We start from the raw sequence: 55,644 nt of genomic DNA, 5'->3' as shown, positions 1-55,644 counted from the left end.
AATGCCGTGCCATACGCCGTTTTGCTGGATGCACTGGAGAGGAGCACTGCTTCGCTGCCGAAGAAGCTGTTGTCTGCCAGAAAGTCATCAATCAACCAGCTGGTGATGAAGAGCGGGCGCAGCAAGCACTGCACGGCTTCGCTGCCATGTGCGTGAAAAGGATCACTGCTGCAGTTCGTATAGCTGTTGTAGACAGCAGCCAATTGCCCGCGCGGCCCATCGCTGACAGAAAAGCCTGCGGGCGAGATGCGTGAAGGCGTGAGCACCACTTCAGCGGCTGGCGGGTAGTAGCCATAGAAGCGCTGTCCCGGAGCGATGCTGTCGTGCAGCGATTCCACTACTTCAGCAAAACCCCAAACGGGAATCACGCCCCATTCATCCTCGCGAGGATAAAAATCCCAATACTTCATCGCATCGCCAAAGCTGGCGTAGGTGATGTTGTTGGCCGTGAAGGAAAACAGATCAATGCGCAGCCGCACTTGCCCTGCTTGAAGCGCAAGAGATTCGCTGGAGGCGAGCTGCGATTGCGAGATATCGGATTTTTTGACGAGGAAGATAGGAGTGCTCATTCAAACATTCTAGGCTGATGGCGGCTCAAGTCGTGTCACCTAGATTTATGATGCGAAACAGATGCCTCCCAGCCATGACACTTCTCCTGCCCGCCTGATTGCTCTGGCTTTGGCTATCTCGCTGGGAGCAGCGCTGTCGCTGGGGCTTGCACGCTTTGCTTACGGTTTGTTGCTGCCTGCCATGCGAGAGGATTTGCAATGGACTTATGCGCTTTCAGGCGCGCTCAATACCAGCAATGCCATTGGCTATCTCGTGGGCGCGCTGTCTGCGCCTTGGCTTTTGCGGCGGATGGAGGCGACGCGGCTTTTCATCCTCGGCGCGGTTTTTTCTTGCCTCTGGATGGGGCTTTCAGGATTTTTCCGCGATACCAGTGTTTGGATGCTGCTACGCGCATTAGCAGGGGTGAGCAGCGCATGGGTGTTTATGACGGGTGGGATGTTGGCAGCGCAAATTGGTGCGCGAGCACCTGAGCGCAGCGGCCTGCTGATCGGGATTTATTACGCCGGCGCGGGCTTGGGCATCACGGTGTCAGCACTGAGCGTGCCATCGGTGATGACTTGGGCGCAGCAGACGACTGGGGCAACAATGCCAGGCGCGCAATTTGCATCTTGGGCTTGGGGCTGGTGGGCGCTCACAGTGGCTTGCTTGGTTGCAACTGCGGTGATGCTCTGGCCTGCGCAGGTGATGCGGCCATGGCTGAGTGCATTGCGTCAAAGTGCCACGCAAACGGCTTCGCTCAATGTGCAGTCAAATCACCACTGGCGGCATCTGCTCCCCGCCTTAGCTGCCTACAGTTGCTTTGGTATGGGCTACATTGGTTACATGACCTTTGTGATCGCGCTGTTGCGGCAGCAGGGCAGCTCCAATGGGCAGATCACGCTGTTTTATGCTTTGCTCGGCTCGGCTTGCATGCTCTCTGCCCCGCTTTGGGCGAGGCTGTTGAAGCGAAAAGATGGCTGGCCGCTCGCTGTGCTCAATGGCTTGGTGGGCATGGCGACGATGCTGGCCGCTGTTGTTGATGCTTATGGCTGGATGCTGATGTCAGGGTTGTTGTTTGGCGCTTGTTTTTTACAAGTGGTGGCCTCGACCACCGCATTGGTGCGTCATCAGTGGCCAGCAGCTCAGTGGGCTCAGGGGATTGCGCTGTTCACGATCATCTTCGCCGCAGGGCAAATCATTGGCCCCACCCTGGTGGGCTGGATCGCTGATGGTGCGGGTGGCTTGCAGCGAGGTTTGATGGCCTCTGCTTTGATTCTGTGGGCAGGCGCAGTGATGGCGGTTTTCCAAAAGCCGCCCATGAAATAAGGTATCGCCGTAGCGCTTGAAGGGCGTATGCTCAACGCATGCCTTCAACACCATACTCAGCTCATAGCGAACTCAACACCCTGCGCGGTACCAGTGCATTAGCGATTCAAGCCGTGCAAGGCATCACAGATGTGGTGGAGGAGATGCATGGCGCGATTTCTGGTTTGGCGCTGCCGATCAAAAGCAAAGATGCCAAGCCGAAGAAGACGCGCGGCATCACTGGCATGGTGTATCGCAGTGTGCGCGGCATCACAGGCGTGGTGGGCTGGGGTGTGAATCGCGCTTTGGATGCGGCCGAGCTGCCGCTGGTGTCTCAAGCGCTCGCTCCCGCAGCCAAACAACTGGCCTCTAAGCTCAAATTGAAATCCGCTGAGCCCTACCGTGAAACAGTACGCTCGGCTGTGAATGGCGTGCTGGGCGATAGCTTGGCAGCCACGACAAATCCTTTGGCCATCCAGATGCAATTTCGCCAGCAGGGCAGGGCATTGGAATCCGCTTCAAAAACAAACGGCAAGTTGCTCATCCTCGTGCATGGCCTGTGCATGAACGATCTGCAATGGCATCGCGATGGACACGATCATGGCGCAATGCTGGCTGGCGAATTAGGCTACGAGCCGATTTACTTGCACTACAACACAGGTCGCATGATTCATGAGAACGGTGCAGATTTTGCAGAGCTTCTAGAAAACACGTTGAACAACTGGCCTGTGGCCATCACCGAGCTGGTCATCATCGGCCACAGCATGGGCGGCTTGGTCATACGCAGCGCTTGCCATCACGCGCTCAAAGCAGATCACGCTTGGGTGAAAAAATTAAGCAAACTGATCACCCTCGGCTCGCCTCACGCGGGCGCGCCGCTAGAGCGCGCAGGCCGTGGCGTGGATGAAGTGCTTGGTGTGAGCCCATATACCGCGCCTTTCGCCAAACTTGGCCTCGTACGCAGCGCAGGCATCATGAACTTGCGCGATGGTGCTGTTACGCCCGCCGGCGAATTACCTGCATGGCCTAAGCATGTGAGGCTGTATGCACTGGCTTGCACAAAACAAAAAGCGCCAGCACCTGAGAAAAAAACAGATTTGGCAGCCCCTTTGAAGCGTTTGCTCGGTGATGGTCTGGTTCCTGTGAAAAGCGCCTTAGCGCAGGAAGACAAACCCAAGCTGGGCTTGCCACTGAAGCTGCCCGCATCTCGGCAAGCTGTGGTGTATGAGATGGATCATTTTCAAATGCTAGGTAGCAAAGCGGTCGCGAAGCATTTGCTGCGCTGGTTGAAAAAATAAATCACGGATGTTCCGCTTCCACGAAGCGCAGCAGATCACTCAAAGTTTTCCCAGCATCGTCCGAAAAGTGCGCAAGCTCCACTTGAAGCGATTCAATCCGGTCCACTCGAAAATTGCGGAAAGCGTGGCGTGATTCACACCAAGCGCCGAGCGTCCACACCTTACCCCAATAAAACACACCGAGCGGGCGCACACGGCGCTGGCTGCGAAGCTCAGCCGCATCTCGGTAGCTGATCTCACAAAATTGTTTAGCTTGCGCAGCCTCGCGCAATTGTTGCAGCACATTTTGCACACCTGGCTCCAAGCCCACTGGCGGCACCATCACCACCAAGCTCTCTGCCGACGCACGCGCTGCCGCGGGCAATACACTCAACACGCGAGACAGCGCATCTTGGCTGCTGACTGCCAGCTTCGGATCCAGCCAAGTTTGCGCAATCCGCACGGCAGCTACCAACGCTTGAGCTTCATCGTTTGAAAACATCAACGGCGGCAAATCAAAACCTTTGCCCAGCCGATAGCCTACACCTGCTTCCCCTTCAATCGGTACGCCCTGCCGCTGCAAATCCGCCACATCGCGATACACCGTTCGCTCAGAAATTTCCAAGCGCTGCGCCAGCCAAGCCGCCGTCGTTAAACGGCGGCCCCGGATGAGCTGGACGATTTGAAAGAGGCGGTCTGCGCGGCGCATCAAACCTCAAGCCAGCGCATGCAAGCCCACGCGATTGCCTTCGCTGTCCAAGATGTGTGCAAAAAATCCCATGCCGGGTGGCAGAGCTGTTTTCGGCGTGATGATTTGCGCGCCTGCTTTTTGCGCACGATCAATCCATGTATCAATGCTCGGCTCGGCGTTGAGATAGACAGTTGTGCCAGCTTGCGCGGGCTTGGCATCGGGGCTGGAAAGCAAGCAGCCGCTGATGCCGGTCTCTTCTGAATCCACCACGAAAATTCCCATCTCCTCGCCGGGTGCACCAAAGGCTTCGCGGCGCAGCTTCGCCCCGGTCATCGCCTCGTAAAACTTGATCGCACGGCTCAAATCAGCCACGGGAATCTCAAACCAATTGACAGCATGTTGCATAACTCTACTCCTGTTGAATCACTCCAATTGAGTGCCATCGTAGTCTGCTGCCAGGCTCCTGACAACGTGGTGTCAGCAGCTTGAGCTTGGATTGTGTAAGGAGCGATCTCTCATGCTCGGGTTAACTCTTAAGTGAAAACCACATTAAATAAAAACGAACGATCGTTCGATAATTCGGCGCGCCTCGTCAAATTCCAATATCGCTGAACTCAATTTCGGCACAAAACTCTAGGAGACAAATCTTGAAACGCTTTCTCGTTGCATGCGCCACTTCGCTCGCCTTGCTGTCCAGCCCCACCGCGCTGACTGCTGCTGACACTTACACCCAAACCAAATACCCCATCGTGCTGGTGCATGGCCTGTTGGGCTTTGATGCGGTTGGCCCTGTGCAGTATTTCTATGGTGTGCCCGCAGAGCTGCGCCGCAGTGGCGCAATCGTTTACACAGCGAGCGTGTCGCAATCAAACAGTACCGAGGTGCGTGGCGAGCAATTACTCAAAGAGCTGCAAACACTCAAGGCCAAATATGGTCACACGAAATTCAACCTGGTTGGCCACAGCCATGGCGGCAGCACGAGCCGCTATGTGGCCGCAGTGTCTCCTGGCCTGGTGGCCAGCGTGACCAGCATGGGCACGCCGCATCAGGGCAGCAAAGTGGCTGATGGTTTGCAAGGCATCACGAATTGGACGGGCACGACGGGCCTCGTTGCCGGCGTTGTGAATGGCTTGAGCAGCTTGGTGGCTTTTCTGTCTGGCAGCGGATCTAATCCACAAAACGCATTGGCCTCGTTGCAATCGCTCTCCACCGCAGGCGCGCAAGATTTCAACCGCCGCTTCCCCGCTGGCGCACCCACCACAAGCTGTGGCCAAGGCCCAGAATTAGCCAGCAACGGCGTGCGCTATTACTCCATGGGTGGCACATCCGTGCTCACCAATGTGCTCGATGTGTCCGATGGCTTGATGGGCGCAGGCGCTTTGTTCTTCGGCTTTGAGCAAAACGATGGTTTGGTGGGGCGCTGCTCCAACCATTGGGGCAAGGTCTTGCGTGATGACTACAACTGGAATCACATTGATGAGATCAACCACGCATTTGGTCTGCGCAGTATTTTCAGCTCTGATCCAGTATCGGTGTATCGCGCGCAAGCCAATCGCTTGAAAAACCTTGGGCTATAAATTTATTGCTAAAAGTGCCCAAAGGTGCGTGTGGCCGGCATCAAATCTGCGCGAAATGCTACTGTTTTAATAGTATGCATTGCCGCTGCTTGTCTTATCTGGGTCTCTTGGCCAAGCACTGATGCGCCTGCGCAGCCTTCTGCGCCCAGTGCATCAGGCTGGCAGCAGTCAGGCGTGGCCAATCCTTTTGCGCTAGGCGCTGCGAGCCCTGAGAAGGCTGCTCAGGTAGCAAGCGCAGTGGCTGGCAGATGGCCTGCTCCCGATTTGCTCAATACCTCGCTCGCAGGCACGCAAGCCGATGGCGATTGGGGCGTGAATGCGCAGGGGCGGTTTTTAGCCAGTCGAGCGCTGCGTCAACGCTTTGATTACTATTTGAGCCTGTTCGGCGAAATGCCGCTGGCCAGCATTGAAGCTGCGCTGCGCGCGGCTGCAGAGAAAGATGTGAAAGAGCCGGCTCTGGGTCAAGTGCTGGCGCTTTTTCAGCGCTATGTGCAGCTGCAGCAACACAGTTGGAAGCATGCTGTGAACCTGAAAGAACCTACGACTTGGAGCGCTGCGCTCAGCGAGCGGCAAATCATGCGCCGCCAGTTGCTGGGTGCTGATGTGGCCTATGCTTTTTACGCGGAAGAAGAGGCGCAATTGCAGCAGATGCTCGCGCAAGTGCAAAGCGGCCAAGCGACGCAGAGCAGCCAAGCCACAGAAGTCAACACGCCAGCACCTCACCCGCAGGCGCTGGAGCGCGAAGCCGCTGTGCAAGCTGAATGGCAGCAATGGGAGCAGCGTTTGAGTGCAGCGCGCAAGCAAATCAAGGCCTACGCCCAAGCCCCCGAGCTGTCTGCACCGCAGCGCCAACAAGCGATTGAGCAGTATCTCAGCAGCCAATTTCAAGGCACAGAGCTCATCCGAGCCCGCTCGTTGCTGGGCGTTTGATCGCACAAGCTAGCGAGCGATTCAGCATGGGCGCGCAAGAAGCTGCACAATGCTTCTATGGGCTTAGAACGCATCTCCTTTCATACGACACAAGCGCTTCACAGCATCGCCGCCACGCGCGAGATTGAGCAAGCTGCCGCTTCCCATTTGCCTGCGCACACGCTCATGCAGCGTGCGGGGCTCTCGGCAGCGCGCCTGGTGTGCGCGATTGCGCCGCATGCGCGGGTGATTTGGATCGCTTGCGGGGCGGGCAACAATGGCGGCGATGGCTTGGAAGCAGCCATGCATTTGCGCATGTGGGGGCGCGATGCGGTGGTCACTTGGGCGGGCGATGATGCCAATTGCCCTCCCGATGCCTTGGCTTCGCTGCATCGCGCAAGGGATGCGGGCGTGCTGTTTGCAGATGCGCCGCCTGTGCATTGGGATGCGGCGATCGATGCGCTGCTGGGCATTGGCGCAAGCCGTGCGCCAGAAGGCGAGATGGTCGAATGGCTTGCCCTGATTCACGAGAGCGGCAAGCCGGTGCTGCAGGTGGATGTGCCCAGCGGCTTTTGCGCGGATACTGGGCAGTGGTTACCTGATGCTATTCATTCAATAGCAGCTCGCGCAGATTCTATGCCGGCAAATGGCCAATTTGATTCAAAAAAATACACCCTGAGCCTGCTCACACTCAAGCCCGGTTTGTTCACTGCGCATGGGCGCGATGCTTGCGGTGAGATATGGTTTGACGATCTGGGAATCAGCCATGCCGTCAATGACCCCCAAGCTTGGCTGCTGGGTGAGCGTGAGATGCTGGCATCGCCTCGCATGCATGCGAGCCACAAAGGCAGCTATGGCGATGTGGCGGTGATCGGTGGTGCAAGCGGGATGCAGGGCGCTGCCTTGCTGGCGGCTCGGGCGGCTTTGCATGCGGGGGCGGGCCGGGTGTTTGTGGGGCTGTTGGGTGGCGGGATGGTGGTTGATCCGATGCAGCCTGAGCTGATGTTTCGCGATGTCGCATCGCTTGATTTGGCGGGTAAAACTGTGGTTTGCGGTTGTGGGGGTGGCGAAGAGGTGCGGCGCGTGTTGCCTCGTGTTCTTTCATCGAGTGAGCGTTTGGTACTCGATGCAGATGCCTTGAACGCAATCGCCACGGATGAATCGCTGCAAACCTTGCTCAAAGCTCGCGCTGCGAAAAATCTGCTCACGATCCTCACGCCGCATCCGCTTGAAGCTGCCCGTCTGCTCGGCTCTAGCACTGCTGAGGTGCAAGCTCATCGTTTGTTTGCCGCTCAAACGCTGGCAGACCGCTTTGCCTGCACCGTGATTTTGAAAGGCAGCGGCAGCATCATCGCCAGCTCGGGTGTTGCGCCTAGCATTAACCCCACAGGCGATGCAAGATTGGCCACAGCGGGCACGGGCGATGTGCTGGCTGGCATCTGTGGCGCTTTTCTAGCGCAATCTGGTGCTGATGCTTTGCTGGCTGCTCAACGCGCCACTTGGGTGCATGGCGCATTGGTGGGCGAGGCAACAACTTCGCAAGTTGTACCTGCGTCAGAGCTGATAAAGCGCATTAGCCAGCGATAATTCGCCGGTGTCAAATTCGCTTGCCTTAAAAATCACGTTTCCCGAAGAGCTTCCCGTCTCCGCTAGACGGGAGGAGATTGCAAAAGCCATTTCCGAGCATCAGGTCGTCATCGTCTGCGGCGAAACCGGCTCTGGCAAAACTACTCAGCTTCCTAAAATTTGCTTAGAACTGGGCCGCGGTCTACCTAAAGCCACCGGGCAACGCCAACAGATCATTGGCCACACCCAGCCCCGCCGTATTGCCGCGAGCACCGTGGCTAAGCGCATCGCGCAAGAGCTGAACACGCCGCTGGGCGAGGTGGTGGGCTACAAGGTGCGCTTTGCCGACAAGCTCTCCAAAGGCGCGAGCGTCAAGCTCATGACGGATGGCATTTTGCTCGCCGAAACGCAGACCGACCCGCTGCTCAATGCCTACGACACGTTGATCATTGACGAAGCGCACGAGCGCAGCCTGAACATCGACTTTCTGCTCGGCTACCTGCGCCAGCTCCTGCCGCGCCGCCCCGATCTCAAAATCATCATCACCTCCGCCACGATTGATGCGGATCGCTTTGCCGAGCATTTCGCCAGTAGCAAAGGCAAAGCTCCCGTCATCATGGTCAGCGGCAGAACCTATGCCGTCGAGCAACGCTACCGCCCGTTTGAAGAGTCACGAGATTTCGATGCGAACGATGCAATGGCTGATGCTGTGGACGAGCTCTGGTCGGGTTCGCCGCGCGGCGATATTTTGATTTTCCTCCCCGGAGAGCGCGAAATCCGCGAAGCCGCAGATCACTTGCGCAAACACTGCGCGAAGAAACCCGGCAGGCAAAACGTCGATGTGCTGCCGCTCTTCGCCCGCCTCTCCCAAGCCGAACAAGAAAAAATCTTCGAACCCGATGGCCGCCCGCGCATCGTCTTGGCAACAAACGTCGCCGAAACCTCGCTCACCGTGCCCGGCATTCGGTATGTGATCGATGCCGGCACGGCGCGCGTCAAGCGCTACAGCTTTCGCAACAAGGTTGAGCAGCTCCTCATCGAACCCGTTTCCCAAGCTGCCGCCAACCAGCGCGCGGGCCGCTGCGGCCGCGTGGCCGAGGGCATTTGCATTCGCCTGTATGACGAAAAAGATTACACAGGCCGCCCAAGGTTTACCGACCCTGAAATCCTCAGAAGCTCGCTGGCCGCCGTCATCTTGCGCATGAAATCGCTGCACTTGGGCGCGGTGGAAGATTTTCCCTTCATTGATGCGCCAAGCAAGCGCGCCATTGCCGATGGCTACCAGCTCCTGCAAGAGCTGGGCGCTGTCGATGAGCTCAACGAGCTCACCAGATTAGGCGCAGAGCTGGCCAAGCTCCCGCTTGATCCCCGCGTGGGCCGCATGATCTTGGAAGCCAAATCTCGCGGCGCCTTGAGCGAAGTGCTCATCATCGCCAGCGCCTTAAGCCTGCAAGACGTGCGCGACCGGCCACTCGACATGCAGCAAAAGGCCGATGAAGCGCATAAGAAGTTTGACGATGAGCGCAGTGAATTCGTGGGCTATCTCAAGCTCTGGAAATGGCTCGATGACGTTAGAGGCAGCGGAGAAAACAAGAGCAGCAACCGCCAATGGGAGCAGCAGCTTCGCGCCAGCTTCGTCAATATAAGAAGAGTGCGCGAATGGCGCGATATTTATTCCCAGCTCGCCTCCACCGTGCAAGAGCTCGGCTTCAAGCCCAATGCCCATCCTGCCAGCTTTGAGCAGCTGCATATGAGCCTGCTCTCTGGCCTGCTGGGCAATATTGGCTACAAGCAGGAAGACCCTTCGACAGGCTCAGGGCAGGCGGAGTATTTGGGCGCTCGCGGCATCAAATGGCTGCCGCATCCGGGCGCGAACCTGTCTAAAAAGCCGGGCAAATGGATTGTGTGCGCCGAGCTGGTGGAAACGGCGCGGCTCTATGGCCGAGGCGTGGCCGGCATTGACCCCAAATGGGTGGAGCAGGTGGCCGAGCATTTGCTGCAAAAGCAGCTCCTTGAGCCGCACTTTGACAAGCGCGGCGGCGATGTGCTCGCCTATGAGCGCGCTTCGCTCTATGGCCTGCTCATCTACAGTGGCCGCCGAGTGAATTTCAGCCGGGTGGACCCGCACGCAGCGCGAGAGATCTTCATCCGCGAAGCGCTGGTGGCTGGCTGCACGGGAGAGCCTAAAGAAGCTTGGGATTGCAAGCTGCCCTTTTATGCCCACAACCAGCGCATGGTGCGCCAGGTCGAAGAGCTCGAGCACAAAAGCCGCCGGCAAGATGTGTTGGTTGATGAAGAGTTGATCTTCGCGTTTTACGACCAGCAATTGCCTGCCGATTTGTGCAGCGCCAGAGAGCTGGAGGCTTGGTACAAAGCGCATCACGGCGCCAACCCCAAGCTGCTTTACATCAGCAAAGACGAGCTGATGCGCCACGAAGCCTCGGGCATCACCAGCCAAGCCTTCCCCAAGCTTATACGCCTAGGCGGCGTGGATTGCAAAGCCAGCTATCTGCATGACCCCGGCGACGCAAGAGACGGCCTCACCGTGGAGCTGCCGCTCTTTGCGCTGAATCAAGTGAATGAAGAGCGCTGCGAATGGCTGGTGCATGGCATGCTGCAGCAAAAGGTGCAAGCCTTGCTCAAAAGCCTGCCCCAGCGCCCGCGCTCGCGCCTGGTGCCCCTGCCTGAGAGCGCGGCCAGGTTGACGGAAATTCTCAATGTGCCCGAAGCCTTTGGCAAAGGCTCTTTGGTGGATGCGCTGCTGAAATTGTGCAAAGAAGCCACCAGCGTGGAGATCAAGCGCACCGATTTCAAGCTCGATATGCTGCAGCCCCATCTGTTCATGAATTTCCGCGTGGTCGATGAGCATGGCAGGCAGCTTGCGCAAGGGCGCAACTTGGCCGCTATCAAGGCCGAGCTGGGCAGCCAAGCGCGGGGGGCCTTTGCGGCTCTGGCGCAAATTTCACAGTCCTCGGCGCTGGCGCAGCTATCGTCCGCAGCCCCTCAAGCCGAGAATTTAGAGCAAAAACGGCCACCAGCCGGCATAGAATCTGCGCAGAGTGCTACAAAATCAGTAGCAAAACAGGAGCCAGTATCCAACGCCCCCGCCTTCGACGCAGATGCCCGCTACACCGATTGGAGCTTCGGCGAGCTGCCCGAGCTGCTAGAAATCCGCCGCAAGCTCGGCAAAGATGTTCAAACGCTCATCGGCTTCCCCGCCTTGATCGACCAAACGGATTCAGTCAGCATCGAAGTGTTTGACGAGCCCGGCGTCGCCGCGCAAAAGCATCAAGCCGGCCTGCGCCGCCTCGTCGCCCTGCAAATCAAAGATGCGCTCAAGTATTTAGAGAAAAACATCCCCGATCTGCAGAAAATGGGCATCGCCTATTTGCCGCTGGGCACCAGCGAAGAGCTCAAAACCCAAATCCTCGATCTGGCCATCGACAAAGCGTTCCTCACCGAGCCCCTGCCCACCACCGCGCCAGAATTCAAAGCCCGCGTTTTAGAGGGAAGAGGGCGGCTCACCCTCATTTGCAACGAAGTGGCGAGGCTGGCAGGCAGCATCCTCACCGAATACCAAACCGCCCTGCGAAAAATCAAAGATAGCAAAAACGCCCCGGATGCAACTGCAGACTGCACCGCGCAGCTCCAGCGCCTCATGCCCAAGAAATTCCTCAGCACCACGCCCTATGCGCGCCTGCAGCACTTCGCCCGCTATCTCAAAGCCATCACCCTGCGCCTAGACAAATACCGCGCCGACCCCGCCCGCGACGCGCTGCGCATGAAGGAGCTGCGCCCCGAAGAGCAGCGCTTCCTGCGCTTGGCTGGGGAGCGCAAAGGCGTATTAGACGAGCGCCTAGAAGACCTCCGCTGGCTCTTCGAAGAACTCCGCGTGAGCTTCTTCGCCCAAGAGCTCCGCACCCCGCAGCCCGTGAGCATCAAGCGAATTCAGAAGAGTTTTGAGCAGTTGGCGCTTTGAGTTCGCAAATCGCTCTCCTGTAGAGAGCGATGATTTTCTTAAACATTGGCTTTAGCGCTGTTAACAGCATACGACTTTTTTGCAAATAGCTGCTCAACTTTCTTTTCGAAAGTCCACGTTGCCAGTTCTTTCTGATCCTCCTCCAGCTTAACTAAATGAAGCCAGAAGTCCCTGTGGTGAGCCTTGTTAGGTGACTCAACAATATCCTCTAGGATAATTGCCAATTGATCGAGCGCGCATTTCCTTCGGTACAGTTCGACGACTGTATGTTCTCCGATCTCCTTCGTAATATCGGAATTGACTGCCGTGTTATCACGATTGAGAGCAACAGACCATTGTCCGTGGGCAAGCTTATTTCGTACCAAGCTAGGGTCGAAGATAAACTGTTCGATCAAGCGAGAAAGCTTCTGGAACACATTGGGGCCGTGACTGCTTCGCACACCAGCAACACGTTGCAGGGCTAGCTCGCTGCACTTTAGCCAACCAAACTTGACTCCTTGAGTGCTTGCAACGTGTTTAACTTGAATGATCTCGTGAATAGAGAGCCCATTGGGTGTGTGGATCAGTTTTGAGAATTTCGATTCTGCGAGTGCGCAGTAAATCACTGCAAGGAGTTTTGTCGTAACTTCAACAGATTTGTTGTTCTTCTGCAGAATAAGCGCATTGATCTGCCTATTGAGATGCGCCCATGCCGTTTCGAGCCCGCGAACATTTTGGGTTTGAGCGTGAAACACATCTTCTCTTTGTTGCTCATTCATTGCAAACTCTCAAGGTTGGTAAAGAGCACTCAAAAAAAGTACTCTTTACCAACCCGGAATCGAACCGGGATCGCCTCCTTCGAGGCTGCCTTACCAAATTAGACGATTGATCAACCCAAATTAGACCACGATTCGCAATTCTTTAAACCTACAAGACCTGCGCTGGCTCTTCGAAGAGCTGCGCGTCAGCTTCTTCGCCCAAGAGCTGCGCACCCCGCAGCCCGTGAGCATCAAGCGGATACAGAAGAGTTTTGAGCAGTTGGCGCTTTAAGGTCGCAAACTGCGACCTTAAAATTGATAGCACTCTGCGCAGATTCCATACCGGGGAAGTGCTGATTTCTCTTGTATTTTTGATACTTGGGCGTTGTGTTTTGAACGAGCCACTCGCTGCCCGAAATGCCCAAATAAGAAATCAATCTAATTTCTCAACGGTCAGTGCAAGCTTCTTTCGCCGCTCTGATAGCGATGAGATTTCAGTAGTTATCTTGTTCTTTAGCTTAATTGCATCAATCTTTTTTAATTCATCTACTTGCGAGTTGAAAAAGGTTACATCCTCCTCCACGGCTTTCTTATACCCGGATGATAGAGATGCGCCAGCAGCAAGACTTTCGTGGCGATCAATAAGACTATTAGCACTGCGGACACGTCTGTAGTACTCATTGATCTCGCTCAAAAGCTCAAAAGGAATGTCTCCTGCCTCTGGATACGAGGTTTTCCACGAGTCTGCAACCAATGGAACTCGCGGAAATCGGAAAGTGACTACGCGTACTGATTCTTGATCAAACTGACGCAACATTTCCTTGAGCATCGCTTGCTCTTCAGCAGTAGGTTGTTTCTTGCTGCCAGTCTTTCCGGACATTCCTTTCATCATCGCAGATAAGTTCATTGGCTCAGAAAACGTAGCTTGCGCCGTATGGTCTTTACCAAGCAGGGCCTGCGTGTTCGCGTCAATTTCAGAACGGACACGGGTTAGAAATTCAATATCTTGGCGCAAGCTTTTCAACTGCTCTTTGTTTTGAGTGAACTCGAAGCCTTTTGTCAAGCTATACAGTCCAACAGCCAACGAAAACACTCCCGCCAAACTAGCGCCAACGATCGCAGCCACAAGTTCACGCCGATGTTCCGTAAATGAGATTGACATATGAATTTCCCAAGTGGGGTAAAAGCGAAATACTAATCAGTCTAGCCGAATCGCCCGATACTAAACCGCAAAACTCCTATCTTGTACTTTGCAGTCGTAGCTGAATGACGCGCCTGAGAGCCAAAAACACGTACTACACACTGTAGGCGAACGGGTAGTACCAAACAAGCTCGGAGATTACCTATAGCTCCTTCGAATACACAATAAATCCCGCATGCTTGGCGAGTTTGTCGTAGAGGGCGCGGCCGCTGGTGTTGGTGGTTTGGGTGGTCCAATAAACGCGGGAGCAGCCTTGCTGAGCTGCGGCGGCATAGACGGCTTGGATGAGCTGCGCGCCGATGCGCTGGCCGCGATGGGCGGGGGCGGTGTAGAGGTCTTGCAGGTAGCACACGTCATGGAGCCGCGTGGTGCTGCGGTGAAAAATGTAGTGCACCAGGCCGACGACTTGCTCGCCTTCTGGGGTTTGCAGGGTGGCAAGCAGGGCGTGAACCGGCTCGCTGCTGCTTAAAAAGCGTTGCCAAGTGTTTTGCGTGATCTCATCGGGCAGGGCAGTCGCGCCTTCGCGGCCATAGAAGGCGTTGTAGCCGTCCCAAAGCGGCTTCCAAGCGGCAAAGTCGGTGGGCTGGATGGGGCGAATGCTGATGTGTGGCGGCATGGGGTGGGGGCGGGTGGATTCAGGGAAGATTGGCGTTCACTATGTTTTCAATAGCACCTTTCTCAGATTACATGGAGGGTATTGGCTGATCTCTGCCTAGTCCTGGTTTTTGCTCGAAGCCAGATGCCAAGAGGCCGGCCGCTAAAGCTCGCTAGATGAAAAGTCTTACGCCCCACTAGGAATAGAGGGCATGGCTCGGAATTTGAACTCGCAAGCTGAACCCCGGGAAGCGTTATGGACGTGGCCTCACGCGCACGCAGCCGGAGCAAGATCGCATACAAATTTACGGTTACGCTGGCTTAACAGTGACGAATGCATCTGTGCCGACGCAATGCAGACTTCCGCACTACTGGATTCGTCGGCTTTAAGCCCGCTGATCACACCGATCAGCTGTGTGCTGGACTGCGTGCCATCGATCCTGCCAAGGAAAAGCCCGCCGCCGGAGTCCCCACCGCAGATGCCTGCTGCCGCGTCACCAGGTTTGCCGAATTGCAGCAAGTTGCTGCCCCTGTCAGCCCCTGACGGCAACTCCCCGCGAAAACCGGCCAGAAGCGTCAGTCCGGTCGAATTCCGGATGTCGGTGATACCGTAGCCAACTACAGTAGTCTCCGATTCAGGTGGAGTGCCCATATACAGCCGCACGTCGCCCAGGAGATTCGGTAACGCATCCATCTGCTGCTGGTTCAGCCGCAGCATGGCTAAATCCCTTCCGTGCTTGATCACGTCACCAAAGCCATCTTTGCTAACCGGAAAGGAGATACTGTTGTCACCATCTCCCATCCAGACGGCGGCTTCCACACTTATTCGCTTCATGGCTCTGTTGTCGCCATTGAACCCGCGCACGGTTTCCTGCCCGCCTTGCAGCGGCATAAACACTGCAAGTTGCGCAGCGGGGTATCGGCCTGAGTTGACCTCGTTGAACAGGCAATGGGCGGCGGTAATGAGCCAATACTTCGCAACAACTGTGCCGGAACACACCATCTCGTAGCTGCCGTCACGAGTAGCTGCCAGCAATCCTGCATACCGAAGGCCTTGACGGTAAACCGGTTTGCCCTCGCCAGAGCCGATAACTGGTTTGCCAGTAAACGGCATGCCAGCAAATACGCCGTCGGGCGCAACCACGCCCGGGTTAGTCACGAGCACTGACGGCTTAATGAACACTGCGCGGCCCTCGCGGTTAAAGGAAATTGTTGGCCGCAACGCCTTGACATCGACCTGTGGGTTCACTGATGTCCGCGCAGTTTCAAGCAGCTTGTCACCGCTATAACCCGCACTACGCAGGGTTTTCTGCAGGTCCACATCACGCGTTCGTGACAATGCCACTAGCCTAGCACGGGCAATGGCGTCGTCGTCGAGTTTAGATTTCGGCACAGTGCTACGCGCTGCTAGCACCGACTTGATTACTTGCTCATCGTCAGTTTCCAATAGCTTATGAAGCGCCGTTCTGGATAGCGGCAAATCCCGTGCAAATTCCTTTGACTTCTGCAGACGCAGTTCCTGAAGTTTTTGCAAACCATCAGGACTAAGTTGCAACCGCTCAGGTTGGGAGAGCGCCGTGCAGCTTGCAACGGCCAACAGAGCTACTATGAGGTGCCTCATGAATTATTCCGCCTTTTTCTTGAGTGCATCTAGCTGCTGGCGTAGCGTCTCCACATCGATAAGTTTCTTGAGTTGGTCTTTTTCCTTGTCGAGCGGATCGGGCGGTGTGCGAGCTGCCTCTACATCCTTGCGCTTGTTAATAAGGGCAATTTGCTGATCCAACGCGTCGAGCTGAGCCTGCTGCGCTTTCTTTTGTTCATCGTCAACCGCCTGCTCCTTAGCCTTGATTGCATCCGAGCGCAGTTTTAGAAGATCAACGAGCGATTTGGAAAGGTCCTGTACAGCAGCGGCGCCACGCTCGGCGCGCGCTTCCGCTTGGAACGTTAGCTGGCTCATGGAACCGTCTTCGTTAAATGAGACAACGATTGAGTTCTTGTCGAAAGTCCTGTTTTCTAGCCAAACCAAGGCCTTTGCACCGAGTTGTGGCAAGCTAACAGCACTGGGCGAGGTGAACCGCGTGCCGCCTGGGCGCCTGTCGGTAACGCTTACCGTGCCTGACACAGGTTGGCGGTACACCACGCCGGTAAAGATGGTCGACGAGCTCCCCGGAGCTGCGGGTGTGGTGCCAGTGGCCACCGGCTTCACTGGGTGGCCGGCCGCCTCGATACAGGCATGTGCGACGAATTCTTCGTCCACCGACGTGTCCGGTATCGTCGCATTGCTGGCGCGTGCCAGTCGGGCTAGAAAATCCACATGGGGCGCGGACACCGCAACACAACGCGTTGCGGCATCATTCCTCGGCTGCCAGTTGGTCTTTCTTACCGGGTACGTAAGCGCTTCAGTCAGGGTTACCAGTGTCGCCTGCAGCTCAGCCGTTGCCGGCTCCCGGTCTTTAAGTGTTGCGCTCGCTACGGTGCGCGAAGCTTCGAGCCCGTCAATCTTGTCTTGCGAAGCCTTCGCTGCTGCGCTATCACCCTTTTTTTTGGCCAGCGCAAGTGCGATCTTTTCTTGCTCGATCTGCGCGTCTAGCTCCATCACGGGCGATCTGTCTTTGAGTTTCGCGGCAGCTACGCTGGCCTGCGCCTGCGCCTTTGCAAGCTCAGTCTTAAGCGCAGCGGTCGCCGCCGCGTCCGTGCCCTTTAAGCTTTCTGCCAGCTTGGCCTTGAGCTGCTCAACCAATACCCGGATCTCGTCCGATGCTTTCTTGTCCGCTGCCAGCGCTTTGTCGGCAAGGCGTGCTGCAGGTAGTTCGATATCGAGGATCGATTTGCGCTGTTTGAGCCTTTTGTCGATGAAGTCAGCGCAAGGCATGCCGGTTCTCGTCGCACTCGTGCCGGTGAAGCGCAGTACGCTCGTTTTGAACAGGTTGATTGCCGTGCCAGCCACAGAGGCGAGTACCTGGGACGTGCGGTCCTCAGCTGCAGCGTTGATGGACTTGATCATCCCGTTGGGATGCATCGACAAAGTCATACTCGTGAGCTTGAGCGGTGAATTGAGTGTGTTGTATGGTATGCGGTAGGTCTCTGCTGGGTCGGGGGCTAGGCTGTGTACGGCTGCACCTTCCGCCAGCTCCCAAGTCAACTCGTGCGTGCCGCCTTTGACCCTGCAATCCGTGACGAGAAATTTCACGTCGACGTCAAATACAGCCATCGGTAGGTTGTAGAGTACACCGGGCTCGACTTCGCTGTCTGCATACATGCGATTGCTCTGAAGGTTGGTGCTGCAGCCCGTGACGGTCAAAATCGCCAAAGCAGCCAAAAGGTGGTAACGCATTGCAGTTCTCCGTTTGTTGGTCCCGTTTGCAATATCGAGTAGATGAGGATTTCCCATCACGCGCGCTTGAAACTTTCAAACATGAGTCTAGGGCAGTTGATTGTCAAGAATCTAATATCTGAATCACTGATCTACTCACTTCTGCGGAGAATTCGTCGCGACTCTTACGATTTTTGTCTTGCCTGCCAAGAACGTCTGTGCAGTTAAAAGTGTCCAAAAGACAGGCGACGAAGTACTGGTGCGTCTACCTCCATAAGACCGGGAATCGAGATCCATTCATCACTTTGAAATTGGCATGCGTGCTGGCGCAGGTAAGAGTTCTTCAATTTGGACGGCTTAACCGCAAGCAATCGATACGTCTAGCGCGCGCTCAAAGCTCACGTGAATACACAATAAACCCCGCATGCTTGGCCAGTTTGTCATAGAGCGCGCGGCCGCTGGTGTTGGTGGTTTGGGTGGTCCAGTAAACGCGGGAACTGTTGGCCAGCTTCGCGGCGGCATACACGGCTTCAATGAGCTGCGCGCCGATGCGCTGGCCGCGATGCGCGGGGGCGGTGAAGAGGTCTTGCAGGTAGCACACATCATGCAGCCGCGTGGTGCTGCGGTGAAACAGATAGTGCACCAGGCCGACGAGTTGCTCGCCTTGCGGCGTTTGCGCAGCGGCCACGATGGCATGCACGGGCTCGCTGGGGTTGAAAAAGCGCAGCCAGGTGCTTTGCGTGATGTCATCGGGCAGGGCGGTTGCGCCCTCGCGGCCATAGAAAGCGTTGTAGCCATCCCAGAGCGGCTTCCAAGCGGCAAAGTCGGTGGGTTGAATGGGGCGAATGCTTATGAGGGGCGGCATGGGGTGACTGGCTTTAGGCGGTATTTACTATGAATTGAATAGCACTCTGCGCAGATTCTATGCCGGGGAATGGCTGATTTAGCTTAAATTTTCAATGCTTATAGGGTGTGGGAATTTGAGCGAAATTGGCATCTTGTCGGCATAAATACTGCGCAGAGTGCTATTACATTAATAGCGGAGCAATGCGCTACGCGCTGCGCGAATGCTGCGCCACATACTCGCGCAGCGCGCCGTCCATGCGCGATTGCCAGCCCTCGCCGGTGGATTTGAAAAAAGCCAGCACCTCGGGGCTGTAGCGCACGGAGACCAGTTGTTTGGCGTTGTCTAGTTTCGGTCGCCCGCGCAGCGCGCGCATGGGCACCATGGCTGCGAGCTGATTGGGCGTGAGCGGCTGGGCATCGGGGTCGCTTTTGGCGGCGGCAGTGATGGCTTTGTCCTCTTGCGCTGTTGGCATGAGGATGGGTGGGCGCTTAAGTTGTTTGGACATAGTGTTTCACCTCTCGACGATTGGCGCGGCGCAGGCTGATCACTCTGCGCATCTCGCCACGATCTACAAATGCCACGTAGTACAGGATGCCAGTTTGCGGCGCGAGCGCGATCATGCGCGCCTCGCCATACTCAAACCGCTCATCAACCCACACCAACGCAGCTTCCCAATCCAGTTCATCCGCTAGCGAGAGTGACACACCGTGCTTGGCTTGATTTGCCAAGTCTTTCGCTGAATCGAACTGGATTTGCATTGATTTATTGTAGCTACATTAAATCGAGGGGTCAAGTGGCGCGAACCTCAGCACCGTTTGGGGCTTCCAGGTGTTAATTCCAAGCCGTAAAGACACGGGCTGGATGGCGAGTAGTGCGTTGTACGGAGCATCGGATTACTATGCTTTTAATAGCACTTTGTGCAGATTCTACGCCGGGGAATGGCTGATTTGGCTTGAAATTTGCGATGACGGAGCAAGCTGAGCCGGGCGAGTCATGTCTGATGCATTCGACGTGAACTTTGGGTACTAGTCAACCCGCAGCACCTCAAACTGCTGCCCGCTTGGAGCGCCCTGTATCGATACCTGATCACCCTCACATTTACCCAGCATGGCTCTGCCCAAAGGGGCTTCGCTGCTGATGACCTGAACGAACTCTGAGCCGCTCGCTAACTTCATGCTGCCACCCTTGGGGCCGAGAAAGAGCTGTTGCTGTTTGTCGTCGGCATCGACCAGGCAGACCAGCGCGCCGAGCTGTATGCCTTTGCTGGCGTCGTAGGGGCGCGGGCGGAATTGGCGCCAATGGGCCATCGCCTCTCGGATGGCTTCGGCGCGACGCGCTTGGCCGGTGGACAGGTACGCGGCTTCCAGGCCTAAGGTGTCGTATTTGTTTTCGGCGATGTTTTCTTCGTGAGTCGCCGTTTCATGGGCCACCTGCATGGCGCGCTCGGCTTGCAGCAGGTCTTCGGCTAGCCGCGCTAGCACCTGTTGCTGCAGCAAGAATTTATCCATGGTGAAATGTCTGCGTGGGGTGGTTGGTGTTTACTATTCTTCTGATAGCACTCTGCGCAGATTCTACGCCGGGGAATGGCTGATTTGGCTTAAATTTTGCGTATTCCTGCCTGATTCGAGCGAGCGTGATGGCGGGCGGTCCAGCCGATGCGTGATTGGGCAAGCCTGTCAGTAAATCTTGAGCGCGTGTTGACCCAAGTTGACAAGATCTGCCAAGCCCTGCACGATGGAGAGTATGGATCGACGCAACTTTATTGAATCATGTTCTACAGCGGCTACAGCAGCTTGCTTGTCTGGCGCAGCGAGTTTGCCCGCTTTGGCCGCAGATGCTCGCCCGAAGGCTTATCAGCGCGTTTTGCTGACCAATGAGCGGGGCGATCCGTTCAAGGCTTCTTCTCTTACGGTGCAGACGAATTACGTGTTTCATTACCCGTTTGAGGCCACACCAGTATTCTTGCTCGATCTGGGCAAGGCTGTACCGCCATCCAATCCTGCTGCGCTCAAAACCAAAGGTGGCGAGAGCTACGCTTGGCCGGGCGGCGTGGGCATGAAGAAAAGCATCGTGGCCTTTAGTGCGATCTGTGCGCATCAGCTGGTTTATCCAACGCAGCAATTGAGTTTTATCTCCTTTCGCAAAGGCACGCCAGTGAATGCCAAAACGCCAAATCACGGCGCTGACCTGATTCACTGCTGCGCCGATCACAGCCAATACGATCCAGCGCAGGGTGCGAAAGTGTTGGGCGGGCCGGCGAGCCAGCCACTGTGCGCCATTCTTTTAGAGCACAACGCGAAAGACGATACGCTCACGGCTTACGCTACGCTAGGCGGCGAATTGTTCGATGAGTTCTTCAAAAAATACGAGGCCAAGCTCAGCATTGAAGTGGGCAGCAAAGCGAAGAACGCCGTGACTCAGCGCACGCCTGTGCGCGAGTTGGATAAGTTTTGCCGCAATCCTGTGAAGTGCTGAGCTTACTTTCTTCGATGAGACCATGCCGTTCGGGCTGAGCTTGTCGAAGCCTAGTAAGAGCCCTTCGACAAGCTCAGGGTGAACGGGTTTGAAAGAGTACTACTGAGTGTTGAGCTGCTTCACTTCGCTGGCTCGGTGATAAAGCCAATCTTTTTCACGCCCGCTTGCTGCGCTGCTGCCATGGCTTGCGCGACGCGCTCATAGCGCACAGCTTTATCGCCACGGATGTGTAGCTCGGGCTGAGGATTAAGAGCTGCTGCGGCTTTGAGTTGGGATTGCACGGCTTCGTCGGAGGCGGGGGTTTCGTTCCAATAGTATTGGCCTTTGTCATCCACGCTGAGGCGAATGGTTTGGGGCTTGGCATCCTGTGGTTGATTGGTCGCGCGAGGCAGATCAATGTTGACGGTGTGCTTCATCACGGGGACGGTGATGATGAAGATGATGAGGAGCACGAGCATGACATCGACCAGCGGTGTCATGTTGATTTCGTTCATCACCTCATCTGTGTCGTCTTGGGTTCCGAATGCCATGATTTTTTATGCTTTCTTCAACGGGGTGACGTTCGCCGCAGCGTTCGTGCCTACACGCGCGCCTGTGACGTAATACGCATGCAGATCATGCGCGAAGCGGTTGAGCTTTTGCGTGACGCCTTTGTTGGCGCGCACGAGAGCGTTGTAGCCGAGCACAGCGGGGATGGCGACTGCGAGGCCGAGCGCCGTCATGATCAGAGCTTCACCTATCGGGCCGGCCACTTTGTCGATACTGGCTTGGCCGGCCATGCCGATGGCGAGCAGGGCGTGATAGATGCCCCAGACGGTGCCGAAGAGGCCGACGAAGGGGGAGGTGGAGCCAACGGAGGCGAGGACCGCTAGGCCGGATTGCAGCTTGGCAGTGGATTCGTCAATGCTGTTGCGCAGGCAGCGGGTGATCCAATCAGAAATATCCATCGTGTCGTGAAGTTGCGGCTTGGCAGCTCTGTGGTGCGCGGCGGCTTCGCGGCCTTCGATGGCGAGCTGGCGAAAGGGGTTGTCTGCCTCGGCCCCGAGTTTGCTGAGGCCATCGGCTAAATCTGAGCCATGCCAAAACGATTCGACGGCTTTGGCTTGCGCACTCGCGCGGCGAACGGCCAGCGCTTTGGTGATGATGACCATCCAGCTGGCAAGCGACATAACGAGCAAGAGCAGAGCGACGAAGCGGGTGACCCAATCGCCTTGCGACCAGAGTTGGGAGAGACCAAAAGCTTGATTCATAAAAAGTCCAAATAAAAAAATCAGTTGTTTGCAAAAAAATCTAAGGGCACGAGGAATGGCATCGTCTCAGGCACACCACCGCGCGTGCCAGGCTTGAAGCGCCAACGAGAGACAGCGGCAACTGCTGCGGCATCCAAACGATCAAAACCGCTGCTGGTGTGCAGCTCGACTTTCTGCGCCGAACCATCTGCACCCACCACGACGCGCAGCATCACGCGCCCTTGTTCGCCCAAGCGCTTGCTCACAGGCGGGTAGGGCGGGCGAGGGTTGTTGAGGTAATCGGCATCGCTGCGCGGCAGCTCTACCTTTGCAACGGGTGCGGGTGCGGTTGGAGCTGCAGGAGGCGAGGGCGCTGCGGGTGGCGCAGGCGTTGGTGTGGCGGCCACGGCTGCAGTGATGGGCGGCAAGGGTGCAGGTGGGGCAGGAGGTGCAGGCGTTGCCACAGGTGCGTTGGGAGCGGGTGTGGGGTCTGCAACGGCTAAGGGCTGTGGCGCGGGAGGCGGCGCAACTGCCTTGTTGAGCTTGGCAGGCTCCGGCGGCGTGGGCGCGGGGGGCGCTGGCGGGGCAGGAGGCGGCAAGATCGGCTGAGGTGGCTCAATGATCTGGCTGATCATCTCTACCGGCACGATCACCTCATAAGCGCGCACCAGCAAGCCACTTTGCAGCGCAGCCAAGCCGCCAACATGCAGCAGCGCGACTGCGCTGGCGATGACCACGGGGCGTTTGTGTAAGGGAATGGAATCACTCATGGAAGACTAAGGCTGCGCCCACATGCGCAAGAGATTGTGATACGTGCCGGTCAGGCGGACAGATTCGGCAGATTCTTTGCCACCACGTTGCAGCTCACGCGTGCGCTGCGCCATGATGGTCATATCCAGCTCATAAAGCAGCTCGCGTTGCTCTTGTGACCGCACCATGCTCTCAATCCAGAAAAAGCAAGCGATGCGCTCACCGCTTGTGACGGGGTTGACGCGATGCACGGTGTTGGCAGGGTAGAGCAAGAGGCTGCCAGCGGGCAGCTTGTAAGCCTGCTCGCCGCCAGCTGCTTGAATCACAAGCTCACCGCCCGCGTAGCTGTCTGGCTCACTCAAAAACAAAGTGCACGATAAATCCGTGCGCAAAAAGCCAGGTGCGCCGGGTAAGGTGCGCAGGGCATTGTCAATGTGTGCGCCGAAAGTGTTGGCTGAGCCTGTGTAGCGGTTGAAATTGGGTGGGTACAAACGGCGTGGCAAGGCGGCTGTCATGAAGCTCGGATGGCGGCTGATAGCGCCCACCACGAGCTCACGCGCTTGTTGAGTCACTTTTCCATGCTCTGGCATTTGCTGGTTGTTTTTCACTTGCGCGCTTTGCTTGCCTGATGTGGCCACACCATCGAGCCAGCCTTCGCCCGCGGGTGCGTTGCGCAGCAAGGTGAGTAGCTTGGCCACATCAGCAGCAGATAAAACAGAGGATATAACGAGTTGCATGGCGTTGGCTTTGCTGGAGGCGATTCAGAAACGAGCCGTCATGTTAACTTGAAGCACTCTGCCTTGGCCGGGCACATAGTGACCGCGATACAAAGTGTCGGCATAGTATTTGTTGGCCACATTGTTGAGATTGGCCTTCACGGTGTAGGTGTCACTCACGCGGTATTCTGCGAGCAGATCCACCGTGCCAAAGCCGGGTGCTTGAATATCGGATTGCACAGGCTTTTGCTTGCTGCGGAAATTCAGGCCTGCGCCGATGCGCCATTTTGGTGTGAGCTGATAGGTGTTCCAAATCGTTCCGCTGAATTTTGGGATCAAGCCAGGGCGCTCGCCCACTTTTTCACCAGGCTGGCTTTGCAGGCAGGCGGCTGGCGCGGGCGGGCAGCCAGCGGCTTGCGTGACTTTGGCTTTGGGGATCCACATGGTGGAGCCATAGATTTCCCATTGCGGCGTGATGCGGCCTGTGATGTCAAATTCCAAGCCGGCGCTGTAGCGCTTGCCGCTCACGAGCAGGCTGGTAGCAGCGGTGTCTGGGTCGGTGTTGCGCTCATTGAATTTTTCGGCGTAGAAGAAGGCGTACCGGGTGGAAAAGCGTTTGTTTTCGCTATCAATCTTTGCGCCTAATTCGATGTTGCGGCTTTGCTCGGGAGGCGTGTTGGCACTGCTGCTGTTGTAGGAGTACGTGTCGCCGGATGTGTTGAAAGATGTGCCGTAGGAGAAGTGATAGGAATGCAAAGCATCAGGCTGGAAGAGCACACCGATACGCTTGGAGAGCTCGTTGATGTTTTGCTGATAGGCCACGGTGGTGACTGGGCCTGCTGCGTTCGTGGGAATGTTGAACTGCTGGTACCTGCCCTTCATGCTGTCGTAGCGCAGGCCGCCTACCAGTTTCCATTGGGGATCAAGGTGCAGCATGTCTTGCACGTAAAGGCTGGAGCCCTTGGCGCGGAAGTTGTTGGCATCGCGCAGCACGCGTGAATCTTCGTTCACAAAGTTATTGCCACCCGTGACGATACCGCCCAGCGTGATCGTCGGTTTGGTGATGTTGATGCCGCCTTGCGTGCCCGAGCGCACGGCTTGCACAGCCTTGTCTTCGACTGTGAAATCGATGCCTGCGAGCAGATCATGCTTGTAGCCTGCGGCATCAAATTGCGTGGAGAAATCCGATTGCAGCTGCGTCACATCCATCTGCTGGATCTTGGGATTGAAATTGCGATTGAACAATGTAGCGGGGCCGATATTGGCGGCGCTGGTGGTGGCCGCATTGGTGAAACGGATGGCACTGGCGCGCTGATCTCGGGTGTAGAGGCCTCGGCGGATTTGGGTTTTGAGCTCGGTCTTGGGAGACAAGCGCAGCAAATGACCAGCGGTGAAGATGGTGGCTGTGCCAGCGTTGTAATCGCTGTCCATCCCCAAATAGGCGCTGGGGTCAACGCCGGGAATCAAACCACGGGGCGTTGCGGCTGTGGCAGGCGCAGTGGCGGGTAGAAAGGGCAGGCCGTAGTTCATGCGCGGGTTGCGGTTGTCAAGATAAGACAGGCTTGCATTGAACTCATGCCGCTCGCCAATACCAGTGCGCAATGCGACAGCCAAGCCGCTTTTATCGAGGCCATTGCCTCGGCCATCGTTGTCTGCCTTGGTATGCATGGCATTGATGCGCAGCGCAGTCGATTCAGCAAGACGGAAATTGAAATCACCTGTGACGCGGCGGTATTGGTGGTTGCCCAGCGTGATGCCTGCTTCGTTGTCGCCATACAGCGATGGTTGCTTGGTGATTTGATTGGCCGCACCGCCTGTGGAGCCACGCCCAAACAGCATCGAAGCTGAGCCGCGCAGCAAATCCACACGATCTAGGTTAAACGTGTCGCGCTCATAAAAAGCCGGATCGCGCATGCCGTCGAGAAAAATATCTCCCGTGCTCGCGAGTGAGAAGCCGCGCAGACGAATGTCTTCCTCGCCGCCTTCTGCAGCCTGGAAGGTCACCCCGGCGGTGTTGTGCAAGACCTCTTTGAGTGTGTCGAGGTTGCGGTCATCGATCAGCTTTTCTGTGACCACGGTGATCGATTGCGGGATATCGCGCAACTCTTGATTGCCTTTGGCTGTAGAGGAGCGGTTGACTTTGATTTGGTCTTTGCCGGCTTCAGCTTCAGCGCGAATGATCACAGGTTTGAGTGTGCCCTCGGGGGGTTGTGTTGTGTTTTGCGCCCAAGAGTTAGGCATACCGAGTGAGCCAGCCAGTAGCATGGCGCCAATCGGCACAATGGGCGATGCCACTGGTTTTTTATTTACTATAGATTTAGTAGCACTTCGCGCAGATTCTATGCCGGCGAATGGCCTATTTTGTGTTGAAAAAGAGCGAGAAAGACGACGCGAAGCCATGTTGCAGCCTAAGGGGAAAATACCTGCTTGCAGGTGGTCAAGGTGTTGGCTGGCCTGCGCGCTGGTTGTGAGCGCACGGCTTGGCTGCGAAAAAAATATGAGGAAAGTGCCGTGATCAGTGCACGGCGCTGGGTGCGTTGTGCCAAAGAAGGGTGTTATCTTGCGATGCCCCGGCGGCTGCATGCGTGAGCAGGCTGTGCTGCCGCCAAGATTCACATACCTTTGCGAGCACGCGGCGAAACTCTGGGCTTAAGCCGTTTTGGCATTGCAAGCAGGTGAGATTCGAGACAATTTTCAGATTGATCAGCCCTTGATTCTCGGCGTTGTCACAGTTGCAATGCGAATACGCGCTCATGAGGCAAAGCGTGCCGGCAAGCATGGCTTCTAGGCCACTGATATCGAATTCAGTCACGGGTTGAGCTTGAGTGGGGGTGTTCATAAACGATGGCTTGGAAAGCGGTTATTTGGTCAAGATCAGTTTGCCCAGCTTGGTGGCTTGGAGCTTGTAGCGGCTACCGTTGTGCAAGATATCTACGTTCTTTTTGCCGCGCAGCAAGGTCTCGCTGCGCAGGGCGGAATCAGCTTGGCTGGTTTGTGTCGTGCTTTCTGGCTGGGCGGCATGCTTTGACGCCTTTGCGAACCAGGATGTATCTGAAGACGAGGAGATCATGACTCAAATGATAATCATTCTCATTTAAGAAGTCAAGCCGTGGATCAAAAAAATTTGAAAATCAAGCGACTTTTCGGAAAACCCGGCGTATTGAGTTCGAAAGAACGAGAACGCCTAGTTGCGTAATTCTCGAATGAAAGACACCGCCTTGGTGGTGATCATGTCTACTGCCGGGCCGTTTGCGCCGTGGGGCAGGATCACATGGGCGTTGCGTTTGGTGGGCTCGATGAATTGCTTGTGCATGGGGCGCACGGTTTGCAGATACTGCTCGATCACGCTTTCTGCACTGCGCCCGCGCTCGGCCATATCACGCTGCAAGCGGCGGATAAAGCGAACATCGGCCGCGGTATCGACAAACACTTTGAGCGACATCATCTTGCGCAGCTCGGGATCGAAGAGCGCAAACAAACCTTCGATCACGATGATGGGCGCGGGTTTGACGACAACGGTTTTATTGGAGCGATTGTGAATGGTGAAGTCATAGACCGGCATATCAATGGCCTGGCCAGCTCTTAGTTGCGCAACATGCTGCATAAGCAATGGCCAGTCAAAGGCATCGGGATGGTCGTAGTTCACCTTGCAGCGCACTTCATAGGATGGCTCGGATTGATGCAGGTAATAGTCATCCTGCATCAGCACGGCTACGCGATCTGCACCGACAGCCGCCAATACCTCGCGTGTGACGGTAGATTTGCCGCTGCCACTGCCGCCCGAGACGCCGATAACAAATGTGGGGTAGGTGGGGGTGGTCATAGCGCAGCAGTTTTTTAGTTTGTGAAGGCTTGATGTTACCTAATCATAGATTCGCTTATCCTTGCACGCATGCGCCTGTCTCAATCACCCACCGATGCTGCTTTTGTGCAGAATCCATATGCTTTCTATGAAGCAGCGCGCGCTCACGGGCCGTTTTTTCGTTGGGAAGAATACGGCATGCTGGCCACGGGCGATTGGGCGGCGGTGAATGCGATTTTGCGTAACCGCAAGTTTGGGCGGGAGGCTTTGCCAGAGAAAGCGCCTGTGATTCCAGCGCATTTGAAGCCGTTTTATGCAGTGGAGGCGCATTCCATGCTGGAGTTAGAGCCGCCACGCCACACCCGGCTGCGCAATCTCGTTCTGCGCGCTTTCACCTCTCGCCGAATTGCAGCTTTGCAGCCTGAGATTGATAGCTTGGCACATCAGTTGATTGATGCGTTTCCTTCTGGCGAGTTTGATTTGCTCGCTCACTTTGGCCAGAAGCTGCCTGTGATCATCATCGCGCGTTTGCTTGGCGTGCCGGAGACGATGAGCGACGACCTGCTCAAATGGTCTCGCGCGATGGTGGGCATGTACATGGCTGGGCGCACGCGCGAAACAGAAGATCGCGCTGTGGCAGCAACGGAGGCTTTTGTGTATTTTCTGCGCAGCTACATCGAAGCACGCCGCCAAGAGCCGCGCGACGACTTGATCACTGAACTAATCGCCGCTGAAGAAGAGAGCGAGAAGCTATCCACCGATGAGCTCATCAGCACATGCATCTTGCTCCTCAATGCGGGGCATGAAGCCACGGTTCATACGATTGGCAATGGCGTAAAGACGCTGCTGCAAACCGGCACGCGCATCACGCGAGAGAACGCGTCTGCATGTGTGGAGGAAATCCTGCGCTTTGATCCTGCGCTGCACATGTTCACCCGTTGGGCATACGAAGATGTAGAAATTCTCGGGCAGCGATTTCAAAGGGGCGATCAGGTGGCTTTGCTGCTGGCAGCTGCTAATCGTGATCCTGCAGTGTGGTCGAATCCACAAGTGTTTGATGTTCAGAGAGAAGTCAAGCCAGTTGCCAGCTTCGGCGCTGGTCTGCATTTCTGCGTGGGTGCACCGCTTGCGCGCCTAGAGTTGTGCACCGCGTTGCCGATTTTGTTTGAGCGATTGCCTCAGTTGCGTTTGACCGAAGCACCGCAATACAGCAATGTGTACCACTTTCACGGTCTGAGCCGATTGTCAGTGTGCAGAGACTGAGCCCTGCCGCACCACACGCCAATCTTGCGCGTGTTCGCTCGCATATGCGCGAGGCGGCTCAGTCTCTCCTAGTTGATGCGGGTGGAAATCACGTTTGAAATAGGCCAGCAGTGGTCGCGTGGTCATCCAGATCCAGCCATTGCCTTTGCTGGGGCGGCCAAAGTAGAAGGTCAACGCGCCCCAGAGCGTTGAAGGTTTCCAGAGCGCGCCATCGCGCCGTAGATTATTGGTGGTTTGCAGGAATGCATCTATCTGCATGAATACCATGGCCAAGAGATAAGCCACAATGCGGCCGCGCTCATGGCCGCCGAGGCGCTTGTAGAGGTCAAAAGCGACGGCTTTGTGCTCGGTTTCTTCCAGTGCATGCCAGAGCCAGAGGCGGCGCATCATGGGCGTCATGGATTCGCTCGCTGCTGGGTTTTTGAGCATCACGTCGCTCAAGATCGCGGTGTAATGCTCATAGGCACAGGTGGCGGCCAGCAGGTTCATGGGGTGCTCGGTTTTGTAGCGCTCTAGGCGCTTTTCTATGCGCTTTTCCACTGCATTTTCAAAGCCTTGTTTTGCCAGCACCGCGTTGTATTGCGCGTGAATGTGGCGATGCGTGGCTTCTTGGGCGCTGAAATCGGTGAGCTGTGCGCGTAATTGAGCACGTTCGGCCTCGCTCTCGATGCGCTCATCAATGAAGCGATCTACGCCTTTGACTGAATCGATGAAGCTTTGTTCGCCCAGCGGAAAGGTCATTGACATGGCATTGAAATAGGCTGAGCGGAAAGCATCGCCGCCAAACCAGCGGCGATCAAAACCTTGCGAAAAATCGATCTGCAAGGCGCGAATCGTCATGCTCGCTGAGCTTGGTTGAGACGCATGTATTGAGTAATTGATGGTTTCCATGACAGATAATATACTGAGCTTTCCTCAGATTTCAAACTCGCTTGTCGCTCAGCTTGTGCTCAGGTTTTGAATATGGCCACCTCCAAACCCTCTATCGCTCGAAAAGCCGCGTCTTTCCTGCGCCGAGAGCCTTCTCAGGCTCGCGCGCAAGCCACGATGGAGACGCTTTATGAAGCCACTGCTCAGATTGTGGAGCAGGAAGGATTGGAGGCATTGAGCACCAACAAAATAGCAGCCAAGGCGGGTTTTTCAATCGGCACGCTCTATCAATATTTCCCTACCAAAGAGGCTATTCTTGCGGCCATTATTGATCGCGAGCGCAGCCGGGTGAGGCAGGGCTTGCATGATTTGCTGACCGATGCGCAAGCGCGCGAGCAGCCGCCACAGGAGGTTTTGCGGGCTTACATTCGGCAATTGATTGAAGGCTTCGGCTCAGGGCGTGGCAGCTCGCTTTATCGCAAGGCCGCTCGCGCGATGATTCGTGTGGCTTGGCAGATGGATTACCAAGAGCACATCTTGGCTCAAGTGAGAGAGACCTCAGACCGTATTGCCGTGTATTTGGCGCATGCTGATCAACATGGGGCTCAGCGCCTGCACGTTTCCCCGGTGACACTTTTTGTGGTCACGAGAGCAGTCGTGGGCGTGGTTCGTTGCGCTTCTCTGGAGCGCTCGCCACTGCTGGGCTTGCCAGAGTTTGAGGATGAGCTGGTGCGGTTGGCTTGGCGTATGTTGGCCAAGGAGTGATTGGCCTAGGATTGGCTCGCCTGCCCAGTAAAATGGAGGGCTATGTCAAATTCCACCACTTTGAACCCCCATTTGAAACCCTTCGTGCCCGCTAAAAAATTCAGCGTGGCCGAGATTCGTCAGTCTTTCATCGAGTTTTTTGAGCAACAAGCGCATACCGCCGTGGCGAGCAGCCCGCTCGTGCCTGGCAATGATCCGACGCTGATGTTCACCAACAGCGGCATGGTGCAGTTCAAAGATGTGTTTTTGGGTGAAGACAAGCGGCCTTATGTGCGCGCGGCATCGGTGCAAGCCTGCTTGCGCGCGGGTGGCAAACACAACGATTTGGAAAACGTCGGCTACACCGCTCGCCACCACACCTTCTTTGAGATGCTGGGCAACTGGAGCTTTGGCGACTATTTCAAGCGCGAATCGCTGAAATGGGGCTGGGATTTGCTGACCAAGGTGTATGGTTTGCCCGCCGAGCGCTTGCTCGCCACGGTGTATATCGACGATGACGAAGCGTACGACATTTGGACGAAAGAAATCGGCCTGCCACCCGAGCGCGTGGTGCGCATTGGCGATAACAAAGGCGGCAAATACAAATCCGACAATTTCTGGATGATGGCCGACACCGGCCCTTGCGGCCCCTGCAGCGAAATCTTCTTTGACCATGGCCCCCACATCCCCGGCGGCCCACCAGGCAGCCCCGATGAAGATGGAGACCGCTTCATCGAGATTTGGAACCACGTGTTCATGCAGTTCAACATGGCCGAAGACGGCAGCATCACTAAACTGCCTGCGCCTTGCGTGGACACAGGCATGGGCTTGGAGCGCTTGGCAGCCATCTTGCAAGGCGTGCATTCCAATTACGAGATTGATCTCTTCCAAAAGCTGATCGCTGCCGCTTCACGCGAAGTGTTTGGCAAAGATGTGGCCGTGGACTTGAACAACCCCAGCCTGCGCGTGATTGCCGATCACATCCGCGCGACCAGCTTCTTGGTGGCTGATGGCGTGATTCCATCGAATGAAGGCCGTGGCTATGTGCAGCGCCGCATTGTGCGCCGCGCAATTCGCCATGGTTACAAACTCGGTCGCAAATCGCCTTTCTTCCACAAAATCGTTCCTGATCTCGTCGCGCTCATGGGCGAGGCGTATCCCAATCTCAAAGCGAATGCGCAGCGCGTGATGGATGTGCTGAAAGTGGAAGAAGAGCGCTTTTACGAGACGCTGGCTACCGGAATGGAGATTCTGGATTCGGCCTTGGCTGGCGGCGTGAAAGTGTTGCCGGGCGATGTGGCTTTCAAGCTGCATGACACCTATGGCTTCCCGCTGGATCTGTCTGCCGACGTGTGCCGCGAGCGTAGTTTGACGGTTGACGAGGCTGGTTTTAACAAAGCCATGGAACAGCAGAAGAACCAAGCTCGCGCCGCAGGCAAATTCAAGATGGATAAAGCGCTGGAATACAGCGGCGCTCTGAACACCTTTGTAGGCTACGAGAAGCTTGAATCTACTGCAAAAGTGATAGCACTCTACGCAGAAGGTACGCCGGCGAATGAGCTAAAAGCAGGTCAAAACGGCATTGTGGTGCTGGACACCACGCCTTTCTACGCTGAGAGCGGCGGCCAGGCGGGTGACGAAGGTTTGCTGCATGGTCCGAACGGTGCAATCTTCGCTACTTTAGACACGCAAAAAATCAAAGCTGATGTGTTTGGCCATCATGGCAATGTGCATTCCGGCTCGATCAAAGTGGGCGACACGGTGACTGCAAAAGTCAATGCCGAAGCCCGCGCCCGCACCGTGCGCAATCACAGCGCCACACATTTGATGCATGAAGCATTGCGCGCCGTGCTCGGCACGCATGTGCAGCAAAAAGGCAGTGAAGTCACCGCTGATCGCACACGCTTTGACTTCACGCACAATGCACCTGTGACCGATGCGCAGATCATCGAAATCGAGCGCTTGGTCAACGCGCAAATTCTGGGTAACCAAGCCACAGCCGCTCGCGTGATGCCAATTGAAGATGCCAAAGCCACAGGCGCGATGATGCTCTTCGGTGAGAAATACGGCGAGCAAGTACGCGTGCTCACTATTGGCAATTCCACCGAGCTTTGCGGCGGCACACACGTGCACGCCACTGGCGATATCGGCCTCTTCAAAATCGTAGCTGAAGGCGGCGTGGCCGCTGGCGTGCGCCGCGTGGAAGCCGTGACGGGGCAGGGTGCTTTGGAGTTCGTGCAACACCTCGAAGCCACAGTGAGTAAGGCTGCTGCGGCGCTTAAATCCTCGCCTGATGAGTTAGCTAACCGCATCGCCGCGATGCAAGCTCAGATCAAAGAGCTGGAGAAAGATCTAGCGCAAGCCAAGGGCAAGCTCGCCTCCAATCAAGGCGATGAGCTGGTGAACTCTGCCGTCGATATCAAAGGCATCAAAGTGCTGGCTGCAAAGCTCGAAGGCGCAGATGCGAAAGCCTTGCGCGAGACGATGGACAAGCTCAAAGACAAGCTCAAAACCGCCATCATCGTATTGGCAGCCGTCGAGGGCGACAAAGTGCAAGTCGCGGCCGGAGTGACCGCTGATGCCATCTCCAAAGTCAAAGCTGGCGATCTGGTGAACTTCGTCGCTGGCCAAGTGGGCGGCAAAGGCGGCGGCAAGCCTGATATGGCCATGGCTGGCGGCACCGATGCTTCCAAGCTAGGTGAAGCTCTCGCAAGCGTGCAAGGCTGGGTGAGCGCCAAGCTCTGAGCTTGAATCGCCCAATGCTCCTGAAAAGCCGGTTTTAGACCGGCTTTTCTATTTTTTGGATTGGAAATCGGAAAGATTGGATGTATGATTCGTCCAAGAGATTAAACCAATGAGCAAAAAGACTGCCCCTACTCAAGATGTCACGCTAGAAGATGTGCTGGCAACCTTCCGTGCCAGCGCACCGATTTTCAATGCGCTGGGGGATAAATTTCGCCAAGATATCGTGATGCTGCTCGCACAACAAGAGCGTTTGAATGTGGGGCAGATTGCTGAGCAGATGCCGCTTTCTCGTCCTGCGATTTCGCATCATTTGAAGGTGCTGCTGCAAGCTGGCCTAGTGCAGATGGAGCGCGTTTCGCGTGAGAATTTTTACAGCTTGAGCGTGGATGAGGCACTTGCCACATTGCGACTCTTTGTCGAACAAGCGGAGGTGTCTTGCACTTGAAGCCCTCAGTCTTTCAACTAAATCACGGCTCTTAGAGCCATTTTTTAATACCGATTCGTCAACCAGATTAAACCAATTGACCGAATAACTTTCATCTTTTTCACTTCTCAACACAAGGAAACATCATGAACACCACAACCCGTCAAACAGCCCTGATCACTGGCGCATCTTCTGGCATCGGTAAAGCGCTCGCTTCAGAATTCGCTCGCGATGGCTACAACGTCATCCTCGCCGCGCGCAGCGTGAGCAAGATGCAAACGCTGGCCGACAGTCTGCAAAAGCAATACGGCATCACAGCCACCGTGATCGCTGCTGATCTGCAAACCGATGCAGGCGCAGCGCAATTGCATTCAGATGTGAAAGCTCATGGCATCACGATTAGCGCTTTAGCCAACAACGCCGGATATGGCCTCTTCGGAGAGTTCCACAAGAGCGATTTGCAGCCCGAGCTGGCCATGATGCAACTCAATATAAATACCGTCGTCGTGCTCTCCAAGCTCTTCATGCCTGATTTGCTCGCCACCAAAGGCAAGATTCTCAACACGGCATCGACTGCGGCCTTCCAACCCGGCCCCTACATGGCCGTGTATTACGCGACCAAAGCTTTCGTGCTCAGCTTCTCAGAAGCGATCGCTGCTGAGCTCGCAGGCACGGGCGTGACAGTCACAGCCTTATGCCCCGGCCCCACAGCTTCTGGCTTCCAAGACAAAGCCGATATGCACGACAGCGCCTTGGTTAAAGGCAAAAAATTGCCTACTTCAGAAGAAGTCGCCAAGGCTGGCTACAAAGCCATGCAGCGCGGCCAGCGTGTCTACATTCCCGGCACCATGAATTGGCTGATGGCGCAAAGCCCACGCTTCACGCCGCGCAATATGGTGACTGGCATCGTGAAATTCATGAGCAAGCCTGTTTGAAATGAACCCTTGATTTAGGAGAACACACCATGAAAATCATATCCCGCATCTTCCTTGGCCTCGTAGCATTATTGGCTCTCGGTTTGATCTTCCTTAAACTGCAATACGGTGGCGGCAAACTCTACCCCGATGTCAGCACAGCCCCAACAGTACCTGCCGATCAAGTAGCAACATTGGTGAGCTTGGAATACCCGCCGGGCAACGTATCTGTAGCCGCAGACGGGCGCATTTTCTTTGCTTATCACCCGTTTGCACAGGTCAAGCGATTCAATACACCTTCCGTGTATGAGCTCGTTGCAGGTGTGCCCAAGCCGTATCCGAGTGCTGAGTTTCAGAGCAAATACCAAGGCGTGTTCGGCATGACGGTGGATAGCCAAAACCGTCTCTGGGCGATTGAACCCAGCGGGCTCGATCATGAGAAATCTCGCCTGATCGCTTTCGATTTGAAAACGAATACCCAAGTCTTCGAATACTGGTTCCCCGCCAAAGAAGCCCAGTTTGCGCAAGACCTTCGCGTGACTTCAGACGGTAAAACCGTGATCTTGGCAGACACCGGCCTCTTCAAATTCACGCCGCCCGCAATCATCGTGTTTGATGTGGAAAAGAAGAGCTTTCGCAAAGTGCTCAGCAGCGATCCAAGCATGAAGCCACAAGATTGGATGATTCGTACAGCAGCAGGTACTCACAAGCTTGGCTTCGGTTTGGTGACCTTCAGCGTAGGCGTCGATGGCATCGAAATCAGCAAAGATGGCCAATGGCTTTACTACGCCACCATGAGCCACGACATCATGTACAAATTGCCGATGAAAGCCTTGCTGGATTCGCAATTGAGTGAAGCCGATCTCGCCAAGCAAATCCAAACCATAGGCAAAAAGCCTTTGAGTGACGGCATCGCGGTTGATGCACAAGACAACATCTTGATCACCGATGTAGAAAACGGCGGCATTGCCCGCATGAACGCCAAAGGCGAACTCACGACGCTCACCAAGGCCCGCCAAGTGATCTGGGCTGACGGTATCGTGATGACACCGGACGGCAGAGCACTCTTCACCGACAGCGCGATTCCTTCCTACATCGATCAGCTTGCTCGCCCACCCACAGTGGAGAAACTCAAAGCGGGCGCACCTTATAAAATCTACGTGTTTAAACCTTGAGCGATGATTTAATCACTACTAATTCGATAGCACTCTGCGCAGCTTCTATGCTGGCGAGGTGCTGTTTTTTTATATAAAACTCTGCATATGGTAGGAAAGCGAGCGTTACGCAGTGAGCAGCCTCTAGGCCATGATGTGTTGCCGCTTGGCAATTGCCCGTTGTGCGGCAGGTCATTGATCGCAGGTAAGAGTATTGATGAACATCATCTTTTGCCCAAGAGCCAAGGTGGCCGCGAGACACACACGATGCATCGCATTTGCCATAGAAAAATCCACGCCACGTTCACAGAAAAAGAACTCGCTCGCAACTATAGCTCTTGGCAAGCGCTGAAAGCGCATGAAGACATCGCAGCCTTCATTGCTTGGGTGCAGAAAAAACCAGCCGAATACTACGATAACAGCGTGAAGGCTGCGAGACGTCGTTAAAGCTTGGCCCCTAACATTCGAATCGCGCCCTGAAACAAGCCGTTATTTGATCAATAAGACTGGGATATTGCTCTCAGCCACCACGTTTTGTGCGACCGATCCCATGAGCACCCTGCCCAAGGCGCCCCGACCATGCGTACCCATCACGATCATATGCGATTTACGGCGTTTGGCAGCGGCCACAATTTCTTCAGCAGGGTGACCTGCACACCATTCGCTTGTGTACGGAATGCCATGTGAATCCAAGAACTTACAAACTGGTTTGAGTACTTTGCTCGATTCTTCGTCATGGTACTTTTTGACAATTTCCGAGCCTACTGTGTATCGTGCGCGGGGTGGAATCGGGATTTGGACATTGATGACATGCAATGCAGCATGGTCTGCACGCTCTGAGCCAAGCAAGCGATCTCGATTGGCTAATAAGAAAGCCAGAGCTTTCTTCGAGTATTTGCTTCCATCGACAGCGAGTAAGAGTTTCATAGAGTTCTCCTTGGGTAAATGAATGGCTTCAGCGCAAAACCAGTACGGGAATATGACTGTGCGTCAGTACATTCAAGGTTTCGCTGCCTAACAAAAGACGCTTGAGTGCTTTGTGGCCGTGCGAGGCCATCACAATCAAATCGCAACGACTCTTTTTAGCCGTTGCGATGAGGCTTTCTGCGACGAAATCTGATTTGTAAAGAACTGAGCTGACCTTGAGTGCATGGCTTGCAGCCCGCTCGCATGCGCGTGCAAGAGATTTTTCGGCTTCGTCATGCCATTGCGATTCAATGCGGGCAATGTCTTGGGGTTGTAAGACGACTGCACCTTCGAAGTAGGCCGTTGGATAGCGCGGCACGACACGCGTGATGACTACCCTTGCATTCAAGCTGGAGGCGAGTTGGATACCTGTATCGACAGCTTTGTCGCCAAGCTCAGAGCCGTCTGTGGCAATCATGATCTTCTTGTACATAGCGTTCTCCTGGATGAGTGGGGGATGACCAGAGATTAGTCTCAGGCGTCTGCGCTTGATTTGATCCAGATCAAGACTCTTGCAGATGCTAGTGATTACGCTTGGGCACCATGCAAGCCAGCTCAACCATTTCATATCCATCGAATAAGTCAGGTCAAGACTCAAAGGGTTGGAGTGACAGCGATACCCCCGAAGCTTGGCAAAGCTACAGCAAACGCGTCAGCAGCGGGGCAGGGCAAATTCAAAACGAGAAGTGGGAGTCGCGCCTGATGGTGCAGGGCATGCATTGCAGCGCTTGTGCGGGAATGGTGGAGAGCGCCTTATTGGCTGTGCCAGGGGTTGTGGCCGCTCAGGTCAATGCGATGTCGTCGCGCGCTTTAGTCACTTGGGATGCGCGATTGACGCAACCCTCGCGCTGGATGTCCGCATTAAGTCAAGCCGGCTATTCCATGCTGCCGATTCAAGGTGTGGATGCATTCGAGCAAAGCCGGAAAGAGAGCCGCAGCATGTTGTGGCGCTGGTTGGTGGCAGGCTTTTGCATGATGCAAGTGATGATGTATGCATGGCCGAACTACAGCGCCTTGCCGGGAGAAATGGATGCCTTGAGCGACAGCATTCTGCGCTGGGCGAGCTGGCTGCTGACTCTGCCCGTGTTGCTATTTTCAAGCCAGCCATTCTTTGCTGCAGCTTGGCGTGCATTGGCGCAGAAGCGGATCAGTATGGATGTGCCTGTGGCATTGGGTATTGCACTCACTTTCGCCATCAGCTCCGTGGCAGTTTGGCAGCCGCTGGGGCCTTGGGGTAGCGAGCTTTACTTAGATTCGTTGACGATGCTCGTGTTTTTCCTCCTCACAGGGCGCTGGATAGAAGCGCGCTTGAAGCAGCAAGTGACAGGAGATCTGGAGGCTGCGACAGCTCAGTTGCCCTTGGTTGTGCAGCGATTGGATGCGCAAGATCAGCCCCATGCCGCCCCTCTGCACAGCATCCGCCCCGGTGATATGCTCTTGGTGCGCTTGGGCGAGAGCTTCGCTGTAGATGGTCAACTGGTACAAGGCAGTACGGCTGCAGATGAATCCTTGCTCACGGGTGAATCTCAGCCTGTGAACAAGAGCGTGGGCGACAGTGTGGTTGCGGGTAGTGTGAATTTGCTGGCAACAGTTCGCATGCGTGCTACTCGCGTGGGCGAAGACACACGCTTTGCGCAAATCGCCCAGTTGATGTCGCGCAGTGAGAATGACAAGCCTGTTGTGGTGCAACTGGCGGATCGTATGGCGGGCCCATTTCTATGGTGTGTGCTCGCCTTGGCAATGGGCGCGTTGCTGTATTGGTGGCCGCTTGATCCGCATCGTGCAGTGCTCAGTGCGATTACGGTGTTGATCGTTACTTGCCCATGCGCATTGGCGTTGGCTGCACCTGCCGCTTTCTTGAGCAGTGCCTCAGCCTTGGCACGAGCCGGTTTGCTGACACGCAAGCTCTCAGCCATTGAGCGGATGGCGCAGGTGACGAGTATGGTGTTTGACAAGACCGGCACATTGACTTTAGGGCGCTTGCAAGTCAGCGATGCGCACTTTTCGCCGCGTTCCAATGAATCACAGGTGTGGAGTTTGGTGGCTCAGATGACGGCAGACAGCCTGCATCCTGTCTCACAGAGCTTGCATGCTCATGCGTTACAAAAATGCACCTCAGAGAAGCGGCAGATGGCCATCAAGGTACAAGAAGTCGTTGGCGCTGGTCTGGTTGCGCAGGGTGATCAAGGGCAAGTTTGGCGTTTAGGGCATGCAGAATTCTGCGGATTGCAGCTTTCGTCGAATGAAAAACAGGTGTACTTGTGCGACAACAAAGGTTGGTTGGCCAGCTTTGATTTGCAAGAAGCGTTGCGTCCGTATGCTCAGCAGGCCATCTCACTATTGCGCCAATCATTAGCGGCTCAAGGCGGAAGCTTGACGATTGCTTCAGGAGATCAGCTCACCCAAGTGCGAAAGATCGCGCGCCAATTGGGAGCTCCGGATGCGTATGTGCAGGCTGGCTGCCAAGCGCAAGACAAACTCGTCATCTTGCAACGCATGCGTGCATCGGGGCAAGTGGTGGCCATGGTGGGGGATGGCATCAACGATGCCCCCGTTTTGGCAGCAGCAGACGTCTCGATTGCGCCTGCGCATGGCGCAACTCTTGCCATGATCAAGTCAGATTTCGTCTTGACAGCAGAAAGTTTGCAGCCTTTGGCGCTGCTCCAGCCCCTAGCGATTCGCACGATGCGCATCGTGCGCCAGAACCTTTGGTGGGCTTTAGCCTACAACATGGTCAGCGTGCCGCTCGCTTGGATGGGCTGGCTTGAGCCATGGATGGCAGGACTGGGCATGGCAGTCAGTTCGTTGCTGGTGCTACTTAACGCGCTTCGACTCAGAAGCATTCATCACTGAAAACATCTGGAGACTTTATGGACATCCTCTTATTACTTGTGCCCCTTTCGATCGGCTTGGCACTTTTTGTGATCTTGGCTCTTTGGTGGGCTGTGCACAGCGATCAGTTTGAGGAGTTAGAGCAACAAGGCCATCAGATTTTGCACTCTGATTGATCTGGATCAAATCCGCTCAGTGCCTGTAAAGCGACACTGAGCAATAAGCAAATCAAGAGGTGTGAGATGTCAATCAGCATAGAAAATACCGCGCATTCAGAAAAAATCTACAACGATGATGTTGTCCGGCAATTCAGTTTAGCTACCGTGCTCTGGGGTGTGGTGGGTATGGCGGTAGGTGTCTTCATCGCAGCTCAATTAGCGTGGCCTGAGTTGGGCGGTGGCATACCTTGGCTGAGCTACGGTAGGCTGCGACCCTTGCACACCAATGCAGTGATTTTTGCTTTTGGCGGTTGCGCTTTGTTTGCTACCAGCTACTATGCTGTGCAACGCACCTGCCAAGTGCCCTTGTTTGCTCCCAAGTTGGCCAGCTTCACGTTTTGGGGTTGGCAAGCAGTGATCGTTGCGGCTGCAGTTTCGCTTCCTTTGGGCTACACCTCAGGCAAAGAGTACGCAGAATTAGAGTGGCCGATTGACATTCTGATCACCTTGGTTTGGGTGTCGTACGCAGTTGTCTTCTTTGGCACATTGGCAACGCGCAAAGTGCGGCACATCTATGTGGCGAACTGGTTTTTTGGCGCGTTCATCATCACGGTAGCTTTACTGCATCTCGTGAACAGCGCGGCCATGCCCGCTGGTTTCATGAAGTCTTATTCAGCCTATGCGGGCGTGCAAGATGCCATGATTCAGTGGTGGTATGGCCACAATGCTGTGGGTTTCTTTTTGACTGCAGGCTTCTTGGGCATCATGTATTACTACGTGCCCAAGCAAGCCGGGCGTCCGGTGTACAGCTATCGCTTGTCGATCGTGCATTTCTGGGCGCTGATCTTCACCTACATGTGGGCGGGCCCGCATCACCTTCACTACACTGCATTGCCAGATTGGACGCAATCTGTTGGCATGCTGTTTTCCTTGATCTTGCTGGCGCCAAGCTGGGGCGGAATGATCAATGGTGTGATGACGATTTCAGGTGCGTGGCATAAGCTGCGCGACGACCCTGTGCTCCGGTTTTTGATCGTGTCGCTCTCGTTTTACGGCATGAGCACCTTTGAAGGGCCGATGATGTCGATCAAAACCGTCAACGCTCTCTCGCATTACACGGATTGGACGGTGGGGCATGTGCACTCGGGTGCATTGGGCTGGGTGGGCTTCATTTCGATGGGCGCGATTTACTTTCTCGTTCCTCGTTTGTTTGGTCGTAAAGAGATGCACAGCAAGACGGCCATTGAGTTGCATTTTTGGATTGCGACCTTAGGCATCGTGTTTTACATCGCGGCGATGTGGATCGCGGGTGTGATGCAAGGCTTGATGTGGCGCGAGGTGAATGCAGATGGCACGTTGGCCTATACCTTTGTTGAATCCGTCAAAGCCACCTATCCCTACTACGTGATTCGCTTCATCGGCGGGCTGATGTATGTGGCAGGCATGCTGATCATGGCTTGGAATGTGTGGATGACTGTGGTGGCAGGGCGTGCTGTGCGTGTGGCTGTGCCAACGTCCACTCCCGCCATGGCTTGAACGCAGAAAAAAGGAGCATCAAATGTCTGATTCAACGCCTTCAACTCAGAAAGGCTTTACCCACGAGAAGATAGAAACCAACAGTTTTCTGCTGATTGTCTTCATTGTGCTGGTGGTGGCCGTGGGCGGGTTGGTAGAAATTGTCCCGCTGTTTTTCCAGAAGTCGACTACGCAGGCTATTGCTGGTGTCAAGCCTTATGAACCGTTACAGCTCGTTGGAAGAGATATTTATGTGCGCGAGGGTTGCTACAACTGCCACTCGCAAATGATTCGCCCATTCCGGGCCGAGACACTGCGCTACGGACACTACTCGGTTGCTGGTGAATTCGTGTACGACCGCCCCTTCCAATGGGGGAGTAAGCGCACAGGCCCTGATCTGCATCGTGTAGGCGGCAAATACAGCGATGAATGGCATCGCGTGCATTTGCTCAATCCCCGTGATCTCGTCCCGGAGTCCAATATGCCTGCCTATGCATGGCTGGAGCAGGGCCAGGCCAGCTCCCACGATATTCAGCAGCGCTTGAAAGCCTTGCGTACTTTGGGTGTGCCCTATACCGATGAGCAGATTGCGAAAGCTCCTGAGCAGCTCAAAGGCAAGAGCGAGATGGATGCCCTGATCGCGTATTTGCAGGGCTTGGGTTTGGCATTGAAATAAGGAGAGATCATGGATATCAATACCCTGCGCAGTGCGGTGACTGTGGTGAGTCTGGTGGTTTTCATCGCCATCGTCTGGTGGGCGGTAGCTGCCCGCAACCGTTCGCGTTTTGAGCAGGCAGCTCAATTGCCGTTGCTGGAGGAATAAGCCATGAGTGACTTCACATCTGGCGCATGGTCGTGGTTCATCATCATTGCTACGCTGGTGAGCATTGCGGCCTGCTTGGTTTTGCTGTTTGTGGTGGCTGCCAAGAAGGTGCAGGTTCGATCCGACAACACGACGGGCCACGTATGGGATGAGGATTTGGTGGAGCTGAACCATCCCATGCCGATGTGGTGGATGGGCTTGTTTGTGATCACAGTGATCTTTTCATTTGCTTATCTGTATTTCTATCCTGGGCTGGGCTCGGTACAGGGCAGTTTCGATTGGAGTTCGAAGGAGCAACACAAACAAGAGATGCAAGAAGGCGGTAAAGCGATGGCACTGGTCTATGCCCAATACCAAGGTAAAAACACTGAGCAACTTGCAGCTGACCCTCAAGCCATGGCGATTGCGAATCGACTTTTTCTGAACAACTGCGCCCAATGCCATGGCTCTGACGCGCGCGGATCCAAAGGCTTTCCCAATCTCACTGACAATGATTGGCTCTGGGGGGGAACACCAGACAAGATTCAAGAAACTATTGTGAAAGGGCGCAATGGGGTGATGCCGCCAATGGCCGCTGCTGTCGGCAATTCAGACGATGTGCGCAATCTCGCGGAGTACGTACTGAGTCTGTCTGGATACCCATCTGACTCCATCCGTGCTGGCTTAGGCAAATCAAAATTCAGCGCCTGTGCAGCCTGTCACGGAGTAACTGGCAAGGGCAATGTGGCTTTGGGCGCACCCAATCTGTCAGACGATGTGTGGCTCCATGGATGGGGCAAAGAATTCATCGTTAACATGATCAACAATGGGCGCACCGGCATGATGCCTGCGCAAAAAGATCGTTTGACCGATGAGCAGATAGGTCTGCTCACAGCTTATGTCTGGGGCATGTCCAATAAACCGACCAGCGCTGGCAAATAAGGGTGAGTACGTGAGTCACCCCAACCCAGCAGAGGGATCGAGCAAAACCTACATTCCGATGTTCGTGTCGGAGGCGACGATTCACCCTCGATCGGTGCAAGGCAAGTATGCGCGCTTGCGTTGGCTGACCGTGTGGCTGACGCAACTGGTGTTTTATGGCATGCCTTGGCTTCAGTGGGGACAGCGCCAAGCCGTTTTGTTTGATCTTGAGGCGCGGCGCTTTTACTTGTTTGACTTGGTTTTGTATCCACAGGACTTTATCTATTTGGCGGTTTTGCTGATCATTTGTGCCTTGTCTTTGTTTTTGGTGACTGCAGTTGCAGGGCGAGTTTGGTGTGGTTACGCTTGTCCACAAACGGTGTACAGCGAAATTTTCATGTGGATTGAACGCAAAGTCGAGGGAGATCGCCAGCGGCGCATCAAACTGGATGCGCAGAGGTGGAATGCCAAGAAGTTGTCGCTCAAGGGGATCAAGCATCTACTCTGGCTAAGCCTTGCGCTGTGGACAGGGCTGACTTTCGTGGCCTATTTCACGCCGATGCACACCTTGCTAGCTGAGATACAAGGCTTCAGCCTCGGGCTATGGGAAATGTTTTGGATTCTCTTCTATGGCTTCGCCACCTATGGCAATGCGGGCTTTATGCGCGAGCAGGTTTGCAAGTACATGTGCCCCTATGCACGCTTTCAAAGCGCGATGTTTGACAAAGACACGCTGATCATCTCCTACGACGAACGACGTGGGGAGCCACGCGGCTCTCGCGGCAAAGGACAAGATGCTCGATCCAAGGGCTTAGGTGATTGTGTGGACTGCACCTTGTGCGTACAAGTGTGCCCAACAGGTATCGACATTCGTAAGGGCTTGCAGTATGAATGTATCGGTTGCGCGGCCTGTATTGATGTTTGCAATGGCGTGATGAAGAAGTTGGATTACGCGCCTGGTTTGATCCGATACAGCACACAGCAGGCTTTGGCAAATGGCTGGAGCAACTCGCAAATTTGGCGGCGGCTAAGCCGGCCGCGTGTGCTGATGTATTCAGCGGTATGGGGATTGATCTGCGCTGCTTGGTTGGTCAGCATCACCATGCGGCATGATTTTAGAGTTGATGTCGTTCGTGACCGAGCTGTTTTAGCGCGTATCGTGGCAGGTGCATCCGGTGGCATGATTGAAAATGTTTACCGTGCACAGCTCATGAACGCGACTGACCGTCCTCTGCAATTACAGATCACAGCAAACGGATTGCCCGGCCTTCAACTCAACGGCGAGAAGCTGGTGAAATTAGAGGCCACAGAGTCGGAGTGGGTTGTGCTAAGACTAGATTTGCCTGCTGAGAATGCAGCTCAGCTGAAACCAGGCTCACACCCTATTGAACTGAAAATTTACAACCCGGAGTCCGGGGAGACGGTCCTAGAAAAAAGTGCGTTTTACATCCCGAGGTGACATATGAAAACGATTACGCCGATTACCGCAGCTTCCGTTGCTGGTTCTGCCCACATACCCTGGTGGCGACATCCTTGGCTATGGTTGGTGATGATTGGCCCAGCCGTTGTTGTGGTGGCAGGTCTTGTTACTTGGGCGATTGCATGGCAGGGGGCTGACAAATTGGTGTCTGCTGATTACTATCAAAAAGGACTTGCGTTGCCAAAAGAGAGGTCTACAACCAGTAGTGTGCCTATGCTTCCGGCTGGGCAAGCCCGCAACCATGCTGCCACTGGGGGTGCGCCAGGATCCACAGAGACTTCGCCAAAGAAGACAGTGCCATGAGCAACTCCTTTTCTCCCGAGATTTCACGCCAGAGCCCTGCGTGGATGTGGATCATCTGGCCTTCGTTTCTTTGCGCTTGCGTCTTGGAGATGCTGATTTTTGCCGTTGTATCCCCAGCAGAATTAGCAATCACACATGCGCCACACAACTTATCCGTCAGAGCCGTTTATTCCATCAGTTTCTTTGTGATTTGGGCGCTGACGTTTACCAGCAGTGCATTGACCGCTTGGTTGTCTATCTGGAAAAAAGAGTCTGATTGATCTGCCCGCAGTTAACTCAGGCGCAGACAGTGGGATTGGCAATCGATTTCAGAGCTTGTTGATCCAGAACGCGCACTTGACGCTGCTGTACTTCTAGCACGCCTTCGTTCACAAAGCGTGAAAATCCTCGGCTGACAGTTTCCAGCTTGAGACCCAGATAACTGCCGATTTCTTCTCGCGTCATGCGAAGCACCATATTGCTAGGTGAAAGCCCACGAGCTTGTAGTCGCTGGGTCAGATTCAAAAGAAAAGCAGCCAGTCTTTCCTCAGCGCGCATGCTACCCAGCAGTAACATGACGCCTTGATCACGCACGATCTCGCGGCTCATGATCTTATGCACGTGGCGCTGAAGTGAGCTGACATGCGCTGAAAGCTCTTCCAATTTATCAAATGGCATCACGCAAACTTCAGAGTCTTCAAGTGCGACGGCATCACAGGCATGCCGATCACTCACGATACCGTCCATGCCGAGGATCTCACCTGCCATGAGAAAGCCGGTGACTTGTTCTCTGCCGTCTTCGCTGGCGACGGATGTTTTGAAAAATCCTGTGCGCACAGCAAACAGGCTGACAAAATCATCTCCAGCTTGATACAAATGTTCGCCACGTGCAGTTTTACGGCGGTTAGAGATCAAGCGTTCAACTTGTGTCATTTCGTCGTCACTCAGACCGACGGGCATACATAGTTCACGCATGTTGCAATTACTGCACGCCACTTTGGCTTCTTGCAATCTGATCATAAATACCTCTTCTGATCTAAGACCTAGATTTGATTATGCTGTAGATGCCGCGTTTCGTGGCAACTTTGATGACACGCTTGAGCATTAAACCTTACAGATTTGATCTGGATCAAGTCGCGATCATGGCTGAAGTGTCAACATCGGCGCATGACAACCGACCTATCTGTGATGCCCTCCGTCACCGCCTCGCCAGTTCATGCCGATATTTTGTCGCGATGGGATATTCAAGGCCCCAGATACACCTCTTATCCTACCGCCGATCGATTTGTTGAGGCCTTTAGTGCTAATGATGCAAGCCAAGCGCTGCAGCTACGCAACATCACTGGCGGTGTTCGAGCGCAAGGATTATCTTTGTACCTGCACATTCCTTTTTGTGAATCATTGTGCTACTACTGCGCCTGCAATAAAGTCATCACAAAACAGAAAGACAGAGCCGATATTTATTTGAAGTACTTGGAAAAAGAGTTGGATTTGGTGGCTGCCCAGTTGGAAGCAGGCACAGCATCTGTTCAGCAGCTGCACTTGGGCGGTGGATCGCCGACTTTTCTCGATGATGCGCAGCTAGCGCAATTGATGACCATGATCCGTATGCGATTTCAGCTCGACTCTTTGGCGGAGTGCAGCATTGAAGTGGATCCGCGAACAGTTTCTCGTCAAAGATTGCAGCGTTTAAGGCAGCTTGGTTTCAATCGCTTGAGCTTCGGCGTTCAAGACTTTGATGCCAAAGTGCAAAAGGCAGTGCATCGCGTTCAGCCTTTTGAGCAGGTCTCACGGCTGATGCAAGATGCCCGTGAACTGGGATTTGCCTCGTTGAACATGGATCTGATCTATGGCCTGCCGCAGCAAACAATTCAGTCCATGCAAACCACCTTTGACCAAGTGATATCACTGCGGCCGGACCGGATTGCTCTGTATGGCTATGCGCATTTGCCGCAGCGTTTCAAGCCGCAGCGTCGCATTGATGAGCAACTGTTGCCCACAGCACATGAGAAAAGCGCGATGCTGCGCTTGGCACTTGAAAAGCTGGGGGCGGCAGGTTACGTGTACATCGGCATGGATCACTTTGCTCTGCCGCAAGACAGCCTAGCGATTGCCAAGAAGCAAGGGCGATTGCATCGTAATTTTCAAGGCTACAGCACCTTGCCCGATTGCGATTTGATCGGTTTAGGCGTCTCGGCCATCAGCAAAGTGGGCGCGGCTTACAGTCAAAATGTCAAATCGCTTGATGCTTACTACGATTTATTGGATCAGGGCCGTCTACCGATTGAACGAGGCCTTGCGCTGTCGCGTGATGATTTGGTGCGCCGCGCTGTCATCATGGCATTGATGTGCCAGGGGGAGTTGAGCTTTGAGTCGATTGAGCTGGCCTACTTGATTGACTTTAAAAATTATTTCAAAGCCGAGCTGAGTGAATTAGAACAACTGCAGCGTGATGGTCTAGTGGAGATCGAGCCAGAGGGTTTACTCGTTACCGAGGCAGGGTGGTATGTGGTGCGCGCTGTGGCGATGGTGTTTGACCGCTACTTGCAAGCAGACCGCAACCGTGCGCGGTATTCGCGCATCATTTGAGGTGCCATGATGTTAATCGGGCTCATGTTCTCGGCTTTCTTACTCGGTTTGGCAGGCGGACTGCATTGCTTGGCCATGTGCGGTGGTTTGTGCTCAGCGATGGGAAGACCTTCGGCGCAAGAGCCATTTCATGGCATATCTGCCGCACGAGCACTGCAAATCGGCAGGGTGCTCGGTTACACACTGGCTGGCGCGCTGGCTGGGGGTTTGGTGCAAACTGTAGCGTGGGCCAGTGAGCATGCGGTGATTTTTAAGCCCGCCTGGGTGATGCTGCATGCGGCGATGCTCGCTTGGGGCTTGATATTGTTTTTTTTTGCACGCCAACCCTTGTGGGCACAAAGTGTGGCGGGTCCCACATGGAAGCGTCTGGATTGGGTCAAAGCTTCATCGCGCCGCAGCATATTCTTGGGCATGGGTTGGGTGATACTGCCATGCGGCTTGCTTTATTCCGCATTGCTGATTGCCGGTTTATCCGGCGGAATTTGGCAGGGTGCAGCAGTGATGCTGGCGTTTGTGATGCCGACAGTGGCCTGGCTGCTGGGGGCGCACTGGTTGATTGGGCATTTGAGCCTCGTGCGCGATGCAAGAACTCAGCAATGGGCGCGAAGGTTGGCGGGGCTGGCGCTGGCTGCAGGCGCTGCGTGGGCGCTTTGGCAACATGCTGCGCACGGAATTCAAACGATTTGTTGAGCAAGTGCGAAATTTTTTAGGCAACAAACCCCGAGATATCCGCTGTTAAATCCGGATGCCCAGCGAAATGCTCCACGACGAAATCGACGAAAGCTCTCACGCGCGCGGGCAGCTGCTTTCGGCTGGGGTAATGGATGAAGAGCTGAATATTCTCGGCCACGCTGTCGGGCAGGAGCACTTTGAGCTGGCCACTTTTGAGCATCGGTAATGCCACGGGCTGGGGCAATTGCGCGATGCCCAAGCCATCGCCGCAGGCTTGCGCCAAACCGCGAAAATCATTGCAGATGAAGTGGCCGGGCAATTGGATGAATTGCATGTTGCGCGCGCCATCTACCCGCGTTTGCACGATGAATGGCGTGGTTTGCTCTTTGCCTGTGATTTGCAATTGCAGCAGGCGGTGCTTGGCTAAATCATCCAAGCTGTTTGGCTTTTCTTGGCTTTCGAGGTAGGTGGGAGAAGCGCAGATCAGCAAGCGCAGCGGGCCCAGAGGCCGCGCCACAAAAGCGGCATCGTTCAAAGCGCCAATCCGAATGCCCACATCGAAACGCTTGGGGATCAAGGGGCTGGCATCTTCACTCAGCTCCAACTCGAGCCTGATGCCAGGGTAGCGTTGTTGAAATTTGGGCAGCAGGGGAATGAGATAGAGATAAGCCACAGGCGAGACCACCGTGGCGCGCAGCTTGCCACTGGCGGTTTTCGCATCGCTGGCCACTTCTTTGCATGCGGCATCGAGCTGGGCGAGCGGCTGGCGGCATTGCTCTAAAAACGCTTGGCCTTCGGGTGTGAGCTGTAGCGCGCGGGTGCTGCGCGCGAAGAGGCGCACGCCTAGAGCGGCTTCCAAGCGGCTGATGTTTTGGCTCACCGCCACAGGGGAGATTCCCAGCTCTTTGGCCGCTTTGGCAAAGCTGCCCAGCTCTGCTGTGCGGGAGAAATTAAGAATGCCTCTTAGGGTCTGCATTCCTCTGATTTTGCTCTAAAACAGCTTAATTACAAAGTTTTTATTAGGTATTTAAGAAGTATTAGGTCAATTGTGTAATGGATTGATCACTTTTAAAGTTCACCCATGCCTCATTTCGAAGCATATTTTTAAAAGGACCTCACCATGAAATACCTCCTCCTCTGCCAAACCAAGCCAGCTTCTTTTGCCGATGTGCCAGAGAGCGCGATGCAAGAAATCATGGGCTCCATGATGGCTTTCAACCAGCAGCTCATCCAAGCCGGCGTGTTGCTCGCCGCAGGCCAGCTCGCCCCCGCTGAGACGGCTCAGCGCGTCTACGCTGAAAAAGGCCGCATCAAAACTCAAGAAGGCTTTGCCCTCGAAGGCGACACGCAAATCGGCGGCTACTACCTGATCGACGTGCCCGGCGAGCCAGAAGCAACCGGCTGGGCTGCCAAATGCCCCGCAGCCCAGTTTGGCTCGCTCGAAGTGCGCCAAGTGGCTTATTCCCCTGTGTGATCACAGTTTTATCAAAAGCTTGATCTTTTTAACCTGAACCGAGACACTCACCATGAATTCCGCAGCCATCAACCCAACAACATCCACCACAACCAAAGAAAGCAACAAAGCCATGCAATTCGAATCCAGCACCACGATCAACGCCCCTATCGCTACCGTTTTCGCGCTGTACGCCAATGTGGGCGGCTGGCCCAGCTGGGATCCAGATCTGAAGGCCTCCAGCTTGAATGGTGCTTTCGTCTCCGGCGCAGTGGGCGAGGTCAAGCCTCACAGCGGCCCCAAATCCGAGCTGAAATTCGTTGAAGTGATTCAAGGTAAAAGCGTTCGTATGGAGTGCAAGCTGCCGCTGGGCATGATGCATTTCGATTACGAATTGCAAAGCCAAGGCAACAGCACTGTGGCCACGCATCGCACCACCTTCTCAGGTTTGCTCGCGCCGATCTGGAGCCGCTTGATTGGCTCTGGCATGAAAAAAACTTTGCCTGCTGCATTGGCAGGCTTGAAAAAAGCAGCTGAGAAAGCTTAAATGACGGTATCCAAAGCGGCGTATCTTCGGCTGTTTCATGACTCTTCTTTGCTCTTGAGCCAAACCGAGGTGCGCCCATGTCTTCTGTAAACCTCACCCTTCTGTTTGCGGGCTGCTGCGCCTTGCTCCAATGCGCACTCACAGCGCTGGTGATTCTGCGCCGCGCGCAAACTAACATCGCGTTTCTGGATGGCGGAGATGATCAACTCATGCGCCGCATCCGAGCTCATGGCAATTTCTCAGAGACAGCGCCCATGGCCTTGCTCCTGATGGCTTTGCTTGAGATCAGCGGTTTGAGCAATGCTTGGCTCATTGGCTTCGGTATCGCGCTACTTTTAGGGCGCATTCTGCATGCGCAAAGCTTGCTAACAAACAACGCAGCATGGAGCCGACGCGGCGGCATGGTGCTCACGCTGGGCGTGATCAGCATTGAAGCTGTGTGTGCGCTTGTGTTGTTTTTCCGCTGAGTATTGCTATTAATTCAATAGCTGCCAGCGCAATCTGTATGAGGGCAATAGGCCAAAAAGGCTTAAAAATCAATACGCCACAGGCAAGGGATCCAGCGAGCGCCAGAGATACCACACGGCGACGCTGCGATACGGCGCCCAGCCAGCGGCCACTTCTTTCGCCTCGCTGCGGCTCACGGATTCTCCCGAGAAATAGTTTTCGCTGATACCGCGCAGCATGCCGATGTCATCCAGCGGGAGCACATTGGGGCGCAGCAAGTGGAAGATGAGAAACATCTCGGCCGTCCAGCGGCCAATGCCGCGAATCGCCACCAGCTCGGCGATGATGGCTTCATCATCCATACCTTCCCAAAGCTTCACATGCAGCGCGCCGCTGTCAAAATGCAGTGCCAGATCGACCAAATACTCAATCTTTCGGGCAGACAGACCGCAGGCGCGCATGTCGTCTACCTTCATCTTCAAAACCTTGGACGGCTGCAGCTTGCCTTTGCCAATTTTGACGAAACGATCCCAAATCGTTTGCGCTGCAGCCACGCTGATTTGCTGGCCCACCACCGAGCGAGCGAGCGTCACAAAAGGATCACCTCGGCTTTGCAAGCAGGCATCACCAAACTGCGGAATCAGCTTGCGCATGACCCGATCTTTCTTCATCAGGTGAGCACAGGCCTCTTGCCAGTAGGCGGGCGTGGTGACTTCAATTGCTACTTTTTTCATAGCACTTCGCGCACATTCCATGCCGGCGAAAAGCCAAAATCGCTTAAAAATCCGCTGCTGCGAGTCATGACGCTGAAGACCAAGTCGTGCCTTGCGGGCTGTCTTTGAGCTCAATGCCTTGAGCGGCCAAATCTTTGCGAATTTGATCGGCCAAAGCAAAATTTTTCGCGGCTTTGGCGGCTGCACGCTCAGCGATTTTTGTTTGAATGGCGGCATCATCCAAAGCAGCGCCAGATTGCAAAAAGGCTTGTGGCGAGCCTTGCAAAATGCCAAGCAAACCGCCCAGCTGTTTGAGCAGGGTGGCTAATTCTGGTGATTTGGTACGGTTCACCTCCGCAGCCAAATCAAACAATACCGCCACCGCTTCCGGTGTGGCAAAGTCATTGTCCATCGCGGCTTTGAATCTCGCGGCATATTCATTGCCAAAATCAATGAGCGCCGGCGCGGAGTCTGCATGAGGCGAAGCCACAGAAGCAGCGTGAGGCGCTGCTAAATCGAGAGCGGTGTACAAGCGTTTGAGAGAGTTTCTCGCATCATCCAAATGCACATCTGAGTAGTTCAAGCCACTGCGGTAATGGCCGCGCACCAAAAAGAAGCGGATGGTCTCAGCATCAAATTTCTTTAATACGTCGCGAATCGTGAAGAAATTGCCCAAAGATTTGGACATTTTCTCGTTGTCGATGTTCACAAAGCCGTTGTGAATCCAGTATTTGGCCATCGGCTTTTGGTAAGCACCTTCGCTCTGTGCGATTTCGTTTTCGTGGTGAGGGAACTGCAAATCCGCGCCGCCGCCGTGAATATCAAAGCTTTCGCCGAGCAGAGCGCAGCTCATGGCCGAGCATTCGATGTGCCAGCCGGGGCGACCTGCGCCATAGCTGCTTTCCCACTTGGCCTCAGGCGGTTCCTCGGTTTTGGCGGATTTCCAGAGCACGAAATCCAAAGGGTCTTCCTTGCCATCGAGCACGGCCACGCGCTCGCCTGCGTGAAGCTCGTCCAGCGATTTACCGCTCAATTTGCCGTAACCTGAAAATTTGCGTACGGCGTAGTTCACATCACCGCTCGGCGTGCGGTAGGCGAGGCCATTCTCTTCGAGTTGCTCCACGATGGAGAGCATTTGCGGCACGTAATCCGTGGCGCGCGGGTCATGGTCTGGCCGCTGCACGCCCAGCGCGTCGAAATCTACATACATCTCGGCGATCATGCGGCTGGTGAGCGCGCCAATCGTTTCGCCGTTTTTCACGGCGCGGGCAATGATTTTGTCGTCAATATCCGTGATATTTTTGACGTAGGTGAGGGCGTAGCCGCTCGCACGCAGCCAGCGCTGAATCACATCAAAAGCCATGGCGGAGCGGGCATGGCCGATATGGCAGAGGTCGTACACGGTGATGCCGCATACGTACATACGCGCACGGCCTGCTTCAAGGGGAACAAAAGTCTCCACGCTGCGCGAGAGCGTGTTGTAAATCTTCAAAGCCATAGTGTGTTGTATGTGGTGCTCGGGCGCTGCAATGCGCGCAAGATCAAAACTCGAAAAACTGAACTATCCAGCCGCTACAATTGTCGCAGTATATAGCTGGCCAAAATACAGGCCGTCTGTGCTTGCCCAAAGAGAGGTTTTATGCGTTTGCTTACCCGTTTCGCTCCAAAGTTGATCAGTGCTGCCCTGTTGTCTGCAGGCGTGCTTTTCAGCAGCTTGGCTTTTGCCGATTACGCCGAGGTCAATCGCCTGATGCGCGCTGGCCAGTTTGCTGAAGCGACAGCCAAAGCCGATCAGTTCCTCGCCGGCAAGCCCAAAGATCCTCAGATGCGCTTCCTCAAAGGCGTGATCTTGACAGAGCAGGGCAAGCCACAAGACGCGATCACGACCTTCACCAAGCTGATTGAAGATTATCCCGAGCTGCCCGAGCCCTACAATAATTTGGCTGTCCTGCACGCCGGCCAAGGCCAATTTGACAAAGCCCGTGCCGCACTAGAAATGGCCATCCGCACGAATCCAAGCTACGCCACCGCACATGAAAATCTGGGTGACGTTTATGCAAAACTTGCCAGTCAAGCTTACAGCAAAGCGCTGCAGCTTGATGGCAGCAACTCCGGCATTCAGCCCAAACTTGGCCTGATCCGCGATTTGTTTGCTCCCAATATTCGCACGCGTCCAGCCGCAGCTGCTGCTGCACCATCGGCGGCCGCACCGGCCAAGCCAGCCGTGGTTGCCGCTGCGCCTACACCTGCAACCGCGCCTACACCAGCGCCTGCGCCTGCGCCTGCGGCTTCTGCCGCTAAGCCTCCAGTGGCCGCGGCCGCACCTGCTGCCCCCGCTGCAGCCGGCAATGAAGATGAAGTCCGCGCAGCAGTGCAAGCTTGGGCCAGCGCATGGAGCCGCAAAGACATGGCCTCTTATCTGGGCGCATATGGCAAAGAGTTTGATGCGCCCGGCGGCCGCAAGAGCTGGGAAGAGGAGCGCAGAAAGCGCATCATGGGCAAAAACAAGATCAGCGTTCAGGTGAGCAACTTGGATATCAAGATCACGGGCAACAAAGCCCAAGCCCGCTTCAAACAAGACTACGATGCCGATAGCTTGTCTGTGAACAGCCGCAAAACACTGGATCTCGTACGCGCTGATAATCGCTGGGTCATCGTGCGCGAAGCTACGGGCGGTTGATCGCCTGGGGCTCTTGCTTTAACCAATCCCCAACTCATCCTGATCTGATGGCACATCAGCTCTGAATTTTTATCACCCCTGCCGATACGATGCGGCAGAGCATGTATTTTTGTGTCTTTGTTACCTCGTTACTTGCCCCGTTTGACTCTAAAGACCATGCTGCCTGATCTTTGCTGGCAGCGGTGTCTGCTTGCCGCATTGGCTGTTGTGTGCTTGATCGTCTTCAGTTCGCCAGCTCAAGCAAAGCAAAAGAAGCAAAAAAAGCGTGCGGTCGCAACAGTTGCCCTCGCCAGCGCCGCCGCCGCGCCCACCCTCGTGCGCGCAGGCAAAACAAAAGCCCCAGCGCCTAACGGCCTGCAGGCAGAAGCGCGCCTGATACAGATTTACCAGCTGATCGGCCAAAGCAAAACCCGCGAGGCTCTCAAGCTGGCCGATAAACTGGTACTCGATCATCCCAATTTCGCATTGGCGCAGCTCGTGCACGGCGATTTGCTAGCCGCGCAAACGCAGCCCGTGCGCGCTTTGGGTGATGTACCCGAAGCCACTGTGCGCGCAGCGCCCGGCGTGCTCACTGATTTGCGTGAAGAGTCGCTCCTGCGCATTCGTGCGCTTCGTGAGAAACCCGCCGCCGGGATGCTGCCTTCGAATTTCGTGCGCTTGTCTGCCCGCAACAAACACGCCATCGCAGTAGATGCCAGCCGTGCTCGCTTGTATCTCTTTGAGAACACGGCGCAGGGCTTGCGTTTGGTCGCCGATTACTATGCCTCTGTAGGCAAGATGGGCATTGAGAAAAATGTCGAGGGCGATCTCAAAACGCCACTGGGTATTTATTTCGTCACCAACACGCTGGATCCTAATTCGCTCAAAGATTTGTATGGCGCTGGCGCATTGCCGATCAATTACCCCAACCCTTACGATATTCGCCGTGGCAAAACCGGCAGCGGCATTTGGTTGCATGGCGTGCCGCAGGCGCAATTTGCCCGCGCCCCGAAAGCCACCGATGGCTGTGTCGCCGTCTCTAATCCAGATCTGCAAGACATTTTGAAACGTGTGGAAATCCGCACCACACCCGTTGTCATCCTGCCCAAGCTCGAATGGGTCAACCCCGCGCAGACCAACGCAGATACAGCAGCCTTTGATCGTGCATTCTCTAGCTGGCGTAGCGCCAAAGCAGCCGGCGGCTTAGACGCTGCCATGGTGCATTACAGCCCAGACTTTGACAGCTATGGCAAGAAGTTGGCTGAATGGCGGGGCGTGATAAGCAGTGAAATTGCCAAAAAGCGCAGCAGCGAATTAAAAGATGTCTCCGTCTTGCATTGGGCAGAGAGCCCCAGTAGTGCTACTATGGTGATCACGTTCTCTGAAGTACCGACGGGCGCAGTCTCTGGCCCGACCAAACGGCAGTACTGGCTTCGCTCTGCAGCCACCAGCAATCAATGGAAAATCTTTTTTGAAGGAATCATTGGATGATTTTTAATGCATTTCGCCGCACATTTAGCCAGTTGGCCGGCACATCTATTGCGCTGAGCGCTATTCTTTTGGTAGCGCCTGCTGCCTCAGCACAAACATCTGCTGTAGCGCCCAAAGTCAAGCTCGCCACCAGCATGGGCGATATCGTGATTGAGGTGTATCCCGATAAAGCCCCCAAAACAGTGGAAAACTTTCTCCAATACGTGAAAGACAAACACTACGACGGCACGATCTTTCACCGCGTGATCCCCACCTTCATGATCCAAGGCGGTGGCTTCCAGCCCAGCTATGTAGAAAAGAAAAGCCGCCCACCTGTGCCCCATGAAGGCCGCGAAGCTCTTGCCAAAGGCTTGAAAAACACGCGTGGCACGCTTGCCATGGCGCGCACGAATGATCCGCAGTCGGCCAGCGCGCAGTTCTTCATCAACACTGTCGATAACGCTTTCTTGGATCCAACACCGATTCCCGAAGGCGATCCAGTCAAAA

Annotated in this window: 58 protein-coding genes and 1 pseudogene (2 of these 59 cut by a window edge); 32 read left to right on the top strand and 27 right to left on the bottom strand. The window is 55.1% G+C overall.

The features are described 5' to 3' along the window. Positions 1-569, bottom strand: partial view of a DUF2855 family protein gene (locus KIH26_RS09095; protein WP_213444186.1) — the 5' portion only. 529 nt of this gene lie to the left of the window's left edge; 569 of the gene's 1,098 nt are visible here — the first part of the coding sequence; the start codon lies at positions 567-569; the stop codon falls past the left edge of the window. A gap of 61 nt (positions 570-630) precedes the next feature. On the opposite strand from KIH26_RS09095, the gene KIH26_RS09090 reads away from it, so the two are divergent. Together KIH26_RS09090 and KIH26_RS09085 are read left to right on the top strand one after the other, a co-directional pair. Next, positions 631-1,875, top strand: a complete 1,245-nt coding sequence (locus KIH26_RS09090) for a YbfB/YjiJ family MFS transporter (protein ID WP_213444184.1) — start codon at positions 631-633, stop codon at positions 1,873-1,875. A gap of 38 nt (positions 1,876-1,913) precedes the next feature. Further along, positions 1,914-3,152: an esterase/lipase family protein gene (locus tag KIH26_RS09085; protein WP_213444182.1), complete on the top strand. Its 1,239-nt coding sequence runs from the start codon at positions 1,914-1,916 to the stop codon at positions 3,150-3,152. A gap of 1 nt (position 3,153) precedes the next feature. On the opposite strand, the gene KIH26_RS09080 is transcribed toward KIH26_RS09085, so the two are convergent. Together KIH26_RS09080 and KIH26_RS09075 are read right to left on the bottom strand one after the other, a co-directional pair. After that, positions 3,154-3,840, bottom strand: coding sequence for a helix-turn-helix transcriptional regulator (locus KIH26_RS09080; protein WP_213444180.1), 687 nt, complete (start codon positions 3,838-3,840; stop codon positions 3,154-3,156). 6 nt (positions 3,841-3,846) lie between these two features. Beyond that, positions 3,847-4,227, bottom strand: coding sequence for a VOC family protein (locus KIH26_RS09075; RefSeq protein WP_213444178.1), 381 nt, complete (start codon positions 4,225-4,227; stop codon positions 3,847-3,849). A gap of 242 nt (positions 4,228-4,469) precedes the next feature. On the opposite strand from KIH26_RS09075, the gene KIH26_RS09070 reads away from it, so the two are divergent. The 4 genes from KIH26_RS09070 to hrpA are packed head-to-tail and all read left to right on the top strand — an operon-like array spanning position 4,470 to position 11,853. Next, positions 4,470-5,399, top strand: coding sequence for an esterase/lipase family protein (locus KIH26_RS09070; RefSeq protein ID WP_213444176.1), 930 nt, complete (start codon positions 4,470-4,472; stop codon positions 5,397-5,399). Between the two features lie 30 nt (positions 5,400-5,429). Continuing rightward, positions 5,430-6,329, top strand: a complete 900-nt coding sequence (locus tag KIH26_RS09065; protein ID WP_213444175.1) for a lipase secretion chaperone — start codon at positions 5,430-5,432, stop codon at positions 6,327-6,329. 57 nt (positions 6,330-6,386) lie between these two features. Beyond that, positions 6,387-7,895, top strand: a complete 1,509-nt coding sequence (locus KIH26_RS09060; protein WP_213444173.1) for an NAD(P)H-hydrate dehydratase — start codon at positions 6,387-6,389, stop codon at positions 7,893-7,895. A 7-nt stretch (positions 7,896-7,902) separates the two neighbouring features. Beyond that, complete coding sequence (gene hrpA, locus KIH26_RS09055; RefSeq protein ID WP_213444171.1) at positions 7,903-11,853, top strand: ATP-dependent RNA helicase HrpA; 3,951 nt, start codon at positions 7,903-7,905, stop codon at positions 11,851-11,853. Between the two features lie 38 nt (positions 11,854-11,891). On the opposite strand, the gene KIH26_RS09050 is transcribed toward hrpA, so the two are convergent. Continuing rightward, a complete protein-coding gene (locus KIH26_RS09050; protein ID WP_213444169.1) occupies positions 11,892-12,611 on the bottom strand; it encodes a hypothetical protein in 720 nt (239 codons plus the stop codon). Between the two features lie 148 nt (positions 12,612-12,759). Between KIH26_RS09050 and KIH26_RS17180 the strand changes: the two are divergent. Continuing rightward, positions 12,760-12,882, top strand: a pseudogene (locus tag KIH26_RS17180) (DUF3418 domain-containing protein); the annotation flags it as partial. Positions 12,883-13,023: 141 nt separating this feature from the next. Here the strand turns inward: KIH26_RS17180 and KIH26_RS09040 are convergent. From KIH26_RS09040 to KIH26_RS09005, 8 genes are all read right to left on the bottom strand, one after another. Next, positions 13,024-13,752 carry a hypothetical protein gene (locus tag KIH26_RS09040; protein ID WP_213444168.1) on the bottom strand — a complete coding sequence of 243 codons (729 nt, stop codon included), beginning with the start codon at positions 13,750-13,752 and terminating at the stop codon, positions 13,024-13,026. A 181-nt stretch (positions 13,753-13,933) separates the two neighbouring features. Then, the gene (locus KIH26_RS09035) at positions 13,934-14,407 is read right to left on the bottom strand and encodes a GNAT family N-acetyltransferase (protein ID WP_213444166.1); all 474 of its coding nucleotides are present in this window, start codon (positions 14,405-14,407) and stop codon (positions 13,934-13,936) included. Positions 14,408-14,653: 246 nt separating this feature from the next. Next, positions 14,654-16,006 carry a trypsin-like serine protease gene (locus tag KIH26_RS09030; protein ID WP_213444164.1) on the bottom strand — a complete coding sequence of 451 codons (1,353 nt, stop codon included), beginning with the start codon at positions 16,004-16,006 and terminating at the stop codon, positions 14,654-14,656. Positions 16,007-16,009: 3 nt separating this feature from the next. Beyond that, positions 16,010-17,719, bottom strand: a complete 1,710-nt coding sequence (locus tag KIH26_RS09025; protein ID WP_213444162.1) for a hypothetical protein — start codon at positions 17,717-17,719, stop codon at positions 16,010-16,012. 370 nt (positions 17,720-18,089) lie between these two features. After that, positions 18,090-18,563, bottom strand: a complete 474-nt coding sequence (locus KIH26_RS09020) for a GNAT family N-acetyltransferase (protein ID WP_213444161.1) — start codon at positions 18,561-18,563, stop codon at positions 18,090-18,092. A 187-nt stretch (positions 18,564-18,750) separates the two neighbouring features. Continuing rightward, positions 18,751-19,050, bottom strand: coding sequence for a BrnA antitoxin family protein (locus KIH26_RS09015; protein WP_213444159.1), 300 nt, complete (start codon positions 19,048-19,050; stop codon positions 18,751-18,753). Continuing rightward, positions 19,034-19,303, bottom strand: a complete 270-nt coding sequence (locus KIH26_RS09010; protein WP_213444157.1) for a BrnT family toxin — start codon at positions 19,301-19,303, stop codon at positions 19,034-19,036. The genes KIH26_RS09015 and KIH26_RS09010 overlap by 17 nt, the downstream gene beginning before the upstream one ends. 267 nt (positions 19,304-19,570) lie before the next feature. Then, a complete protein-coding gene (locus KIH26_RS09005) occupies positions 19,571-20,053 on the bottom strand; it encodes a GreA/GreB family elongation factor (RefSeq protein WP_213444155.1) in 483 nt (160 codons plus the stop codon). Positions 20,054-20,288: 235 nt separating this feature from the next. Here KIH26_RS09005 and KIH26_RS09000 point away from each other — a divergent pair, with 235 nt between their 5' ends. Next, positions 20,289-21,020, top strand: a complete 732-nt coding sequence (locus KIH26_RS09000) for a Rieske (2Fe-2S) protein (protein ID WP_213444153.1) — start codon at positions 20,289-20,291, stop codon at positions 21,018-21,020. A 119-nt stretch (positions 21,021-21,139) separates the two neighbouring features. Here the strand turns inward: KIH26_RS09000 and KIH26_RS08995 are convergent, their stop codons facing one another. The 8 genes from KIH26_RS08995 to udk all read right to left on the bottom strand — a co-directional run bounded on the left by KIH26_RS08995 (position 21,140) and on the right by udk (position 27,538). Next, entirely contained in the window at positions 21,140-21,550 is a 411-nt protein-coding gene (locus KIH26_RS08995) for an ExbD/TolR family protein (protein ID WP_213444151.1), read from the bottom strand. Between the two features lie 6 nt (positions 21,551-21,556). Then, positions 21,557-22,270, bottom strand: coding sequence for a MotA/TolQ/ExbB proton channel family protein (locus KIH26_RS08990; protein WP_213444149.1), 714 nt, complete (start codon positions 22,268-22,270; stop codon positions 21,557-21,559). 20 nt (positions 22,271-22,290) lie between these two features. After that, positions 22,291-23,019, bottom strand: a complete 729-nt coding sequence (locus KIH26_RS08985) for an energy transducer TonB (protein ID WP_213444147.1) — start codon at positions 23,017-23,019, stop codon at positions 22,291-22,293. Between the two features lie 6 nt (positions 23,020-23,025). Beyond that, positions 23,026-23,736 carry a Fe2+-dependent dioxygenase gene (locus tag KIH26_RS08980; RefSeq protein ID WP_213444145.1) on the bottom strand — a complete coding sequence of 237 codons (711 nt, stop codon included), beginning with the start codon at positions 23,734-23,736 and terminating at the stop codon, positions 23,026-23,028. A 24-nt stretch (positions 23,737-23,760) separates the two neighbouring features. After that, positions 23,761-26,010 (bottom strand): TonB-dependent receptor, encoded by a 2,250-nt coding sequence (locus tag KIH26_RS08975; RefSeq protein WP_349627856.1) that lies wholly within the window; start codon positions 26,008-26,010, stop codon positions 23,761-23,763. Between the two features lie 220 nt (positions 26,011-26,230). Beyond that, on the bottom strand, positions 26,231-26,554 hold the full coding sequence (locus KIH26_RS08970; protein ID WP_213444144.1) for a hypothetical protein: 324 nt from the start codon (positions 26,552-26,554) through the stop codon (positions 26,231-26,233). A 21-nt stretch (positions 26,555-26,575) separates the two neighbouring features. Further along, on the bottom strand, positions 26,576-26,785 hold the full coding sequence (gene hemP, locus KIH26_RS08965) for a hemin uptake protein HemP (RefSeq protein WP_213444143.1): 210 nt from the start codon (positions 26,783-26,785) through the stop codon (positions 26,576-26,578). A 114-nt stretch (positions 26,786-26,899) separates the two neighbouring features. Next, on the bottom strand, positions 26,900-27,538 hold the full coding sequence (udk, locus tag KIH26_RS08960) for a uridine kinase (RefSeq protein WP_213444142.1): 639 nt from the start codon (positions 27,536-27,538) through the stop codon (positions 26,900-26,902). A gap of 69 nt (positions 27,539-27,607) precedes the next feature. On the opposite strand from udk, the gene KIH26_RS08955 reads away from it, so the two are divergent. Continuing rightward, positions 27,608-28,780 carry a cytochrome P450 gene (locus KIH26_RS08955; protein WP_213444140.1) on the top strand — a complete coding sequence of 391 codons (1,173 nt, stop codon included), beginning with the start codon at positions 27,608-27,610 and terminating at the stop codon, positions 28,778-28,780. On the opposite strand, the gene KIH26_RS08950 is transcribed toward KIH26_RS08955, so the two are convergent. Next, complete coding sequence (locus KIH26_RS08950; protein WP_213444139.1) at positions 28,763-29,671, bottom strand: metal-dependent hydrolase; 909 nt, start codon at positions 29,669-29,671, stop codon at positions 28,763-28,765. The genes KIH26_RS08955 and KIH26_RS08950 overlap by 18 nt on opposite strands. 72 nt (positions 29,672-29,743) lie before the next feature. On the opposite strand from KIH26_RS08950, the gene KIH26_RS08945 reads away from it, so the two are divergent. The 6 genes from KIH26_RS08945 (at position 29,744) to KIH26_RS08920 (ending at position 36,078) form a co-directional block, all read left to right on the top strand. Then, on the top strand, positions 29,744-30,415 hold the full coding sequence (locus KIH26_RS08945) for a TetR/AcrR family transcriptional regulator (protein ID WP_213444138.1): 672 nt from the start codon (positions 29,744-29,746) through the stop codon (positions 30,413-30,415). Positions 30,416-30,457: 42 nt separating this feature from the next. Further along, positions 30,458-33,139: an alanine--tRNA ligase gene (alaS, locus tag KIH26_RS08940; RefSeq protein ID WP_213444137.1), complete on the top strand. Its 2,682-nt coding sequence runs from the start codon at positions 30,458-30,460 to the stop codon at positions 33,137-33,139. A gap of 109 nt (positions 33,140-33,248) precedes the next feature. Beyond that, on the top strand, positions 33,249-33,584 hold the full coding sequence (locus tag KIH26_RS08935; protein ID WP_213444135.1) for an ArsR/SmtB family transcription factor: 336 nt from the start codon (positions 33,249-33,251) through the stop codon (positions 33,582-33,584). A 125-nt stretch (positions 33,585-33,709) separates the two neighbouring features. Continuing rightward, the gene (locus tag KIH26_RS08930; protein ID WP_213444134.1) at positions 33,710-34,498 is read left to right on the top strand and encodes an SDR family NAD(P)-dependent oxidoreductase; all 789 of its coding nucleotides are present in this window, start codon (positions 33,710-33,712) and stop codon (positions 34,496-34,498) included. 29 nt (positions 34,499-34,527) lie between these two features. Next, positions 34,528-35,652 (top strand): L-dopachrome tautomerase-related protein, encoded by a 1,125-nt coding sequence (locus tag KIH26_RS08925; protein ID WP_213444133.1) that lies wholly within the window; start codon positions 34,528-34,530, stop codon positions 35,650-35,652. A gap of 210 nt (positions 35,653-35,862) precedes the next feature. Then, on the top strand, positions 35,863-36,078 hold the full coding sequence (locus KIH26_RS08920; protein WP_249661017.1) for a hypothetical protein: 216 nt from the start codon (positions 35,863-35,865) through the stop codon (positions 36,076-36,078). A 42-nt stretch (positions 36,079-36,120) separates the two neighbouring features. On the opposite strand, the gene KIH26_RS08915 is transcribed toward KIH26_RS08920, so the two are convergent. Together KIH26_RS08915 and KIH26_RS08910 are read right to left on the bottom strand one after the other, a co-directional pair. Further along, positions 36,121-36,558, bottom strand: coding sequence for a universal stress protein (locus tag KIH26_RS08915; RefSeq protein ID WP_213444132.1), 438 nt, complete (start codon positions 36,556-36,558; stop codon positions 36,121-36,123). 28 nt (positions 36,559-36,586) lie between these two features. Continuing rightward, entirely contained in the window at positions 36,587-37,030 is a 444-nt protein-coding gene (locus tag KIH26_RS08910) for a universal stress protein (protein WP_213444130.1), read from the bottom strand. A 110-nt stretch (positions 37,031-37,140) separates the two neighbouring features. On the opposite strand from KIH26_RS08910, the gene KIH26_RS08905 reads away from it, so the two are divergent. The 9 genes from KIH26_RS08905 to KIH26_RS08865 all read left to right on the top strand — a co-directional run bounded on the left by KIH26_RS08905 (position 37,141) and on the right by KIH26_RS08865 (position 44,868). Then, a complete protein-coding gene (locus KIH26_RS08905; protein ID WP_213444129.1) occupies positions 37,141-39,450 on the top strand; it encodes a heavy metal translocating P-type ATPase in 2,310 nt (769 codons plus the stop codon). Between the two features lie 17 nt (positions 39,451-39,467). Beyond that, on the top strand, positions 39,468-39,605 hold the full coding sequence (ccoS, locus tag KIH26_RS08900) for a cbb3-type cytochrome oxidase assembly protein CcoS (RefSeq protein ID WP_213444128.1): 138 nt from the start codon (positions 39,468-39,470) through the stop codon (positions 39,603-39,605). A gap of 66 nt (positions 39,606-39,671) precedes the next feature. Continuing rightward, entirely contained in the window at positions 39,672-41,123 is a 1,452-nt protein-coding gene (gene ccoN, locus KIH26_RS08895) for a cytochrome-c oxidase, cbb3-type subunit I (protein WP_213444126.1), read from the top strand. A gap of 22 nt (positions 41,124-41,145) precedes the next feature. After that, complete coding sequence (ccoO, locus tag KIH26_RS08890; protein ID WP_213444125.1) at positions 41,146-41,778, top strand: cytochrome-c oxidase, cbb3-type subunit II; 633 nt, start codon at positions 41,146-41,148, stop codon at positions 41,776-41,778. Between the two features lie 9 nt (positions 41,779-41,787). Then, positions 41,788-41,925 carry a cbb3-type cytochrome oxidase subunit 3 gene (locus tag KIH26_RS08885; protein ID WP_213444123.1) on the top strand — a complete coding sequence of 46 codons (138 nt, stop codon included), beginning with the start codon at positions 41,788-41,790 and terminating at the stop codon, positions 41,923-41,925. Positions 41,926-41,928: 3 nt separating this feature from the next. Then, complete coding sequence (gene ccoP / locus KIH26_RS08880; RefSeq protein ID WP_213444122.1) at positions 41,929-42,846, top strand: cytochrome-c oxidase, cbb3-type subunit III; 918 nt, start codon at positions 41,929-41,931, stop codon at positions 42,844-42,846. 58 nt (positions 42,847-42,904) lie between these two features. Beyond that, positions 42,905-44,284, top strand: coding sequence for a cytochrome c oxidase accessory protein CcoG (gene ccoG, locus KIH26_RS08875; protein ID WP_249661139.1), 1,380 nt, complete (start codon positions 42,905-42,907; stop codon positions 44,282-44,284). Between the two features lie 3 nt (positions 44,285-44,287). Beyond that, positions 44,288-44,608: a FixH family protein gene (locus KIH26_RS08870; RefSeq protein ID WP_213444120.1), complete on the top strand. Its 321-nt coding sequence runs from the start codon at positions 44,288-44,290 to the stop codon at positions 44,606-44,608. Beyond that, positions 44,605-44,868, top strand: coding sequence for a hypothetical protein (locus KIH26_RS08865; protein ID WP_213444118.1), 264 nt, complete (start codon positions 44,605-44,607; stop codon positions 44,866-44,868). Before KIH26_RS08870 ends, KIH26_RS08865 begins: the two co-directional genes overlap by 4 nt. A 16-nt stretch (positions 44,869-44,884) precedes the next feature. On the opposite strand, the gene fnr is transcribed toward KIH26_RS08865, so the two are convergent. Continuing rightward, positions 44,885-45,607, bottom strand: a complete 723-nt coding sequence (gene fnr / locus KIH26_RS08860; RefSeq protein ID WP_213444117.1) for a fumarate/nitrate reduction transcriptional regulator Fnr — start codon at positions 45,605-45,607, stop codon at positions 44,885-44,887. Positions 45,608-45,754: 147 nt separating this feature from the next. Here fnr and hemN point away from each other — a divergent pair, with 147 nt between their 5' ends. Together hemN and KIH26_RS08850 are read left to right on the top strand one after the other, a co-directional pair. After that, positions 45,755-47,176 carry an oxygen-independent coproporphyrinogen III oxidase gene (gene hemN, locus KIH26_RS08855; RefSeq protein ID WP_249661015.1) on the top strand — a complete coding sequence of 474 codons (1,422 nt, stop codon included), beginning with the start codon at positions 45,755-45,757 and terminating at the stop codon, positions 47,174-47,176. 6 nt (positions 47,177-47,182) lie between these two features. Continuing rightward, positions 47,183-47,866 (top strand): sulfite exporter TauE/SafE family protein, encoded by a 684-nt coding sequence (locus tag KIH26_RS08850; RefSeq protein WP_213444116.1) that lies wholly within the window; start codon positions 47,183-47,185, stop codon positions 47,864-47,866. A 16-nt stretch (positions 47,867-47,882) separates the two neighbouring features. Here KIH26_RS08850 and KIH26_RS08845 read toward each other — a convergent pair whose 3' ends face one another. Further along, a complete protein-coding gene (locus tag KIH26_RS08845; protein ID WP_213444115.1) occupies positions 47,883-48,824 on the bottom strand; it encodes a LysR family transcriptional regulator in 942 nt (313 codons plus the stop codon). A 144-nt stretch (positions 48,825-48,968) separates the two neighbouring features. Here KIH26_RS08845 and KIH26_RS08840 point away from each other — a divergent pair, with 144 nt between their 5' ends. The 3 genes from KIH26_RS08840 (at position 48,969) to KIH26_RS08830 (ending at position 50,315) form a co-directional block, all read left to right on the top strand. Next, positions 48,969-49,322, top strand: coding sequence for a YciI family protein (locus tag KIH26_RS08840; protein ID WP_213444114.1), 354 nt, complete (start codon positions 48,969-48,971; stop codon positions 49,320-49,322). A 52-nt stretch (positions 49,323-49,374) separates the two neighbouring features. After that, positions 49,375-49,848, top strand: a complete 474-nt coding sequence (locus tag KIH26_RS08835) for an SRPBCC family protein (protein ID WP_213444112.1) — start codon at positions 49,375-49,377, stop codon at positions 49,846-49,848. A gap of 77 nt (positions 49,849-49,925) precedes the next feature. Continuing rightward, a complete protein-coding gene (locus tag KIH26_RS08830; RefSeq protein WP_213444111.1) occupies positions 49,926-50,315 on the top strand; it encodes an MAPEG family protein in 390 nt (129 codons plus the stop codon). 69 nt (positions 50,316-50,384) lie between these two features. Here the strand turns inward: KIH26_RS08830 and KIH26_RS08825 are convergent, their stop codons facing one another. After that, positions 50,385-51,029, bottom strand: coding sequence for a DNA-3-methyladenine glycosylase family protein (locus tag KIH26_RS08825; protein ID WP_249661014.1), 645 nt, complete (start codon positions 51,027-51,029; stop codon positions 50,385-50,387). A 64-nt stretch (positions 51,030-51,093) separates the two neighbouring features. Next, positions 51,094-52,506: a cysteine--tRNA ligase gene (cysS, locus tag KIH26_RS08820; RefSeq protein ID WP_213444108.1), complete on the bottom strand. Its 1,413-nt coding sequence runs from the start codon at positions 52,504-52,506 to the stop codon at positions 51,094-51,096. A 141-nt stretch (positions 52,507-52,647) separates the two neighbouring features. On the opposite strand from cysS, the gene KIH26_RS08815 reads away from it, so the two are divergent. From KIH26_RS08815 to KIH26_RS08805, 3 genes are all read left to right on the top strand, one after another. Beyond that, on the top strand, positions 52,648-53,688 hold the full coding sequence (locus tag KIH26_RS08815) for a nuclear transport factor 2 family protein (RefSeq protein WP_213444107.1): 1,041 nt from the start codon (positions 52,648-52,650) through the stop codon (positions 53,686-53,688). A gap of 156 nt (positions 53,689-53,844) precedes the next feature. Further along, positions 53,845-55,158, top strand: a complete 1,314-nt coding sequence (locus KIH26_RS08810) for a L,D-transpeptidase family protein (RefSeq protein ID WP_213444106.1) — start codon at positions 53,845-53,847, stop codon at positions 55,156-55,158. Beyond that, positions 55,155-55,644, top strand: partial view of a peptidylprolyl isomerase gene (locus KIH26_RS08805; protein WP_213444105.1) — the 5' portion only. 215 nt of this gene lie beyond the right edge of the window; the window shows 490 of its 705 coding nt (coding positions 1-490); it begins with the start codon at positions 55,155-55,157; the stop codon falls past the right edge of the window. The genes KIH26_RS08810 and KIH26_RS08805 overlap by 4 nt, the downstream gene beginning before the upstream one ends.

This window comes from Variovorax sp. PCZ-1 (assembly GCF_018413605.1).
In the GTDB taxonomy this organism is placed as follows: Bacteria; Pseudomonadota; Gammaproteobacteria; order Burkholderiales; family Burkholderiaceae_C; genus JANMDU01.
The sequence above is the reverse complement of the archived record's forward strand: the minus strand, read 5'-3'. Positions and strand labels throughout refer to the sequence as shown.

Coding starts and splice junctions, on each gene's coding strand:
- KIH26_RS09090 (WP_213444184.1), top strand. CDS start 631: ATGCCTCCCAGCCATGACACTTCTCCTGCCCGCCTGATTGCTCTGGCT.
- KIH26_RS09085 (WP_213444182.1), top strand. CDS start 1,914: ATGCCTTCAACACCATACTCAGCTCATAGCGAACTCAACACCCTGCGC.
- KIH26_RS09080 (WP_213444180.1), bottom strand. CDS start 3,840: ATGCGCCGCGCAGACCGCCTCTTTCAAATCGTCCAGCTCATCCGGGGC.
- KIH26_RS09075 (WP_213444178.1), bottom strand. CDS start 4,227: ATGCAACATGCTGTCAATTGGTTTGAGATTCCCGTGGCTGATTTGAGC.
- KIH26_RS09060 (WP_213444173.1), top strand. CDS start 6,387: ATGGGCTTAGAACGCATCTCCTTTCATACGACACAAGCGCTTCACAGC.
- KIH26_RS09050 (WP_213444169.1), bottom strand. CDS start 12,611: ATGAATGAGCAACAAAGAGAAGATGTGTTTCACGCTCAAACCCAAAAT.
- KIH26_RS09040 (WP_213444168.1), bottom strand. CDS start 13,752: ATGTCAATCTCATTTACGGAACATCGGCGTGAACTTGTGGCTGCGATC.
- KIH26_RS09035 (WP_213444166.1), bottom strand. CDS start 14,407: ATGCCGCCACACATCAGCATTCGCCCCATCCAGCCCACCGACTTTGCC.
- KIH26_RS09030 (WP_213444164.1), bottom strand. CDS start 16,006: ATGAGGCACCTCATAGTAGCTCTGTTGGCCGTTGCAAGCTGCACGGCG.
- KIH26_RS09025 (WP_213444162.1), bottom strand. CDS start 17,719: ATGCGTTACCACCTTTTGGCTGCTTTGGCGATTTTGACCGTCACGGGC.
- KIH26_RS09020 (WP_213444161.1), bottom strand. CDS start 18,563: ATGCCGCCCCTCATAAGCATTCGCCCCATTCAACCCACCGACTTTGCC.
- KIH26_RS09015 (WP_213444159.1), bottom strand. CDS start 19,050: ATGTCCAAACAACTTAAGCGCCCACCCATCCTCATGCCAACAGCGCAA.
- KIH26_RS09010 (WP_213444157.1), bottom strand. CDS start 19,303: ATGCAAATCCAGTTCGATTCAGCGAAAGACTTGGCAAATCAAGCCAAG.
- KIH26_RS09005 (WP_213444155.1), bottom strand. CDS start 20,053: ATGGATAAATTCTTGCTGCAGCAACAGGTGCTAGCGCGGCTAGCCGAA.
- KIH26_RS09000 (WP_213444153.1), top strand. CDS start 20,289: ATGGATCGACGCAACTTTATTGAATCATGTTCTACAGCGGCTACAGCA.
- KIH26_RS08995 (WP_213444151.1), bottom strand. CDS start 21,550: ATGGCATTCGGAACCCAAGACGACACAGATGAGGTGATGAACGAAATC.
- KIH26_RS08990 (WP_213444149.1), bottom strand. CDS start 22,270: ATGAATCAAGCTTTTGGTCTCTCCCAACTCTGGTCGCAAGGCGATTGG.
- KIH26_RS08985 (WP_213444147.1), bottom strand. CDS start 23,019: ATGAGTGATTCCATTCCCTTACACAAACGCCCCGTGGTCATCGCCAGC.
- KIH26_RS08980 (WP_213444145.1), bottom strand. CDS start 23,736: ATGCAACTCGTTATATCCTCTGTTTTATCTGCTGCTGATGTGGCCAAG.
- KIH26_RS08970 (WP_213444144.1), bottom strand. CDS start 26,554: ATGAACACCCCCACTCAAGCTCAACCCGTGACTGAATTCGATATCAGT.
- hemP (WP_213444143.1), bottom strand. CDS start 26,785: ATGATCTCCTCGTCTTCAGATACATCCTGGTTCGCAAAGGCGTCAAAG.
- udk (WP_213444142.1), bottom strand. CDS start 27,538: ATGACCACCCCCACCTACCCCACATTTGTTATCGGCGTCTCGGGCGGC.
- KIH26_RS08955 (WP_213444140.1), top strand. CDS start 27,608: ATGCGCCTGTCTCAATCACCCACCGATGCTGCTTTTGTGCAGAATCCA.
- KIH26_RS08950 (WP_213444139.1), bottom strand. CDS start 29,671: ATGGAAACCATCAATTACTCAATACATGCGTCTCAACCAAGCTCAGCG.
- KIH26_RS08945 (WP_213444138.1), top strand. CDS start 29,744: ATGGCCACCTCCAAACCCTCTATCGCTCGAAAAGCCGCGTCTTTCCTG.
- alaS (WP_213444137.1), top strand. CDS start 30,458: ATGTCAAATTCCACCACTTTGAACCCCCATTTGAAACCCTTCGTGCCC.
- KIH26_RS08935 (WP_213444135.1), top strand. CDS start 33,249: ATGAGCAAAAAGACTGCCCCTACTCAAGATGTCACGCTAGAAGATGTG.
- KIH26_RS08930 (WP_213444134.1), top strand. CDS start 33,710: ATGAACACCACAACCCGTCAAACAGCCCTGATCACTGGCGCATCTTCT.
- KIH26_RS08925 (WP_213444133.1), top strand. CDS start 34,528: ATGAAAATCATATCCCGCATCTTCCTTGGCCTCGTAGCATTATTGGCT.
- KIH26_RS08915 (WP_213444132.1), bottom strand. CDS start 36,558: ATGAAACTCTTACTCGCTGTCGATGGAAGCAAATACTCGAAGAAAGCT.
- KIH26_RS08910 (WP_213444130.1), bottom strand. CDS start 37,030: ATGTACAAGAAGATCATGATTGCCACAGACGGCTCTGAGCTTGGCGAC.
- KIH26_RS08905 (WP_213444129.1), top strand. CDS start 37,141: ATGCAAGCCAGCTCAACCATTTCATATCCATCGAATAAGTCAGGTCAA.
- ccoS (WP_213444128.1), top strand. CDS start 39,468: ATGGACATCCTCTTATTACTTGTGCCCCTTTCGATCGGCTTGGCACTT.
- ccoN (WP_213444126.1), top strand. CDS start 39,672: ATGTCAATCAGCATAGAAAATACCGCGCATTCAGAAAAAATCTACAAC.
- ccoO (WP_213444125.1), top strand. CDS start 41,146: ATGTCTGATTCAACGCCTTCAACTCAGAAAGGCTTTACCCACGAGAAG.
- KIH26_RS08885 (WP_213444123.1), top strand. CDS start 41,788: ATGGATATCAATACCCTGCGCAGTGCGGTGACTGTGGTGAGTCTGGTG.
- ccoP (WP_213444122.1), top strand. CDS start 41,929: ATGAGTGACTTCACATCTGGCGCATGGTCGTGGTTCATCATCATTGCT.
- ccoG (WP_249661139.1), top strand. CDS start 42,905: ATGTTCGTGTCGGAGGCGACGATTCACCCTCGATCGGTGCAAGGCAAG.
- KIH26_RS08870 (WP_213444120.1), top strand. CDS start 44,288: ATGAAAACGATTACGCCGATTACCGCAGCTTCCGTTGCTGGTTCTGCC.
- KIH26_RS08865 (WP_213444118.1), top strand. CDS start 44,605: ATGAGCAACTCCTTTTCTCCCGAGATTTCACGCCAGAGCCCTGCGTGG.
- fnr (WP_213444117.1), bottom strand. CDS start 45,607: ATGATCAGATTGCAAGAAGCCAAAGTGGCGTGCAGTAATTGCAACATG.
- hemN (WP_249661015.1), top strand. CDS start 45,755: ATGACAACCGACCTATCTGTGATGCCCTCCGTCACCGCCTCGCCAGTT.
- KIH26_RS08850 (WP_213444116.1), top strand. CDS start 47,183: ATGATGTTAATCGGGCTCATGTTCTCGGCTTTCTTACTCGGTTTGGCA.
- KIH26_RS08845 (WP_213444115.1), bottom strand. CDS start 48,824: ATGCAGACCCTAAGAGGCATTCTTAATTTCTCCCGCACAGCAGAGCTG.
- KIH26_RS08840 (WP_213444114.1), top strand. CDS start 48,969: ATGAAATACCTCCTCCTCTGCCAAACCAAGCCAGCTTCTTTTGCCGAT.
- KIH26_RS08835 (WP_213444112.1), top strand. CDS start 49,375: ATGAATTCCGCAGCCATCAACCCAACAACATCCACCACAACCAAAGAA.
- KIH26_RS08830 (WP_213444111.1), top strand. CDS start 49,926: ATGTCTTCTGTAAACCTCACCCTTCTGTTTGCGGGCTGCTGCGCCTTG.
- KIH26_RS08825 (WP_249661014.1), bottom strand. CDS start 51,029: ATGAAAAAAGTAGCAATTGAAGTCACCACGCCCGCCTACTGGCAAGAG.
- cysS (WP_213444108.1), bottom strand. CDS start 52,506: ATGGCTTTGAAGATTTACAACACGCTCTCGCGCAGCGTGGAGACTTTT.
- KIH26_RS08815 (WP_213444107.1), top strand. CDS start 52,648: ATGCGTTTGCTTACCCGTTTCGCTCCAAAGTTGATCAGTGCTGCCCTG.
- KIH26_RS08810 (WP_213444106.1), top strand. CDS start 53,845: ATGCTGCCTGATCTTTGCTGGCAGCGGTGTCTGCTTGCCGCATTGGCT.